At 35.2% G+C, this 42,143-nt stretch carries 44 protein-coding genes (1 of these 44 only partly in view); 37 read left to right on the top strand and 7 right to left on the bottom strand.

Annotated elements, in window-relative coordinates; genetic code table 11:
- The 5 genes from H9632_RS02745 to H9632_RS02765 form a co-directional block, all read left to right on the top strand.
- Window positions 1-873: the 3' portion of a YhgE/Pip domain-containing protein gene (locus tag H9632_RS02745; RefSeq protein WP_191702580.1), read on the top strand. 273 nt of this gene lie to the left of the window's left edge; the window shows 873 of its 1,146 coding nt (coding positions 274-1,146); its start codon lies off the left edge, out of view; it ends in the stop codon at window positions 871-873.
- Window positions 874-927: 54 nt separating this feature from the next.
- Window positions 928-1,467: a PadR family transcriptional regulator gene (locus H9632_RS02750; RefSeq protein ID WP_191702581.1), complete on the top strand. Its 540-nt coding sequence runs from the start codon at window positions 928-930 to the stop codon at window positions 1,465-1,467.
- Window positions 1,468-1,732: 265 nt separating this feature from the next.
- A complete protein-coding gene (locus H9632_RS02755; RefSeq protein WP_191702582.1) occupies window positions 1,733-2,848 on the top strand; it encodes an ABC transporter in 1,116 nt (371 codons plus the stop codon).
- 12 nt (window positions 2,849-2,860) lie between these two features.
- Complete coding sequence (locus H9632_RS02760) at window positions 2,861-4,072, top strand: ABC transporter permease (RefSeq protein ID WP_191702583.1); 1,212 nt, start codon at window positions 2,861-2,863, stop codon at window positions 4,070-4,072.
- A gap of 10 nt (window positions 4,073-4,082) precedes the next feature.
- Window positions 4,083-4,994 (top strand): ABC transporter ATP-binding protein, encoded by a 912-nt coding sequence (locus H9632_RS02765; protein WP_191702584.1) that lies wholly within the window; start codon window positions 4,083-4,085, stop codon window positions 4,992-4,994.
- A 132-nt stretch (window positions 4,995-5,126) separates the two neighbouring features.
- Here the strand turns inward: H9632_RS02765 and H9632_RS02770 are convergent, their stop codons facing one another.
- Window positions 5,127-5,636, bottom strand: a complete 510-nt coding sequence (locus H9632_RS02770) for a DUF3231 family protein (protein WP_191702585.1) — start codon at window positions 5,634-5,636, stop codon at window positions 5,127-5,129.
- A 222-nt stretch (window positions 5,637-5,858) separates the two neighbouring features.
- Window positions 5,859-6,362 carry a CarD family transcriptional regulator gene (locus H9632_RS02775; RefSeq protein WP_191702586.1) on the bottom strand — a complete coding sequence of 168 codons (504 nt, stop codon included), beginning with the start codon at window positions 6,360-6,362 and terminating at the stop codon, window positions 5,859-5,861.
- Between the two features lie 167 nt (window positions 6,363-6,529).
- On the opposite strand from H9632_RS02775, the gene H9632_RS02780 reads away from it, so the two are divergent.
- Both H9632_RS02780 and H9632_RS02785 read left to right on the top strand, forming a co-directional pair.
- A complete protein-coding gene (locus H9632_RS02780) occupies window positions 6,530-6,943 on the top strand; it encodes a MarR family winged helix-turn-helix transcriptional regulator (protein WP_191702587.1) in 414 nt (137 codons plus the stop codon).
- 383 nt (window positions 6,944-7,326) lie between these two features.
- On the top strand, window positions 7,327-7,527 hold the full coding sequence (locus H9632_RS02785) for a cold-shock protein (RefSeq protein WP_191698200.1): 201 nt from the start codon (window positions 7,327-7,329) through the stop codon (window positions 7,525-7,527).
- 142 nt (window positions 7,528-7,669) lie between these two features.
- Here H9632_RS02785 and H9632_RS02790 read toward each other — a convergent pair whose 3' ends face one another.
- From H9632_RS02790 to H9632_RS02810, 5 genes are all read right to left on the bottom strand, one after another.
- A complete protein-coding gene (locus tag H9632_RS02790) occupies window positions 7,670-7,849 on the bottom strand; it encodes a hypothetical protein (protein ID WP_191702588.1) in 180 nt (59 codons plus the stop codon).
- A gap of 225 nt (window positions 7,850-8,074) precedes the next feature.
- Complete coding sequence (locus H9632_RS02795) at window positions 8,075-8,773, bottom strand: glycerophosphodiester phosphodiesterase (RefSeq protein ID WP_191702589.1); 699 nt, start codon at window positions 8,771-8,773, stop codon at window positions 8,075-8,077.
- Between the two features lie 16 nt (window positions 8,774-8,789).
- The gene (locus tag H9632_RS02800; protein ID WP_191702590.1) at window positions 8,790-9,071 is read right to left on the bottom strand and encodes an excalibur calcium-binding domain-containing protein; all 282 of its coding nucleotides are present in this window, start codon (window positions 9,069-9,071) and stop codon (window positions 8,790-8,792) included.
- Window positions 9,072-9,157: 86 nt separating this feature from the next.
- On the bottom strand, window positions 9,158-9,934 hold the full coding sequence (locus H9632_RS02805) for an enoyl-ACP reductase FabI (protein WP_191702591.1): 777 nt from the start codon (window positions 9,932-9,934) through the stop codon (window positions 9,158-9,160).
- A 150-nt stretch (window positions 9,935-10,084) separates the two neighbouring features.
- Window positions 10,085-10,333 carry a ferredoxin gene (locus tag H9632_RS02810; protein ID WP_008404945.1) on the bottom strand — a complete coding sequence of 83 codons (249 nt, stop codon included), beginning with the start codon at window positions 10,331-10,333 and terminating at the stop codon, window positions 10,085-10,087.
- Window positions 10,334-10,435: 102 nt separating this feature from the next.
- On the opposite strand from H9632_RS02810, the gene H9632_RS02815 reads away from it, so the two are divergent.
- From H9632_RS02815 to H9632_RS02960, 30 genes are all read left to right on the top strand, one after another.
- Window positions 10,436-11,476, top strand: coding sequence for a helix-turn-helix domain-containing protein (locus tag H9632_RS02815; RefSeq protein WP_191702592.1), 1,041 nt, complete (start codon window positions 10,436-10,438; stop codon window positions 11,474-11,476).
- Window positions 11,473-12,918: a RecQ family ATP-dependent DNA helicase gene (locus H9632_RS02820; protein WP_191702593.1), complete on the top strand. Its 1,446-nt coding sequence runs from the start codon at window positions 11,473-11,475 to the stop codon at window positions 12,916-12,918. The genes H9632_RS02815 and H9632_RS02820 overlap by 4 nt, the downstream gene beginning before the upstream one ends.
- Window positions 12,919-12,998: 80 nt before the next feature.
- Complete coding sequence (locus tag H9632_RS02825; protein WP_191702594.1) at window positions 12,999-13,709, top strand: LysM peptidoglycan-binding domain-containing protein; 711 nt, start codon at window positions 12,999-13,001, stop codon at window positions 13,707-13,709.
- 133 nt (window positions 13,710-13,842) lie between these two features.
- Window positions 13,843-14,601, top strand: a complete 759-nt coding sequence (locus tag H9632_RS02830) for a metallophosphoesterase (RefSeq protein WP_191702595.1) — start codon at window positions 13,843-13,845, stop codon at window positions 14,599-14,601.
- 54 nt (window positions 14,602-14,655) lie between these two features.
- Window positions 14,656-15,630: a YpdA family putative bacillithiol disulfide reductase gene (locus tag H9632_RS02835; RefSeq protein WP_191702596.1), complete on the top strand. Its 975-nt coding sequence runs from the start codon at window positions 14,656-14,658 to the stop codon at window positions 15,628-15,630.
- A gap of 5 nt (window positions 15,631-15,635) precedes the next feature.
- Window positions 15,636-16,601, top strand: a complete 966-nt coding sequence (locus tag H9632_RS02840) for an asparaginase (protein ID WP_191702597.1) — start codon at window positions 15,636-15,638, stop codon at window positions 16,599-16,601.
- Window positions 16,602-16,728: 127 nt separating this feature from the next.
- Window positions 16,729-17,403, top strand: a complete 675-nt coding sequence (prsW, locus tag H9632_RS02845) for a glutamic-type intramembrane protease PrsW (protein ID WP_191702598.1) — start codon at window positions 16,729-16,731, stop codon at window positions 17,401-17,403.
- 133 nt (window positions 17,404-17,536) lie between these two features.
- On the top strand, window positions 17,537-18,352 hold the full coding sequence (gene sleB, locus H9632_RS02850) for a spore cortex-lytic enzyme (RefSeq protein ID WP_191702599.1): 816 nt from the start codon (window positions 17,537-17,539) through the stop codon (window positions 18,350-18,352).
- A gap of 13 nt (window positions 18,353-18,365) precedes the next feature.
- The gene (locus H9632_RS02855) at window positions 18,366-19,649 is read left to right on the top strand and encodes a PepSY1/2 domain-containing protein (protein WP_191702600.1); all 1,284 of its coding nucleotides are present in this window, start codon (window positions 18,366-18,368) and stop codon (window positions 19,647-19,649) included.
- Between the two features lie 83 nt (window positions 19,650-19,732).
- Window positions 19,733-20,383 (top strand): flagellar brake protein, encoded by a 651-nt coding sequence (locus H9632_RS02860; protein WP_191702601.1) that lies wholly within the window; start codon window positions 19,733-19,735, stop codon window positions 20,381-20,383.
- A gap of 169 nt (window positions 20,384-20,552) precedes the next feature.
- A complete protein-coding gene (gene cmk / locus H9632_RS02865) occupies window positions 20,553-21,227 on the top strand; it encodes a (d)CMP kinase (protein ID WP_191702602.1) in 675 nt (224 codons plus the stop codon).
- Window positions 21,228-21,341: 114 nt separating this feature from the next.
- Complete coding sequence (gene rpsA, locus H9632_RS02870) at window positions 21,342-22,487, top strand: 30S ribosomal protein S1 (RefSeq protein WP_191702603.1); 1,146 nt, start codon at window positions 21,342-21,344, stop codon at window positions 22,485-22,487.
- A gap of 235 nt (window positions 22,488-22,722) precedes the next feature.
- On the top strand, window positions 22,723-23,610 hold the full coding sequence (locus H9632_RS02875) for a serine/threonine protein kinase (RefSeq protein ID WP_225223627.1): 888 nt from the start codon (window positions 22,723-22,725) through the stop codon (window positions 23,608-23,610).
- Window positions 23,611-24,015: 405 nt separating this feature from the next.
- Window positions 24,016-26,184: a transcriptional regulator gene (locus H9632_RS02880; RefSeq protein ID WP_191702604.1), complete on the top strand. Its 2,169-nt coding sequence runs from the start codon at window positions 24,016-24,018 to the stop codon at window positions 26,182-26,184.
- 213 nt (window positions 26,185-26,397) lie between these two features.
- Window positions 26,398-26,823: a membrane-associated protease 1 gene (locus tag H9632_RS02885; protein ID WP_191702605.1), complete on the top strand. Its 426-nt coding sequence runs from the start codon at window positions 26,398-26,400 to the stop codon at window positions 26,821-26,823.
- A gap of 80 nt (window positions 26,824-26,903) precedes the next feature.
- Window positions 26,904-27,329, top strand: coding sequence for a J domain-containing protein (locus H9632_RS02890; protein WP_191702606.1), 426 nt, complete (start codon window positions 26,904-26,906; stop codon window positions 27,327-27,329).
- A gap of 31 nt (window positions 27,330-27,360) precedes the next feature.
- Window positions 27,361-27,945: an FHA domain-containing protein gene (locus H9632_RS02895; protein ID WP_191702607.1), complete on the top strand. Its 585-nt coding sequence runs from the start codon at window positions 27,361-27,363 to the stop codon at window positions 27,943-27,945.
- A 32-nt stretch (window positions 27,946-27,977) separates the two neighbouring features.
- On the top strand, window positions 27,978-28,502 hold the full coding sequence (locus tag H9632_RS02900; RefSeq protein ID WP_191702608.1) for an FHA domain-containing protein: 525 nt from the start codon (window positions 27,978-27,980) through the stop codon (window positions 28,500-28,502).
- A 66-nt stretch (window positions 28,503-28,568) separates the two neighbouring features.
- Window positions 28,569-29,339 carry a PP2C family protein-serine/threonine phosphatase gene (locus H9632_RS02905; RefSeq protein WP_191702639.1) on the top strand — a complete coding sequence of 257 codons (771 nt, stop codon included), beginning with the start codon at window positions 28,569-28,571 and terminating at the stop codon, window positions 29,337-29,339.
- 33 nt (window positions 29,340-29,372) lie between these two features.
- Window positions 29,373-30,998, top strand: a complete 1,626-nt coding sequence (locus H9632_RS02910; protein ID WP_191702609.1) for a PP2C family protein-serine/threonine phosphatase — start codon at window positions 29,373-29,375, stop codon at window positions 30,996-30,998.
- Between the two features lies 1 nt (window position 30,999).
- Window positions 31,000-32,277: a normocyte-binding protein gene (locus tag H9632_RS02915; protein ID WP_318247660.1), complete on the top strand. Its 1,278-nt coding sequence runs from the start codon at window positions 31,000-31,002 to the stop codon at window positions 32,275-32,277.
- Entirely contained in the window at window positions 32,274-32,969 is a 696-nt protein-coding gene (locus tag H9632_RS02920; RefSeq protein ID WP_225223628.1) for an iron-dependent peroxidase, read from the top strand. Before H9632_RS02915 ends, H9632_RS02920 begins: the two co-directional genes overlap by 4 nt.
- Before the next feature lie 21 nt (window positions 32,970-32,990).
- The gene (locus H9632_RS02925; protein WP_191702611.1) at window positions 32,991-35,639 is read left to right on the top strand and encodes an acetate and sugar kinases/Hsc70/actin family protein; all 2,649 of its coding nucleotides are present in this window, start codon (window positions 32,991-32,993) and stop codon (window positions 35,637-35,639) included.
- A gap of 41 nt (window positions 35,640-35,680) precedes the next feature.
- Complete coding sequence (locus H9632_RS02930) at window positions 35,681-36,451, top strand: DNA and RNA helicase (protein ID WP_191702612.1); 771 nt, start codon at window positions 35,681-35,683, stop codon at window positions 36,449-36,451.
- A gap of 21 nt (window positions 36,452-36,472) precedes the next feature.
- Window positions 36,473-37,159 (top strand): hypothetical protein, encoded by a 687-nt coding sequence (locus tag H9632_RS02935; protein WP_191702613.1) that lies wholly within the window; start codon window positions 36,473-36,475, stop codon window positions 37,157-37,159.
- Window positions 37,156-38,580, top strand: coding sequence for a hypothetical protein (locus tag H9632_RS02940; protein WP_191702614.1), 1,425 nt, complete (start codon window positions 37,156-37,158; stop codon window positions 38,578-38,580). The genes H9632_RS02935 and H9632_RS02940 overlap by 4 nt, the downstream gene beginning before the upstream one ends.
- Window positions 38,581-38,627: 47 nt before the next feature.
- Window positions 38,628-39,761 carry a pentapeptide repeat-containing protein gene (locus H9632_RS02945; protein WP_191702615.1) on the top strand — a complete coding sequence of 378 codons (1,134 nt, stop codon included), beginning with the start codon at window positions 38,628-38,630 and terminating at the stop codon, window positions 39,759-39,761.
- Between the two features lie 24 nt (window positions 39,762-39,785).
- Complete coding sequence (locus H9632_RS02950; RefSeq protein ID WP_191702616.1) at window positions 39,786-40,340, top strand: serine protease; 555 nt, start codon at window positions 39,786-39,788, stop codon at window positions 40,338-40,340.
- Between the two features lie 62 nt (window positions 40,341-40,402).
- Complete coding sequence (locus H9632_RS02955; protein ID WP_191702617.1) at window positions 40,403-40,810, top strand: DUF4280 domain-containing protein; 408 nt, start codon at window positions 40,403-40,405, stop codon at window positions 40,808-40,810.
- A 38-nt stretch (window positions 40,811-40,848) separates the two neighbouring features.
- The coding region (locus tag H9632_RS02960; protein WP_191702618.1) for a contractile injection system protein, VgrG/Pvc8 family at window positions 40,849-42,143 on the top strand (1,295 nt) is incomplete at its 3' end.

The raw sequence follows: 42,143 nt of genomic DNA on the forward strand, positions 1-42,143 counted from the left end.
TTAGTCATTCACATTCCAGAAAACTTTACGGAAAGTGCTCAGAACGGGGAGTCAGCTCAAATTGACTTCACCGTAAACGAAGCATCTGCTACAATGGTATCATCGTCAATGAGCGCGATTGTAACAGAAATTAATAATCAATTAAGTACAAGCTTTTCAACACAAACTGCTCAAGGGATTTTAATGAATATGAATGTGCCTGAGGAGCAAGCTGCACAATTGGCCCAACAAATTGATCAAGCATATATAGGGAATTATGTCATTACAAATGATATACCAGATGGAATGCACAATAGTATGCTGCCAATGTTTTTAACAATGTCAGCCTATGTAGGGGCAATGATTGCAGCAATGCAGTTAGTTCAAGCTTATAAACAAAGTCGTGGGAAAGCATCTCGCTTTAAATTATTTGGTTATGTTCAAATTTCAGCATTAATTATTGCCGTTGTATCCTCAATTTTTGCAGTAGGTATTTCCTTCTTAATTGCTGATTTAAATAGTGATATTTTATTGCAAGTTTTTGGCCAACAGACTTTAACGTATTTTGTAGCCTTTAACTTCTGCGCAATCTTCACATTCTTAGTGGGTGAAGCGGGTATGATTTTAAACATACCTGTATTATTAACTCAAACGATTGCTAATGGTGCTACAATGCCACGTGAAATGATGGATGGCTACTTTTATGTCGCTTCTTACATCACGCCGATGTATCACGCTGTCCAATCGAATCTTGCAGTGATGTTCGGTTCAACAGCCCAATCACCATTTGTATGGGGCTTAGTGTTAGTGGGATTAGGAGCGCTATTCATTAACTTCTTAATCGTTACATTTCTACACAAAAAAGAGCCAACAGAAAAGCAAATCATTCAATAATACAGAAAGGGCTTCAATCAATGATTGAGGCTCTTTCTTTAGGGGGAGGATATTATGTCGATTCAAATTTACATTTTAAGCATGCTTATGGAGGAAAAAAGCTATCCATATAAATTGAAAAAGCAGCTTTCGGAACCACTTCCATTAGACAAACTTGGGAATTTAACAGAAAGTAAGCTTTATTATCACTTTGATTCTCTTTCAAAGTCCGGCTTAATTGAGCAAGTAGAAGTGATTAAAGAAGAACATCGCCCTGATAAACAAGTATTCGCAATTACAGAGAAAGGAAGAGAGATGTTACCGAAAAAAATTTATAATCTTTTTGAGAAAGGTGAGGACGTTAAGGAATTTGTAATAGGGCTTTTCTTTTTAAGATTTGTTGATAAAGCACGAATAATAAGAATTCTAGAGGGAAAGCTTGAAGAGATTGGCCAAAAGGAAAATCAGTTTAAAATTCTTTGTGAGCGATTAGATGTAAGCGAAGTGTATAAACCGACGATTAATATTACAAATAACTATATGTTGTCTCGTTTGGACATTGAAATCAAAACGATTAAACAAATCCTTGAGCAATTAAGTAAAGAACTAGACTAAAACCTTTTTTAATTATTGGGCGCAATTCTGTAAGCCTAAAGTTAATAAGTGAATTTGATAATGTGCAAAGCATCTTGTAATTTACAGGGTGCTTTTATTTTGTCGTTTTTAGGAAGTGAAAAACATTTCAAATTGATTCAATACTTTAGTACCAGGACTTAAGCTCTGGTGGTTTTTGGTATTGTAAATACCGAATAATTAGATTATTCTAATATAAGATACTTAATTTTCCGAAAAATGAAATATAAAGGGCGGTGTTGCATTCGTGTTACGAGCGTTAAAAGTTGGGTTGTTGATTGAACGTACGAATCGTAAAAACTTGGTGGCGCTATTAGCTGTCGTAGTTGTCGTGTTTGGTATGATGTTTTTCATTAAGGCACAGGAGGTTGGGCAGCAGCTAGATGAAAAGAAGAGTGATTTTTATAATGGTCGCGCAGCACTGTCAAAGTTTCAGGTAAAAGATGCTTCTGAAGATGGGGATGGTAGTGATCTTTTTAAAAATTTGACGAAGCAAAACAGGTCGATTGCCTTACAAATAGCGGCATTAACAATGGATAATTATCAGTTGTATTATGAGGCTTCAATGACTACAGCAGAGCTTCGAAAAGAGGCATTTGATCTGGAGGACTATGAAAAAGTTGCAGATTTATTGCCTACTAAGCTAGAGAATACACTGAACTATATGTATTTTAAACAGATGGTAGATTCCGAGAAACAAACAATCAGTGATTTATCACATTACATACCGTTCCTACTTTATTTCTTCAGTATTGCTGGCTTTGGTTGGTATATTTTTATTAGCTTTTACACGAGCTCAATCTTGTTGGATGACTTTGAACATACGAGTTTAGTGAAAGGTTATCCAGTACGATTTGACCAATACATCCTCTCGAAATGTGTCATTGCGTTTGGATATGTGCTCGCATTTATTGCGCTCATCTTTATGAGTGCGCTTGTAAGTTTGAGAAATGGCTTTGGAGATATAACAGAACCTGTTCGTGTGTTTTTAGGTGAACCGACACTCGTCTCAAGTATTTCCTATATTGGACGTGCTGTACTGTACATGATTGTCATATCAATTTTTATCATGCTACTATCGATTATTTTGAACGTACTCCTTAAAAACATGTATTTAACTTTATTTGTTCACTTTATTTTGTTCTTTTTACCGATTTTATTCCCATCACTGATTAGTCTGTTTCCATATAATCCGTTCAATTTTATGAGCTTTAATGAAATTTTAGCTGGTGTTCCGGTTGATTTAGAAAAGTCAACAACGATTACGATGAATCAAGGGCTTATTGTTATGGTCATTTGTATTGTGTTGATGCTGGTTATTATACAGCGCTTCTTCACTACTGGGAAAATAAATCGAGCGTAAGGGGGGACGGATATGCGGAGATATTTTGTTTTTGAATTGAAGCAATTTTTTACGAGCAAGAAAAATATTGCAGTGTTTGCTTTACTGACATTTGCGGCTCTCTTTTATGCGTTTAAACTTGCGCCGGCTTATGACCCGATAGAAAAGGTAGACTATGATGAAATTGAGGCGAGGTATTTAACTCGTGCGGAATTTTTAGACTCGATGTTTGGTAAAAGTTTATATGGTTATCATGAATCTGTTGGACACGCTGTCAGTATGTTTGGTTTCCTGAATCCTTATGATGAGCGACGTCTACAAGCTCTTGATGAAGGGGACTTACGTAAGTATGCAGATGAAACGAGTGCTTGGTACTATTACACCAATGTCTATACTTACCGTAACGAATTACTCGCATACAATCCACGCTATTATATGGAAGACAGACGATTTGCTGAAGAGGAAGCTTACTATGCCTACTTTGAACAATTTCAGCGTTATGATACATATAAACGTGTATGGTACGATTTAACGATTGAAATTTTAGAACAACGAACGGCACTTCAAACATTAGAACGCTTATTGAAGGGACCTTTACCATACATTCTATTAATTGCCACGCTATTACTGACAATTGATATCGTAACGAAGGATCGTCGTCATCCATCTGTTTTAAAGGGTTTTCCAATTGCAGACTGGAAGCGGCTATTGGTTAAGGTATTTGTTGGATTAATAGGCAGTGTGTTTCTATGGATTCCGATTATCGTTGGTCTGATGATTGTTGGCTTCCAATTTGGCTCTGGGAACCTTGATTTACCAGTTCCTGTTTATGGCTATGAATTGATTGCAAATGAGCAAGGTAAATTTGTCCATATGTCTATGGGGATATTTTTATTCCGCTGCTTCTTATTATTAGCAACTTGGATGGTAGTAATTGTTTCAGCAGTACTATTATGCAGTATTATATTCCGCCAAGAAATGTTTAATTTGTTGGTGGGAGGATTACTTATTTTTGGTGATCGCTTTTACGCAAGTCGTGGTGTCGGCTATTTCTGGAATGTCGAATATTTTCCAATATCTTATGTCCAGGTTGGGAATATTGTATCGAAATATCAAAATTTCTATTTTACAAGTGAAGGATTACACGACATGCTCGGCTTGAAATTATTGTTAGCGAGTGCAGCAATTATCCTTGTTTTAACATTACTTATTTCACTATCGAAGCGCTTTAGATTGATTAAATAGGAGGGGTAACATGATTGATATTCAAAACATAACGGTGCAATTTGGAACACGTACAGTGTTAAATGACATTGAGATAAAGTTTAATCAAGGAGAAATGATCGGCCTTGTTGCACCAAACGGAACAGGGAAATCGACGCTAATGAATGTCATTATGAACTATTTGCAGCCAACAAGAGGAAAAGTATTATTTAACGGTAATTTAAGCTATTCAAGCAAATCAAACGAAGTAAAGATTCATCAGTTCGTGTCCATGATGCCGGACCAAAGCGACTTGTACAACCATTTAAGCGGACGGACACATTTGAAAATGTACGCTGCCATGTGGAAGTCGGATCCAAAGCTAATTGATGAAACAATAGAAGCGTTGAATATGGGGCATTATGTGAATAAAAAAACAGGGACTTACTCCCTCGGAATGCGGCAGAGGTTATGCTTTGCTATGCAAATTGTGGCAAATACGGATATTATGATGATGGATGAAGTAATGAATGGCTTGGATCCGAACAATGTAGAAATTATCTCGAAAATTTTATTGAAGAAAAAAGCAGAGGGGAAAATGATTATCATTGCTTCCCATTTACTCGATAATCTGGAGAAGTATGCAGACCGGATTTTCCTGTTTAATGAAGGCAAGTTGGTCAATACGAATGAGATTATTGAAGGATTTAGTCAGGCAAAGATTAAAACAATCCGTGTGAAAAATATGGATGATTCTGTTAAAGAGCTGCTGAAAACAAAATATCCGTTGATTAAGCAGCAAACGTTGGTTACAGAGATGACTTTACTCCATCTTCCAAGCTCGGAACAGCAACTATTAAGCGATTTAACTGCTTTTTTAGTTGAGAATAATGTAATGGACTTTGCATTTGGTAAGGTAACATTAAATGATTTATACGCTCTGTATTATCATGAAGTTGTATAAAGGAAAAGCCTTCGTCATTTCAATTTGACGAAGGCTTTTTTGAAGTTGAAAATCGTGTTCAAAATATTAATTGGATATCTAATTATCCGCTATTTAAATCGAACATATTTCCGTAGCATTTTGGTCATTTTATTAATGAAGGGGATGGTGTACATGTAATGGTGGAGGGATTAGCCAGCCTTTTTCTTTATTTAGGCGTAATAGCTTAGCTCCAAGCTGTGCTTTAGCTGTATGGAATTGAGCATACAATAAGCCAATATCTTCTCTAATCGCCATACCCATAACTTGACTGCAGCTTACTAAACCTGCAGCGACATCCATAGATAAGGCTGCACTAATTTCCGGATCGTTAAATCTTGCGCCTGGTGGAATATTTTCGATTCGTGCTTCAGGACGTTCCGGTGGTGCAGGAGGAAGGGCAACACCATTTGTTTTAAGTATTTTTTCCAATTGCTTCACTTCATCTCGTGCACATTGAATAAAATCCTCGATAATTTTTTTCAAGTCCTGGTCACCGGCGTGATTATAGAATGTTTGATATCCTGCAATCATTCCGTAACCGGTAGCTAAATTTGTCCAAATACTAAAAACCTCACCATAATGTAAAGGTTCATCTTTTGGATTGCCAGTAAATATACCCACAATTACACTTCCTTTCAGAATTAGGTGAATCACATACAACGGTAGTATGAGACAATTAAAGAAATTTAATTCATATGTAATTAAAGAAGTGCCCAAGAAGTATCAAAAGTCATTAAAAAAAGCCAGCTCGCATAGGCGGGAGCTGGCGTACATAAATAATTATTTTTTAAATTAATTGTTGCATCGAATTTTACTTAGACGATATGTAAAAACCAACTTTTTTTAAGCTGGCACTCCGTGAACTCTTTTGTATATTTCTTTCTCGATTATATCTTTTGGCTGCTTTAAAGCAAGTTCCAATACATCCAAAATAATTATTGAAATTTGTTGTAAAATTTGTGAATCTTGGGAAGTTATTTTTTTTTCATTTTTTTGTAATTCAATATCTTTACGTAGGAGCGTGTTCATTAATTGGGCAGCTTCAAGATGATTACTCGTATTTAAAATTATTGCGTGGTTTCTTTGACGATTCGTATTACGGTCATTCCATTGGGTAGGTTCATTCGAAAAACAATTCATAATTTGCACTGCTTCACTATGGCTTAAAAGTTTTTCGAGTTGTGAGTTACTGCTTTCGACAGGATGATATAAAGTGACGCCTGGTTTAATTTTTGATTTCATAACATAGTAAAGCATAGGTTTTCCTGTGAAATTTTGTTCCATAATGCCGTCGATCCGACAAATACCATGCGATTTATAATTAGTTAAGTCACCAATTTTATACATTCATACGCCTCCAAAGATAGTTATAATTTCAATTCTATAGTAAATAACCGTTTAAGTCAACTTAGTTGACTTAAACGCTCAGTGTTGTGACTTGAATAAATGTTTTTCCTTTAGTATGATGCTTCATGGTATTTAATAAATAGGTAGATAGAAAGAAGGATATTTGAATGATTGATTTTATTGAATTATTATATCGACAACATAAACAGTTACGCCAACGGGCAGAAATAATGTGGATTGAAAACAATGAACTTCATTTAACAAGCTCGGAATGGTTTGTGCTTAAAAATATACATGAAGGTTATGTAACAGTACCTGAGTTAGTGAAACAGTTGGATATTTCTAAACAGGGGGTTCATAAATTCATAATTTCTCTTCAAGATAAGGGATTAATCACTACCGAATTAAAAAAAGAATCGAAAGTTCAGAAAGTCTCTCATTTAACGGTAGAAGGAATAGATATAATTAATAAGAGCAAAAAGATGGAGTTGGAAATAGAAGAGATGGTAAGGGGAACTATAGGGGATAAGGAATATGAAATGCTGTTGGAGATGCTTAAAAAGCCTCTCGTGAAAAATTAAAATCTATCGCCATTTACAATAAGGAAGTAGTATACCTCACTTAAAAGGAGAGATATACGATTTTGATTTTTTCGTTTTAATTTATTATGTATATTCGATTTTGTTGACCTGGATTATGGAATGATCATACCAAGTAGAATTGTTTACGAATAGAAAGAATTAATTGAAAAAAATTATTAAAAGAAAATGAATTAAAACTTTGTAATAGACAGATGAGTTTTTTTGTTGTATAGTTAGTGTAATGAGATTGGTTACAAGACAATAATAAATTCACCTATTACAAAGAGTATTAGTGTTTTATTTTGTGCTTTTTGTAATATGTGAATTTTTTTCTTTGGAAGAATTGCGATCTTATTAAATTTAATTAAATGGAGGTCATTTATATGACACAAGGTACAGTAAAATGGTTTAACGCAGAAAAAGGTTTCGGCTTTATCGAAGTTGAAGGCGGTTCTGACGTATTCGCTCACTTCTCAGCTATTCAAGGTGAAGGTTTCAAATCACTTGAAGAAGGTCAAAAAGTTGAGTTTTCAGTTGAAGACGGTCAACGTGGCCCACAAGCTACAAACATCGTAAAACTTTAATTTTAATGATGTAACCATAGAAGAGCTATCCTATATTAGGATGGCTCTTTTTTTGTTTGTAAACCGATACAAATAAAAGAAGACAAACCCTTGGAAAAGAGTTTGTCTTTATTCTAGCCTTTTCAGCTGTATATTTCAGTGTTTAACCAAGCAGTTTATGTTTTACTACTTCGTATGCCTGACAAATATTTACGTATGCATCTTTATGCTCAGCAATCATTTCAACTGCAATTTCATATAAATCGGAAGTATCTGTAGTGACTAAATCGTTTAATACGGTTGCTTCCATTTTTTCAACAAATGTTAAAATTTCTGTATTCATATATTTCATCTCCGAATCGGTGTTTGTTGTTACTCTAAATATACAGTAAGTAGATGTCTGACCTCAAAGGAAATGATTAAAAAATGCGGGGATTTGTTAATAATTTGACGATAAAATGAACTTAAACAATATTAGCTCTTTGAAAGCGTTTTTCTAAAAATAATCAAAATATTACAAATGAAAAGTCTGCTTCAAAAAATTATTTGAAACAGACTTTTCATTAATTTATATTTTTACTACATCGGAGAACACTGCCTCAACCCCCAGGGCCTCCATTTGACTGGCCATTTTTTCATCGTTGACTGTATAGGCTCTTACAATAACACCGTTTTTAATAGCTCGCTGTATAATTGATCGCATGCCATAGTAGTAGGGGATATGGATGGCATCACTCTTGAAGTTCTTCACATATTCCTCCAGATTAACTACAAGCGACGCAAATAACAGCGCGGTTTTAACATTAGGCATAATTTGCTGGAAGCGTGCGATGCTTTCATGGTTAAAGGAAGAAATAATGACACGCTTTTCTAAATCAAAAGCATGAATCTCGTTTGCGATAAGTGCCTCAATACCTGGATATTCAAAAATATCTGATTTTATCTCAATATTAATAATGTGATGTGTAGGCTTGAATATATTTAAAACTTCAGTAAGGGTAGGGATTGTTTGTCCTGCAAATTCAGAAGCAAACGAAGCGCCAAAATCAAAAGCACGAAGTTCCTGCAATGTCATATCCTTTACAAAGCCTTTGCCGTTTGACGTACGATTAATTTTTTCATCATGAATGACAACTAATTGATTGTCTTTAGTTAAATGAACGTCAAACTCCACACCCCAAACATCTAACTTTGCCGCTTCTTGAAAAGCGATTATTGTATTTTCAGGATAGTTTGCACTGAATCCGCGATGGGCAATAATATTCATGTATTTACCTACTTTCCTATTTTTCGCAAGCGATGCCATCTTTATCACGGTCACTTTTGCTGTTTAATTTATATAATTCAGCAGAGACGAACGGTTGGTGCTTCGTTTTACCGCCTTTATTCTTAACATTTGCCGCTTTTGCCACGCCGCCTTTATAAACAGCATTAAGATCCGTACAATTTTTGTATTCAACTAACTTTATTTTGCCCTTCGTACTAGCTTCGACTTCAATTGTTGAAATAGAAAGAGATCCGATAAGTGTGGCACTTAGTAAAATGGATAAAATATATTTTTTCATAGTAAATTCCTCCTGAAAAATCCTTTTCCAATATTTTACCAAATAAATAAGCGAATTCACAAGGGAGGCTGTGAATTCGCTTATGTCTAACCCATAATATGATAACCGCTATCGATATAAATCGTTTCGCCTGTCACGCCCCGAGATAGCTTGCTTAACATAACGATTGTCATATCAGCAACTTCTTCTTGGTTCGTGTTGCGTTTTAACGGAGCTGTTTCTTCGATTTTGTGTAAAATTTGATTGAAGCTAGGTACACCTTTTGCTGCTAATGTCCGAATGGCACCAGCTGAAATGGCATTTACACGGATATTATCCGCACCAACATCTGCTGCTAAGTAGCGCATAGAAGCTTCAAGTGCAGCTTTTGCCACGCCCATCACATTATAACCATCAAGAACACGCTCGGCACCTAAATAAGTCATTGTCACAACAGATCCGCCTTCCGTCATGTAAGGCTTTGCTGCTTTTGTTACGGCGATTAAAGAGTATGCACTCGTATCCTGTGCAAAAGCATATCCTTCACGTGTTGTTTCAACAAAACGGTTATGCAAATCTTCTGCATGTGCAAAAGCAACTGAATGGACGATTCCGTGAATGACTTTATATTGTTCCCCAATTAGAGTGAATGCCTTTTCGATGCTCTCATCACTATTTACATCACATTCAAAAACAGCTGTATTGTGATCCTCATAACCTACTAAAAGTTTTTCGATTTTCCCTTTTGAACGCTCTTTGCGATATGTAAAAATGACATTAGCGCCTACTTCAAAAAGCTTTTTCGCGATCCCCCAGGCAATACTTCGCTCATTGGCAACGCCCATTACGACTATATTCTTCCCTGTTAATTGCATTAAATCCATAACGACACCCCTACAATAGTTAGTTATTATTAGTACCTACTACTAATAATAACTATAACATCTCTAATCATGATCCGCAATATGAAAAAAGAAAAATAAAAAGTGACCCTTTAATAAAAAATTAAAGAATCACTTTCATTGACTTACGTTTTATTCAAATTTTAAAGAATCGCCATCAAACGTTTCGTCAGCCACTTTAATAGAATCTGTTGGGCAGCCTTCAAATGCATCTTGCATGTCTTCTAGTAGATCCTCTGGAACTTCGGCAGTCCCCATGTTATCATCTAAAATAACGAAAGCGATACCTTCATCATCATAGTCATAAATATCTGGTGCAGCAGCGCCACAAGCGCCACAAGCAATACATGTATCTTTATCTACGATTGTATATTTTGGCATTGTTACCTCTCCTTTATCCGTTCGTTTCCATAAAGCTCTTATTTATTCTAAATGTGTTTTCAGTACTTTTCAACCTAATACTACGAAAATGAGGGATTTGATATGCTAATCCAACAAATTCTTTTGAAAATATTATATACATTCCAACAAGAAAGAACAGTTTCTGCTGCTTTTCATCTTTTAAAAGGCAAGAGGTCAGGGCAGACCATTCATGATGTAGGGCTATATAATTTATACCCTTTTTTTGGTCTGCTACCAAAACTTACACGTCAAAAATTCGATGAGCAGATTGATTTGTTGTTTGCTAAAAATGCTATTTTAATTGAAGAGAATGGTTATTATAGTATCACGGAATATGGAAAACAACTTGCTGCACAATCATTACCCATCTCTTTTGATAGTTGGCATTACCGTGGGAATGAACATTTGTTTTTTAGTCGGGTATCACTTATTGTGCAAAGTTTATCTCATCAGCTACACCAAAAAAACACGTTTATTCCCATCGAAAGGAATGAACAAATACAGCAATGGGTCCGTCAGTTTTTACTGCGCCATCAATACCAAAAGCAATTGCTGCAGCAGGCATTGCATAGTGAAATATCAGTAAGCCTGTCGATGCTTACAATAGAAGAAAAGATAAAAGATTTAATAATCTATCGATTATCAGGCTATAACGAACCTGGTTTTACATGGCAACAGCTGGCATTTGGTTATGAAATGCATGAAATGGATGTACAGCTTCTTTATATAAGCGGACTACATGCATGGCTAAATGAACTGTCTCATAAATCAGCTCAATATCCATTATTACATGATATAATGCAAAACATTCGTGTTGAAGTTCTGTTGACTTCTTCAGCCAATGCAACTGCAAAGCTTTACAAGGTTGGAAGAACCATTGAGGAGATTAGCCAAATTCGCCGTTTGAAAATCAATACGATTGAAGATCATATTGTTGAAATGGCAATGAATGAAACAAATTTTTCCATCGAGCCATTTATAACGATAGAAGAACAGCAGCAAGTTTTAGCGGCAGTCGAAGATTATGGAACGAAACGTTTAAAAACATTGAAGGAAATATTACCACATTTAAGTTATTTTCAATTGAGGCTAACATTGGCGAAAGGAGCTATTACAACATGAATTTACAAGGCGCATTAAAGCAATATTTTGGATATGATACATTTCGGTCGGGGCAGGAAGAAATTATCGGAAATATTTTAAAGGGAAAAGATGTTGTCGCCATTTTGCCAACTGGAATGGGGAAGTCACTTTGCTATCAATTGCCAGGGTATTTATTTCAAAAACCTGTTTTAATTGTGTCGCCGCTTTTATCACTTATGCAGGACCAAGTTGACCAATTGAAACAACGGGGGGAAAAACGGGTTGTCGCCCTTAATTCTTTCTTAACAATGGAACAAAAAAAATATGCACTTCATTTTCTGCAGGAGTATCGATTTATTTTTGTCTCTCCGGAAATGTTGCTGCAACCTCAGGTAAAGGCACGTATCCAGGAGATGGAGCTGTCACTGATTGTGGCGGATGAAGCACATTGCATTTCACAATGGGGCTTTGATTTCCGTCCAGACTATTTGCGTATTGGAGAAGTACTTCCCGAATCGAACCGACCGCCAATACTTGCACTATCTGCAACGGCTACTGATTCAGTGCTAAGAGACATTAAATCGTATTTAAATATGGATGAGCCTTTTCAATATATGCACACTGTAAATAGAGAAAACATTCATTTAGTGAAAAAAGCTTTTATGAATAGAGAAGAAAAGATTGAGTGGATTATTGAACATGTGAAAAATACAGCGGGACCAGGAATCATTTATACACAATCCAGGGCGAAAGCCGAAGCAATTAGTTTGCAGCTTATCCAGCAGAATGTTGCCGCCGCTGCTTACCATGCCGGAAAGGAAACACAGGATCGCCAATTTATCCAACAGCAGTTTTTAGCAGGGAAACTAGAGTGGATTGTTGCAACAAATGCATTTGGAATGGGTATCCATAAAGAGAATGTACGACAGGTAATTCATGAAACAATGCCTGCTACTTTGTCCAATTACATGCAAGAAATTGGTCGAGCAGGACGAGATGGAAATTCCGCTGTTGCCTTTTTGCTGTATTGTGATGGAGATGAGCAATTTGCTAAATTTATCGCCACGGAAGATCTGCCAAAAGAAGTGCATATTGATCGATTTATGCAAACCGTTGCTGCAGGTGAACACCCAGAATCTCTATATACAAAAGGGGAGCTGTCGGAAGTTGTGTTTCGAGTTTTAAGTTATTGGTTAGCGCGGGAATCTGCAGAAAAAGTAAAAAGTAGAATGCTTGATTTACAACTGAAAAAGTTTGAAGAAGTGGAGCTTGTTTTAAATCTCATTTCACACCAGGAATGTATGCGAAGACAAGTAGTTCGTTACTTTGGACAAGAATTATTGGAGCAACAGGAAAATTGCTGTACAAACTGTGGAATAGAACTCTCTAATCTTGTTCAAAAGAGAGATGCATCTAAAACAACAGTGAAAATGACAAATTGGCAACAGCGCTTAGACAAATTACTAGCACGAAACTTGTAATATACTCATGAACCGTTGCCTTTTTTGGAGAAATTCGTCATAATAAAGTTATATTTTTAGTAGTTGGAGGGGTGCAGAACATGGCAAAAGAAGATTACCGAGAGAAGGTAGAAGAGCATCGCCAAGAGATTGACCTACATAACGAGTCAGGTTCAAAAGCGTCGCGTGTTAGCAGACACGGAAAAAAGAGTGCCAAAAAACCATCAAACCCAATGATGACAGTCTTAACGGTTGTCTTAATTTTTATTCCTTTAACAATTTTAGGGTACGTATGGCTTCTATATGAACCAAGCACATCTGCAAAAGAAGGCGCAAGTGGCGGTGGGCAGGAAAATTTAGTAGAAATTCAAAAGCAAAATCCGCAAACTCCTGCCTCTATTAGCAGCGATGATGATAAAGAAGAAACAGACACTGAAAAAGCATCTGAAAATGCCAAAGTCGATGATGAAAAGGCAGAAAAAGAGAGCTTAGCAGCGGAAGAAGCAAAAAAGGCAGAAGAAAAATTAGCTAAGGCAAAAGCAGAAAAAGATACTGCAGAAGCCAAAAAAGCCGAAGAAGCGCAAAAAGTTGCTGCTGCAAAAGCAAAAGAGCTTGAGGAAAAGAAAAAAGCACAAGAAGCAGCTAAAGCTGAGCAAAAAACACATACAGTTTCTTCATCGGACAACTTATATCGAATTGCGTTAAAGTACTACGGTAACGGTAGCCCTGCATATATTGAAAAAATAAAAGCTGCCAACAATTTATCATCTGATAGTATTTCAGCTGGGCAAGTTTTAGTAATAGTTCCATAAGAGCAGTAAAACATTTCGTATATCGATATGTAAAAAGACGATCCGTTTTGGCGCTCGTCTTTTTATTTGTTAAGAAAACGTTGAAAATGGATAATGTATAAACAGTATTTGCTTTTATATTGGAGGATGGCGCATGGTTTTTATTGGTATAATCGGGAGTATTTGTATTGTATTGCTGCTTTTTATGTATATGCAGGCACATGAAAATAACCTTCGTATGCATGAAGTACATACAATCGGTAAACAACAGGAGAAGGTTCATATATTTTTTATTTCCGATACACATGCTCGCAAAATTGATGACACGATGATTACATCGATAAACAAAAGAGTAAGTGCTGTCATAATTGGCGGAGACTTTGTAGATCGCCGTACAACTGAAGAAACTTTGCTTCATAATATAAGACTCATCAAGCAACTCGGGCCAACCTATTTTATATGGGGGAATAATGATGTAGAATTTGGGGAACATAAGCTTCGCCAAATATTAGCAAAGCACGAAATTAGTATACTTGAAAATGAATCAATAAAACTGGAAAACGAAAATGAGTTAACGATCAGCGCGGTTTCCTATCGACCAGGAGAAGGAAATATTCAACGTGCGATTGAACAGTGTGAGGAATCGCAGACAGTATTTATTGCTCACAACCCAGAGTTATTTAAAAAAATCCATCATAAATTCCAACCAATACTTAGTATTGCTGGACATTTGCACGGAGGCCAAATTCGGTTGGGAAAATTGGGATTCCAACCGCATGGATATTTCAAAAAGATTCGTAACCGCTATGAACTAGTAAGCAACGGCTATGGTACTACTCTATTACCATTGCGATTCGGTGCAAAGCCTGAGTGCCATTTAATAGAAATAAATTTCAAAGAGAAGTCCTCGTAAAATAAGAAAGAGCAATATAATAAGGTTATTGTATTTGATTAAGGAGCTGTTACTATGCAAAAGGTAGATGCAATCATTGTCGGTGGAGGTCCATGTGGATTATCAGCAGCGATTGAACTACAAAATATCGGACTGTCACCACTTGTAATTGAAAAGGGAAATATCGTCAATGCAATATACAACTATCCGACACATCAAACATTTTTCAGTACAAGCGAGAAGTTAGCTATTGGCGATGTGCCATTTATTATTGAAGAACGAAAGCCAAAGCGTAATCAGGCACTAGTCTATTATCGTGAAGTGGTGAAAGCTAAAAAAATTCAAGTCAATCGATTTGAAATGGTGAAAAGTGTAGAAAAAACAAATGATTTTTTTACCGTACAAACAGATAAAGATATTTATGAAACACCTTATGTAGTTATTGCTACAGGATATTATGATCATCCGAACTATTTAAATATTCCGGGTGAGGACTTGCCGAAAGTTCATCATTATTTTAAAGAAGGTCATCCTTTTTTTGATTTAAAGGTTCTCGTTATTGGAGGCAAAAATTCAGCGATCGATGCTGCGCTGGAGCTTAACAAAGCAGGGGCACATGTAACGGTCATTTATAGAGGCAATGATTATTCACCAAGCATTAAGCCATGGGTACTACCGGAATTTTTGGGGCTTGTTCGCGAAGGTGAAATTACGATGCATTTTAATACAGAAGTAAAGGAAATCCGTGAGACAGAAGTAATTTTAGATATAGAAGGAGTTACCGAAACAGTAGGCAACGATATTGTCTTTGCAATGACTGGCTATCATCCGGACCACCGATTTATTCGTGCAATGGGTGTTCATATTGATAATGAAACAGGCAGACCTTCTTTTAATCCCGAAACGATGGAAACGAATATCGAAAATTTGTTCATTGCCGGAGTTATAGCAGCAGGCAATAATGCAAATGAGATTTTTATTGAAAATGGTCGCTTCCATGGAGGGTTAATCGCAAAAAATATTGCACACGAAAAATTACATAAGGGGTGAATTTTTTGAAGAAAAAAGTAGTGCTAATCACAACAGGTGGAACTATTGCCAGTACGCGAAACGATAAAAATAAGCTAGAATCCGGTAAGCTTGATGGACAGGCTATTTTATCGATGTGCCAGCTTGAAAATGATATCGATATTGAATTAATTGATTTATATCAAATCCCGTCAATGCATATGACATTTGAAAATTTAAATCACTTGAACAAAACAATTACAAAAGTTTTTCAAGATCCTTCTGTAAGTGGAATTGTGGTGACACACGGAACAGACAGTCTAGAGGAAACTGCATATTTTTTAGAGCTGACATTACATGATGAGCGTCCGGTTATTGTGACAGGATCCCAAAAGTCTCCTGGGGACATCGGAACGGACGTCTATTCTAATCTACGGAATTCCTTATTGGTGGCATCAAGTGATGAGGCAAAAAATATTGGTATTTGTGTAGTATTTAATGAAAAGATTTTGCATTCAAAATATGTAAAGAAAACCCACTCTTCAAGCATTAATGGGTTTGGTGCAATTGGTTACGGTATGTTAGGCTTTATTGATAATGATGAGGTTGTAATTTACCAAAAGCCAACGCATAAAGAAGTGTATACGATAAAAGAAAATTACCCTACTGTAGAAATCGTATTTGCATATTTAGGAGCTAGCTCTATTATTTTAGATGCTCTTTATGAAGCGGATATTGATGGGGTGATTCTTGTTGGTGCAGGACGTGGTCAAGTTGCACCGCAAATGATGGGTGCAATCGAAAAACTTTGCCAAAAAGGGTCAAAGGTCGTTCTGACAACATCAACAGAGGAAGGGCGCGTATTCCCTACATATGATTATTATAGTAGTGCCAATAACCTGAAAGATACTGGTGTTATTATGGGGGGCGACTTTGATCCGAAAAAAGCTCGTTTAAAGCTACTATTAATGCTCGCAAATGGCGATACAAATTATGCTTCTTTTATGCAATGATATTTAAAACTCGGTCAGAAATTACCGAGTTTTAATCGTTTTTATACAAATATTGGATAATGATAACTGTGAATAAATAAATAGTGCTATACTATTTAGAAGTTAAGAATCGAAAGGAGCCGGGCACATGTTTATAGTTTTATCTGCAGCAATTGCGCCGGGTCTAGCCCTTTTAAGCTACTTTTATTTACGAAATGAAATGGATACAGAGCCGCGGCGTACATTATTTCAATCGTTTATTTATGGAGCAATTATTACGTTCCCCATTTTATTCTTACAATTCGTTTTAAAAGAAGAGGAAACATTTACGAATCCTTTTTTTATTAATGTTATTTTTACGAGTTCGATTGAAGAGTTGGTAAAATGGCTCATAATTCTAGCTGTTATTTTACGGCACGTCGAATTTGATGATCCGTACGATGGTATTTTATATGGCGCAGCCGTATCACTAGGGTTTGCCACTGTGGAAAATGTGATTTTTTTGTTATCTTTTGGTGTGGACCAGGCGTTCATGCGTGCACTATTACCTGTTTCAAGTCATGCTTTGTTTGGCGTGGTTATGGGATACTATTACGGGAAAGGGAAGTTTTCAAGCGAAACAATCAAGAAAAAATATATTGCACTCGCTTTATTTGCACCAATTGGACTTCACATTATATATAACTCGATATTATTGTTGGAAGAGTATTTCATGTATGCAATGTTGCCATTTATGCTATTCCTTTGGACGTTTGCATTACGCAAAGTCAAACAAGCGCATGAGCATTTAATAGATCACTTATCCCAAAGCGGTGATACATAATAGGTTTGATACAGATTTTTTTGTATCAGACCTTTTTTGTTGCGCGTAGAAGTTCTCTATTTTATATACCAAATATATTTTTCGAATGTATAAACTTTTTAATTAACTCCATCCTACTAAAAAAGGAGTGGAAATGTCATTGAAAAAGATTGTATTATTCATACTCATTTTGTCAGGTAGCTTTGCGAGTCATACAATTGCATTTTCAGATCAAGAAGTGCAGCGTGGTGCTTTTGGGGATGATGTGGTTGAACTACAGGCACGATTACAATATTTAAGCTTTTATCATGGCAAAATTGACGGGAAATTTGGATATGGAACGTATTGGGCTCTGCGTAATTTCCAGGAACAATATGGACTTCCGGTAGACGGAATCGCAGGTCAAAAAACGAAAGAAAAGCTTGTAAATAACTCTGATTTTGATCGAGCTTTTGTGCATGAGCAAATTAATGCCGGAAATCAGTTTACGTACTATGGAGGTATACCTCTGAAAGACCAAGTGAAAAAGAGCGGTACAGCTGCAGGAACAGGCTCGAACAAGGAGTCTGGAAAAGGATCTAATTTGACGGATTCAATGCAATTACCACCAGGATATTCGGAACAGGATTTGCAAATATTGGCTAATGCTGTTTACGGAGAAGCACGGGGTGAGCCATATGAAGGACAAGTCGCTGTAGCAGCGGTAATTTTAAACCGATTGGAATCTCCAGAGTTTCCGGATACAATTTCGGAAATTATATTCCAGCCTTTAGCTTTTACAGCAGTAGCAGATGGACAAATTTGGCTTACTCCAAATGAGCGTGCTAAACAGGCTGTTCTCGATGCAATTAATGGCTGGGATCCGTCTGAAAACGCTCTTTACTATTTCAATCCTGTAACAGCGACAAGTAAATGGATATGGTCAAGACCACAAATTAAACAAATCGGCGAACATATATTTTGCTTATAAAAGGGTGTGAAACATGAGAAACTTTGCTTATTTATTAGGTTTATTCATCGTCATATTGGGATTTGTCTCATTTGATTTATTTACTCAAAATAAACAGCTTGAACGTTCGGTTTTTGCAGCCCAAACAAGAGATTTGTCTGCAGCAACTGAAAAATTATCAACATTACATTCAACAGTCGAGCAATCTTTACTATTTCAAGATGAAAAAGCGTTGAATAATGAATTAGATTCGATTTGGCGCATGAGCAGTGATTTAAGAAAGTCTGTAGCCAATTTGCCGATACAGCCGGAAGTTCAAAATGAATGGATGCGCTATTTAGGGAGAATCGGTGATAATGCAAAGCAAGCAGCACAAACGGGAGATTATGAAAATTGGCGCAATAAAATGACTACCGTTGCAGCCAATTTACATGCATTTGCAGAAGAGTGGAATACAGCAACAGTAGCATTTTATGAAAATGATGGTGACATGAAAAAATGGTCGACAAACCATACAACAGATTTAAGTGAATCACCATTTATGAATGTTTCCAAACAACTAAAAACATATAATGAAACCGATTTCCCTTTAACTGCAAGTGAGTCAGATTATGAAAAAAAGCGAGACTTACAACATATAAAGGATGAAAAAATCACAAAAAGTGAGGCAATAAAGAAATTCAAAAACTTCTTCCCGAATATTGATGATGCACTTGTTACGGTCACAAAAAGCAGCGATGATGCCCCATATCCTTTTTATCATATCCAGTATATCCATGGTTCGAAAATTGGTTATGCCGATATAACAGAAAATGGCGGTCATCTTCTCTCGTTTTTACTTGAAAGACCAGTGAAAAAACATCCACTATCACATGAGGAGATTTTGAATACTGCCGAAAGATTTATGAAAAAAGTCGGTTATTCCGACGTGAAACTTTCCGAATCAAGAGAAAACCATGAAGCATGGCATTTCGTATTTTCTAGAGTACATGGTGAAGATGAAGCGCTAGTATATCCAGACAGTATTCAGGTGAAAGTAGCAAAAGACAATGCGGAAATTTTAGGGGTCAATGCTATGGAATATATACAGGAGGAAAAAATAACGGCTCAGGGTGAAGTACCAATCGATTGGGAGGAGTTCTTTTCCGACCAGGTTTCTGTAGAGGAAATGAAAAAAATCTATACAGCTAACAAAAATCTGCAGCTGCGCAAATGTTATGAAGTAATTGCAAGGCTAAATAATCAATCCAACGATACTTTTCGTATTGTAATCGATGCAGAAACGCATGAAGTAATAAAAAATGAAAAGCTAAATTAATTAACCAATTGTAAAAATATAGCTAATTTTCCTTTCCCGTGAGATAATGGATTATCATTATATTTGTAACGGAGAGAGAAAAAATGGAACTTAAAATTGGAACACAATTAACATTAGAACCAACATATACGGAAAAAATTGAAAAATTCAAATGTCGTATTGTAGAAAAACAAAACAATATGATTTATATTGATTATCCGATTAATGTAGCAACGAAGAAAACAGCTTTTTTAATAGATGGTGCACAATTTCGAGTAACATTCAGTAGCGATATGGATACCTATTCTTTTAACACGGAAGTTTTAGGGCGTAAAGGCGGGGATGTACAGATGATCATCCTCGCACATCCTGCTGCTGATGAATTCATAAAAATTCAACGTCGACAATATGTTCGTGTCGAAACACCTGTAGATATTGCAGTGGAGCATAAAGGACAGAAATTCCAGCTCGTTGCTGATGATATTAGCGCGGGCGGCAGTTTAATTCGGTTAAAAACCCCAGTGAATTTTAATGAAGGTGACACGGTAAATTCTTTAATCGTGCTACCGTTTGTAAATGGAGAGATCCGGTACGTTGAGACAAACTCTGAAGTAGTCAAAATTTTCGAGCGGGATGGAATTCTAGTGGCGTCATTACAATTTGCAGATACCGAGGATTTTGATAAACAACAAATTGTGCGCTTCTGCTTTGAGCGTCAAGTGTTAATCAGGAAAAAAGAATTGAACGAAATATAATAAGCAATGTGAAGATCTAAAAAGTATCCCACTTTTTAGATCTTTTTTAAATATATATTTGCCTTTTTTATAAAATCGCGAAAAAAATTCTAAGTAAAAATTAGATTGAAATGAAGGTAAATATTTTTCAGGTTATGATACAATAACTACGGAAAGTAGGGATTTAATTATGGTTAAAAAAATTCAAATTGCAATTGATGGTCCAGCAGGGGCAGGTAAAAGTACAATTGCAAAAATAGTGGCCGAGGCACTTCAATTTACGTATATCGATACAGGAGCAATGTATCGAGCTGTTACGTATAAAGCATTGAATGAAAACATACAATTACATGACGCAAAGTCTATAGAAACAATGCTGCAAAACACAGCAATAACACTAAAGCCATCAGAGCAGGGGCAAATTGTTTTTGTAGATGGACAAAATGTGTCTGAAGCAATCCGTTCAAATGAGGTAACTGCAAATGTTTCGGAAGTCGCGGCACATGCGAATATTCGTGAAATATTGGTCTCAATGCAACAAAGGCTGGCAGCAGATGGTGGAGTTGTAATGGATGGACGAGATATTGCAACACATGTATTAAAAGATGCAGAGCTTAAAATCTTCATGTCGGCAACTGTTGAAGAACGAGCACGCCGTCGCTTCCTTGATAATGAACGACGAGGAATCCCTTCTACAATTGAAACATTGCAACAGGAAATCGCACTCCGGGACAAGCTAGACAGCGAACGTGAAGCATCACCACTTATCCAGGCAGAAGATGCACTATTTTTAGATACAACACATTTATCAATTGAAGAAGCTGCACAGGAAATTATAGATTTAGCACAGCGAAAAATGAGCTAAATTATATGGTTATCCTTTGTAACGCATGAAATTTCTGAAAATAAAGGGTTATTTTTTGTCTTTGTTGAACATTTGGAATAAAATAAAGGTGGATAATGCGAAGGAGGGCTACATATGTCTGAGGAAATGAATTTAGGGTTAAACCAAAAATTTCAAGAAGGAGATATTGTGAAAGGTGTTGCTGTACAAGTTGAAGAGAAGTCAGTGACAGTTTCTATCGAGGGGGCACCTTTTGATGGAATTATACCTATTAGCGAACTTTCAAGCTTACACATTGAAAAAGCTTCCGATATAGTTTCAGTTGGAGATCAGCTTGAGCTAATGATTACGAAAGTTGAGGAAGAAAATTTTGTTTTATCAAAGCGAAAAGTCGATGCACTTCAAGCATGGGATAAGCTAAAAGTGAAATTCGAATCCGGGGAAATTTTCGAAGCGGAAATAAAAGATGTTGTAAAAGGCGGACTTGTCGTAGATTTAGGCGTTCGTGGTTTCGTTCCCGCATCACTGGTAGAGGATTACTTTGTAGAAGATTTTGAAGACTATAAAGGAAAGACTTTACGATTAAAAATTACAGAATTAGATAAAGACAAAGGTCGACTTATTTTATCTCATCGTGCGGTACTTGAGGAAGAAAAGGCTTCGAAAAAGCAACAGGTTATTCAAAACATCAATCAAGGCGATGTATTGGAAGGCACGGTGCAACGTTTAGCAAAATTCGGTGCTTTTATTGATTTAGGCGGCATTGACGGCTTAGTCCATATTTCGCAAGTTGCTCATGAGCATGTAGAAGATATTTCTACCGTTTTACAGGAAGGACAACCTGTAAAGGTTAAAGTCCTGTCAGTTGATATTCAAAATGAGCGTGTATCGCTATCGATTAAGGATACATTGCCTGGTCCATGGACAAACATTACGGAAAAGGCTGCAAAGGGTTCTGTATTAACAGGTACTGTTAAGCGTCTTGTTACGTTTGGTGCGTTCGTTGAAGTATTCCCGGGTGTAGAGGGACTAGTTCATATTTCTCAAATTTCACACAAGCATATTAATACACCACATGAAGCATTAAAAGATGGACAAGAAGTGGAAGTTAAGGTGCTAGAAGTGAATGCTGATGAAAAACGTCTTGCTTTAAGTATTAAAGCATTACAGGAAGATTCAGCTGCAGAAGAAGATTTCGATTATGAGCTTCCGGAAGAAAATAAAGGCTTCTCATTCAGCGACGTGATCGGTGACCAATTAAAGGGTTTTAATAAAAATTAACTAAAATAAAGCTTTAGACCAACTTAATCTTAAGCCAACTAAAACATCTTTGGAATAGGTATGTAACCATACATTATTCTAAAGGTGTTTTTTCTATAATTAATTATAAAAGAAAATCATATAATACCCTCCTAAAATTATATATATTGACAATATATGTGAATTAAATAAAAATTAATCTTGAGTCAGTTTTATATAAATAGTTTGAAAATATAAGGGGAAGGAGGCTAGCTCGTTGGAAAAAATAAGGGATGGGATAACTTTAAGTATAAATTGTATTTTAAATAATCTTTATAAAATTGAAATGATTATTTCTGTAAGTGAAGTTTCAATTGTTTATAAAGGTAAAAATATTTTAACAGAAGATCAAATCATAATTAAAGAATTTTATCCAAAATCAATTGCCATACGTGATTTAGATAATAAAACGATAATTAACCGTTTGCCATCTTCTAAGGGGAAATTTGATGCGCTGAAGCAAAATTTTTTACATGAGGCAATCATTCTGCAACAACTATCTCACGATAATATTATAAAGTATATATCACATTTTGAAGAGAATAACACTGCTTATATAGTTACCGAATATTATGATGGGATTACATTGAACCAGTATTTAAAAAGTATTCCTTTACATAAGAGACATAGTTTATTTAATAGTATTTTTATACCATTAATAAATGCATTACATTATATTCACAAGAAGGGGATTATTCATCGGGATATAAAACCTAGTAATATTATGATAGATTCGAAAAAAAATGTCTTTTTATTGGATTTTGGTTCAGCCATTTTTTATAAAAATAATGAGGAGGCTTCTATTTTTACAACACCAGGATATTCAGCATTAGAACAATATTCTAAAAAAGCAAAACAAGGTATAAAAACTGATATATACGGCTTTGCTGCTACGTTATACTATTCTTTAACGGATGTCGTACCGATTGATATTTCCCAAAGATTAATTACAGGAAAAATAAGTAGTGTAAAATCAAATAATCGGAAAATCACTTTACTGTTATCTATGATAATTAGTTGGAGTTTGGCATTAGCTCAAAGGAAACGGTGTTTTTCCTTAAATTTTATTAAATTGGCGCTTTTGATTGATAAATATTTTAAGTAATTGTACTAAATCCATAAAAATGTTAAAAATCGACATTTTTAGGGTTAGATATGAAATTCTTAAAATTGAAAATTAGGGAAATAATATTATTTTCCATCAATATTATCTCTCAGTATGGTAAAAAAATACATTTATAACAATTGACAATAATTAGTTATATTGTATATTTAGGTAAAAGTTGGATGTTTGAAACGCATTTATTAACCTATATACAGTATTAATTTTTATTGTTTATTTTTTTGTACTAATTACCTTATTTTGGTATAAATTCAAATAAATTGTTTATAAATATATCCAACTTAGCATGAACAAAATTTTTTTGCCTTTTCTAAGTTAATAAGTATAAGGAACCATTAATCAATTTATGAATTGGAGGGATGGCTGTGGAATTGTGCAGCCGTATAAATGGAGATTATTAATCAAACGAACAGAACAATGCTTTTTGAAGAAATTAATCCAGAAAAATTAGATTTAATTACGCTTGTTGGTGACGTGAAAGACATTGATAGTCTTAGTGATGAAAAAATTAAAGAAATTAATCAGTATCTTCTTGTTAAAAGTTTTGATGAATTTTTAGACAAGTTTTCTCCAACGGTTTATTCGTTTTATAATGCAGCAAACCAAAAGGTCATGTATACATTAAAAAAGCCAGAAGGAATTCAGGAAGATTGTATTTCAGAAATTCCTATTGATCAAAATAATGATTTTTTAAAAATGCTATTTACGCTTATCGATACAAAAAGAAGCCAAGGAATAACAAACGTTGATTTTAAGTTTGAGAACTTATTAGATATGATTTCCCCTAAAAAAGTAATGGATGATATTCGCCAAGTGAGAAAAGAAATCCACTATCTACACGGGGAATACGAAAAATTAGAAGAGAATGACCCAAAGAAGTTAGATATGGGAGATAAGCTTAACTTAATGTTTGAAGTAGCAAGTAAAAATTATAATAATGTTATGGCCATGTTACCTTTAGCGATTGAAGATATAAAAACGAGATTATTATTAGGTGCTAATCAAGAAGCAGATGCATCTGAAAAATTTCAAATAGGGACCCTTTCGATTGGAGAAAAGGGTGAATTAAAAATCATTGAAGCACCTAAACCAGATAGTTCAGAGCTAATGGTTATTTCAGGTGACGGAAATAATGGTTTAAGTACAATTTTTGAAGAAGATTATGAAGCAATTTCTGAGTCAAATTCTTCATATGTTAAAGATTTGGTAGTAAGAACTTTTGCTCCATTGCCAATGATTCAAAATAGCATCGATGTAGAGACGGAAGTTCAAAACTATAATACATATTTAGAGTTTTACAAAGATGCGAAGGACGAATTCGTAAAGACCGTTAAGCCTTTAGTAGAGAAGATTTTAGGTGTGAAAATGTATTTCGATCAGTATGCAACGAAAAACAGAGGGATGCAGCCATCATTAATTGTTACGAATACAAAGTTAGATATGCTTGTTAAAAGTAATAATCTTCCACGTCTAAGAGCCTTTTTAAATACGGTTAACTCTAAAAATGACTTTACAGATACTATCTGGTATGGCATTGTGCCGGCAATTGAGTTAGAGGCTTCCGGTAAAGCTAAAGTTAGTAGAGCAAGATTTAAAGGCAATGAAAAGGTTGCAAAATTAGAAGGAAATACAATGGAATCGCTATCTATGCTTTTAGATACGGTAAAGGATTATAAATTACAAATATTCTTCAACTTTATAGCAGAAGAAACGACAACTTTTAATGCAATCGCAACTGCTGGTATTGATCGTTTAATTGATAAATGCGCACCTTTAATGAGAAAAGATTATAGTGAGTTTGCTATTCCTTGTTTACCTAACTTCACAATTATTCCTAAAGATAAATCAGGAGTAGTAATTGATACAAAAATGGAAGCTCTTGAAAATGGAGCGCGATTATCTAAGGAAAAAGAAGACATTTTAAAGCTTTGGATAGAGGGTGTTTATGTAGGAGCTAGCTATGTAGCAGCTGGTCTTGCGTCCGCTTATCAGTGTCCAGAATATTTAAAAGAATCTTTCAGAAATGTGAAAAGAGGTTACCCAGGAGTTCGATTTGATATTGAAGCGGGTGACAATTCATTAAAAGCCGTAACGACAATGGCCAAGGAAATTTCTGGCTTCACAAATAATATTAAGGATTCTATTAATAGCAAAAACTTTGGCTTTGTATTCTCATCAGAAAATGCACAGTTACAAGGAAAAGATATTAAAAGAATCACAGTATATAAAGCTAGAAGTTTAGCTATGGAAGAAGATGGATTCGACTCCATCTATAAAACACAAGTAAGTACTTATATTGAAAGAATACTCCGGTTCCAATCAGGTGACTTTAAACACGAGAATATTGTTCGCTTCTTTAGTAACAATCCATCTAGTCAAAAAAGTCAGTGGATAAATGATAAAGGCTATGTAAACTCCGTTATTCAAGAGGGAGATGATATAGGCTACATTATCGATGAAAAGACTAGTTTATGTCAGATTGATTTGGTGTTCAATGGAAATGTTAAAAATCTTGAGGTCTCGATTACAAAAGGGACAAGTGCTGTTAAAGCATAAAAAAGGATTCTTAAAGTCTACAGTAATTAGTATGTAAAAGGTTTATATCATATAAGCTTTTTAACATAAATATGAATTCCTTGCCGTTTTACTAGATGAATTTGTACATATTTCATAATTTTATATTATGAAATGGTTGAAATTCGTAGGATAGATTCTATTTATGTATAACGGTAGAGGTAATTCAAATAAAAAAATTTTGGAGGAATATGAATGGGCTTTGTATTAAAAGTAGAAGGATCAGAAGCAATTGAATTAGGGTTAGACAGCATTATAGCTGTTGAGTATGAAACAGATACTCCAAATGACTCAAATGCACGCTCTACAGATGTAGGAGCAACATTAAAAATTAAAGGGAAAATTCTTACAGCGACAGATGGTGATAATGCTGATGATACGATGAAGTTAGCATTATGGTCATTAGTGCCAGCAGAAAAAGCAGATTGCTATCGAAAAGTAACGCTTGAAGTTATTTCAGCTGATCAAGTAGTACGAAAAGTTAATTTCCCAAATGCGTTTGTTGTTGATTACACGGAGCGCTTTGGTGATACAGAAGGTATTGGAGAATTCACTTTATTCATCAAGCAGAAGAAAGACAAAACAGATTTAGCTAAAATCGAAGGCGGTTATGCTGTTTAATAACAGCCATCTTCTTATCTAAGGGGCTTAAAACGCTCCTTAGATAATTTTAATAAGGGAACAAAAAGGAGAGAGCTACTATGAAAACACATTATGAAACGTTAAGTGTTTCAAAGGATGCATCACAGGATCAAATAAAGCTTGCTTATAGAAAGCTCTCAAAAAAATATCATCCAGATGTTAATGGTGGTAGTAAGGATGCAGAAAAGATTTTTTTAGAAGTACAGGAAGCCTATACGGTTCTAAAAAATAAAACATCTAGAGAAGAATATGATAGGCAGTTAGAAAATGCTTCCCATAATCACGATAAAAGAAAAGCTGGAAATACAGCTAATAAACAGACTTCCGAAAGTAAACAGGCGTTTAATATACATGATATGGAAAAGAACTTTGAACAATTTTTTGGATTTAATCCTAAATCAAAAGAAATGCAATCAAAATCTCATAAAGGAAAAAAGAATCCTATAGATACAAGTGATTTATTTGAACGTTATTTCAATAAGTAAAGTAATAATTTTTTTATGGGAGAGAGCATGTATGAAAGATGAAAAAGTTTCAATAAGTGCATATACAAAAAATAAGAGAAATCAAAAAAGAAATCAAAAAATAGTTAAAAGTATAGATATCGCAATAGTAGTGATAGCGTGCTTTTTTATTTTTTTTGTTTTCATAATAGGTGAGAATATGTTGTTGAAAGTTATTTTAGGAAGTATTTTTGTGATTGTCATGTGTATCTATGGAGTTATTTTGTATGAAACAAGACCGGTAACATCTAGTAATACTAAAATTAGGAAGATTGTCCTCCTTAATAATCAAGGAGATGAAATAGATGAATGGATTATAGAAGATGAAACAGCTCTAATTATTGGAAAAAGCTCTCAAGATAATAACGTGGACATCGATTTAACTGGGACAGATTACGAATCATTAATTAGCCTCGAACACGCTGTTTTAAATTGCGTGTCAGGAAAATGGTACATCGAAGATATAGACGCTATAAACAGTGTAGGTATTAAAAAAGCAAATAAATTGATGAAAAATCAGTTAAGTGAAGGTAGTCCACATCCAATAAGCAGCGGAGACACAATATACATAGCAAATACTAGGATGTTAGTGAAATAGAGATAAAAGCGATAGCAAAGGGAGATAATAATATGAGTTTAATTAGATGCACAAATGGTCATATGTTTAGTTCAAGAAGACACCGAAATATTTGTCCTTATTGTAATGTCATAGTAGATGAACCTAAAATGGCCAGTCAATCTGTAGCTGTTGCTGAAGCTGATGATAAAACAATGCCGTATTTAGGGGAAATGGATGGAATTAATCCAGTAACAGGATGGTTAGTTTGTATTGAAGGACCACAATTAGGAAGAGATTATAGAATTCTATCGGAGAAGAATTTTATCGGCCGAGATGAGGATATGCATATTCGAATTATAGGGGATAATACAATTTCCAAACGCAATCATGCGGTAATTGTCTATGACCCTAAAAAGAGAAACTTCTATCTCCTTCCTGGAGACGCTTCAGGATTAGCTTACCTTAATAATGAGGCGGTATATACCCCTACGGAACTAGCTGCATATGATGTAATACAGTTAGGAAGCAGTATATTCCTATTTATCCCTTTATGTGGTGTTCATTTTGAATGGGAAAACAACCAAAATGGAGAATGATGAGAGGTGGAAGTATTGTCTTATATAATATTAATTCTTTTAATTCTCATTATAATCTCCCTATTGATGATTCGAAATATTCTCATAAATAAAGAGGAGAATAGACATATAGAGATAGGAAATGCTCAAACGATTGGAGCTAGAGAAGAACAAGATGATTATTTTGCAACTTGTGAAACAAAAAATGGGACAATGGCTGTTTTAGCAGACGGAATTAGTGGCTTGGCAAATGGTCGTATGGCAAGTACAGTGGCTGTCACTACATTTATAGAGGCCTTTACTGCACTAGGAAATTTAACAAATATACAGGAATTTTTTAAAGCTACAGCTGTAAAAAGTAATAAACAAATTGTTCAAAATTTAAATGGTTCGAATGGTGGAACAACATTAGTAGCAGTAATTATCGATGAAGAAGGTTATCTTCATTGGGGAGCTGTTGGAGATAGTATCATTACGATATTCCGAAAAGGAGAATTTCTTGCATTAAATGAAAAACATATTTTTGAAAATGTGTTAAAAGAGCGTTATATAGCAGGAGAAATTTCGCAAATAGAAATACAGGAAAATCCTTTAAAAAAGAGACTGATTAATTATTTAGGCTATGAAGGGTTTAAAAACTTTGATGTTGGTAAAAAACCTATTCAACTATTTACAGGAGATAAAATTTGTCTTTTTAGTGATGGAATTTATGATGCGTTAACAGAAGTAGAACTGGAAGCATTACTTTCTCAGAATGCTGCTCCCTATGATATTGCTAGTAACATTATTCATGTCATTGAAAAAAAACATTTGAAAAACCAAGATAATGCAACAATCGTTATACTCGAAAAAGTGTGATGAATAAATGGGCGTGTAATAAGGAGGTACATTGTGAGAAGGGAAAATAGTGATTTCAAAACTAGCTTTTTATCAGAAGCAGGCTCATTCATGCAAAATAGAGATTATTTTGCCTTTACAGAGTTGGACGACATGGTTTGTTGGGTAGCTGTAAAAGGATTAGATACTGATCAAGAAATGAAGAGTGCCCAACTTGCTGTAAAGACCGTGCTCGAGTCATTTATGGAAAAACCATCGCTATCAAGAAGTAGCGTAAAAAGATATTTGAAAAAAGCACATCAGCACCTACAAGCACAAAGTTTAAGAGTTCGATTAAAAGCCAGTATTGTTATTGTTGTTTCAGATTACTCAAAGTTAATCTATGCAGTGGCAGGTAATTCACGGTTCTATCATTTTCGCAACAGTACTCTTTTACATAGGAGTAATGATCAAAGTCTAGCACAAGAAATCATCAATGAAAAGAATCGTTCGTTTGAAATAAACATGCATGACGAAAAAAGTAATTTATTAAATTATTTAGGAAAACCGAATGATTTTAAGCCTTATATTTCTAAGAAAATGAAGTTAATGGATGGAGACGTGTTACTCCTTGCTACACCTGGATTTTGGGAGGATGTCAATGAAATCGAAATGGCAGATGCCTTAGAGCTAGCGAAAGATCCAATTCAATATACAGACATATTGGAAGAAGTACTATTAAGTAGGCAAAACAAAGTCATTAACAATTATACAGTTGCTTCAATATTTGTAAATAAAGTATATGTAGAGTCAAATAAGAAAAAATCGAAATATATCAAAATTATTGCTGCAGCGTTAATAGCCACATTAATTGTTGGTGGTAGTACGTTGTTTTATCAAGCGAAGCAAGCAAAGAAGTTAGCAGAGTTAGCCGTAGACATGAGAGATCATGATGAGACAGGAAATATTTATTTTGGGGACGCTAGCTTTGATGAGGCGTTGATGGAATATAGCAAGGGAAGAAATATAGCCAAACAGCTAAAGGATCCTGTACATAGAAATTTATTAGGTACAAAGCTGAGAGTAACACAGTTGATTATTAACGGTGATAAAGCAGCAGAAGCAGGGAAATTTTCTGAAGCAATGGAGCAATATGAAAAAGCAAGTCAAGAAGGAAAAATAGTTAAGAATTTTGGGAATGACGTAATTGATCAAAAAATAGCGAATATGGATTCCATCGTTCAAATTGTTGAAGCCACAAAGGATGGAGATAATCATTTTAATACAGAAGATTATTTTAAGGCGTTAGCTGCTTATGAAAAGGCTAGAAAAAGAGCAGTTGCAATCTCATTTAGCGGTGAATCACAAATAAAGACAAAAATAGATGAAACTGAAGAAAAAATAGCAGAATTGAAGAAGGCTCAAAAGGAATTGAAGGCTGAGTCCTTAGAAAAAAGTGGAGACAACAGCTATGCCAAGCAGGACTATGCAAATGCATTAAATTCATATGTATTAGCACAGGAAATTTATCAAGAGACAGAATTATTAGCAAAAGTATTAGGCCTCGAGCGAAAAATTATGAATGTAAATGAAAAATTAAATCCGGTGCTTCCGAATCCAGTAGCAGATGTGTCGTCAACCCTAGATCCACTTGATAATGAAGACATTTTTAGTGAAGACATTGAGAAGGGAGGGGAATAATGTGTTAAAGGAAATCATGTATGAGAGACTACGTAAAATTGATGATTTAGAACAGCGTCAATTATTAAAGAATATTATGAGCGGCGTTTTTGCCAATTTAATTGATTATCAAACGGAATGGAATAATCGACTTGAGGAACGTATCTTTAATGAGATTGATGATGCTGAAAATAAATATGATGTTTATGTCACGCTGAATACAAGAGATGACATTGATCCTATACACGACTATTTATTCCCTATGCTTCCATCTGACCTTGAAAATAAATCAATCGAGACAAAAAAAATAATCGAATTGATTCAAAATAACGATAACGTAATCGTAAGTAATATATTTTTAGCATGTGATTCTACTCAGATTCAAAAAATAATCGAAACACCAAGGGAATTCAATGGGAAGTTTTTAACTTCAGAAGGGCCAATGAAAATAAAAGTTAGGCTTCAAAAAAATACAGTATATTTGCAAGAAATTGAAAAGCTATATATTACATACCAAGTAAATGGCATAACTTGGCGAACGATAAACCATCCCTATATTCACAAATGTTTCGATGTTGTTTTAACGGAGTGGCCTTTTTTATCAGAAGATTTAGAAATATATAAGGTTGAATGTGATTTAGAAGAGTATGAACAAATAAAACATGTAAATATGGTGCCATTATGGAATATTGAGCGACATGAAGTAAAAAATAGTGGATTTCCCGTTCCTTCCATTGACAAAGTTAATTACGAACATACTGTTTCAATCAGGAAGTTGGGGACGCAACATGGCTATCTTATTGATTCGGATGAGCAAAGTGTACGCTACATTCAGCGAACGGAAGATGAATTGACAATTGTTTCACCACTGGATAAATCCGGGGTGTGGTCCTTATTAAAAATTACACAATTTAATTATGAGAAGCTTCCTAAGGGTGCCAAATATGAGGTGCTGTCAAATCAAAGAGTCAATAATTTCACCAATAAATTTGTTAGAAATTACAATGCCAATGTAAAAACAAAAGGTGAAATTATTCGACTAATAAATTCTTTTGAAGTAAGTCATAGGCTGGAGCTGATTGATATTGAAGTGAAGGAAATCCCACCGGATGATTGTGTCAGTTACCCTGTTAATACATTTTTAATAGAAGAGATGGAATCACAGCATAAGAAAATCTTACTGTTATCCTTTAAAAACAATGAGCAGGAAACGTTTATCTCAAACGATCTATTGAGTTTCCTTGTTTCAGAAGTGCAACGATATTTCTTCGAATATAGATGTATGGGGAAATGGCTATGAATTATATATGGGAATTGCTCATTAAGGCTGAAAAACAAGGGATACCAAAAAAAGAAATTCATTTTACGCAAGCTCAAAATTTTTCACCTTATATGGAATTAAGCGCTCCAATTATTAATACGCAATTAATAGAACACGAACAACCGATTGAAGCAAATTTATATTATCGATATTTTGAAATTTTTAAAGAGATATTTCATCCAGATTGCGAAATAAATGAAGAAATCAAAGAATATTTAGTGGATATTGTCATCCATTTTCTTGCAGAAATTGATCGGATGCAAGGAATGAATAAACGTGAATATTATATTCGATTTCTATCGAGAGAAATTTTAGGCAATGTATTTGGCAAACATATGAGTGACATTTTTTTTACACTTTCAAAGGTGGAGCAGGAATTAATCCTTTTCAATATTTTACGATTGTACCGAACTGGAGAAACACTTTATTTACTGAAAGATACTCTAAAAAGGCTTTTTAAAAATTGCACAATATATACAAAATCAGAGAAGGCAGACGAAGTTCTACTCTATATAGGCAAGGAAGAAAATATTATCGACCAGGGAAAGATCCAGTTTGTTCAAACACTTTTTTTACCTATAGGTTTCAATTTGGAAGTATATTGGAAAAATCATTTCGGTATTATCGATGCCGAAGAGACAATGCAAATAGATCGGATAGCCTTGTATTAAAAGGTGAAAGGAGAGGTCGAGATGAGTAAATACTCTTATAAATTGTATACAAATAATCGTTTGACAGAAAAGAAATACATGACTTATACACATGTAGAATTATTGGAATTAACGACTTTTCAACTTCGGAACATATGCTACAAAGAAAAACTCGTTACTGGGTTAGTTAACAACTTAACAAGAGATGATTTAATACAAACAATTCTTAGATATCGTGGCACTGAGGAAAATTTATTAATAAAAGATAAAAAGGAAGGTGGATTTGAAAGAATAGAAGCAGCGTTACAAGCCTATTTACAAACACCACTTTCTGATAATGGCGAGATAAAAATTCCAGCAAAAATGACACTATATAGTGGATTGAAAATGGACGAGCGAGATCAATATTACGTAAAAACAGGCGGATTATTAGCAGAATCCAATGTCTTTCTAATAAATGAGCATTTTGAATTATGTGGTATTTTTAACATTTTAAAAAACCAAACATCCCCAAATCAGTTTTACTTAGCTACTGAGGAAGCAATAGGCATTCGTGAAACGAACAATAAAAATTATAGTTTTATTTTTTTGAGAAAACAAGATTCAGAGTATCTGTATAAATCCTACTATCAGGAGAACCCACTTCCACCGACTAATCTTCACTACTATAAAGTGCCTGTCCCTGACTTGGAAATTAAGCAATTAGAAACGACAAAGGCTATCCTTGCAATTGATTTTGGAACGACAAATACTACTGCTGGTGTCTATTTGGATCGTGATTATGTTTCGTCGCCATGTAGTCAAGATTTATTGAATCAAAGAATTCAATTAGACAGCATTAATTTTGTATCATTTCCAGATTCAATGCATCATGACGAATGGGTAGAAGTAGTCCCTACCGTATTAAGTGTAGCAGATTGCTCAAACCCAGATCGACCAAGCTATCATTTTGGATATGAATCATTAAAAGTAATGAAAAAAAACAGCTATACATCCCTTGCAACGAAATTTCAAGGAATAAAACGGTGGATTAATAATTATGCCAAATTAGAAGAAATAATGGATGCTAATGGAAATACGGCGCTCGTTCCCCGTAGCCAAATTTTAAGAGAATTTGTTCTATATGTGATCCGTATGGCAGAACATCAATTTAAATGTCGTTTTAAATATTTGCATATTTCAAGTCCAGTCAAGTTGAAAACTCAGTTTACAGAGATGTTTCAGTCCATTCTTCCAGAGTATCAAATCGAATCAGAATATGCTTTAGACGAAGGAATGGCAGTTCTTTATAATACAATTGCCAATCAAATAGAAAACAATAGCTTTATAGAAGGGAAAGAGTATAAAGCGCTTGTTATTGATTGTGGTGGTGGAACAACGGACTTATCTTCCTGCAGATTTCAAATAGAAGATGGGCATATTTCTTATAAAATTGACATTCATACAACGTATGAAAATGGAGATACGAATTTCGGCGGGAATAATATAACTTACCGGATTTTCCAATTTATGAAAATTGTCTTTGCGAATTATTATAGCCGTGGTAAAAATGCTTACGATATTGATACGTTGATCAACATACCAGGGAAAGATATTTATCGACATGTAGATGAATATGGTGTGGCCACAGTTTATGAACAATTTGAAAAAATCTTCTTAGAGGCAGAGCGTGTAATCCCGACAAGATTTAAGGAATATGAGAACCGAACACGAGATGAATACCTTCGTGTACGCAACAATTATTACTTCCTTTGGGAAATGGCTGAAGAAATGAAGAAAGAATTTTATAGAAGAACCGGCATCTTAAGAAGTCGATTTAATTCGGAAAGTGATGCACAGCAGGATAGCGACATAAATGTAACAGCTGTGGAGCGCTGGAGCCTATCGATTGTCGATAACAATCAGTTCCAGGATATTTATGATTATCCGAATGTCTTTTTTAATATTAAAGAGATTGACCACCTTATAAAGGGAGACATCTATAATATTGTTCGAGAATTTTTAGAACAGTTTTATGAAGAGGGCACGTTAAATGATTATTCCATTATCAAACTAACGGGGCAATCTTGTAAAATCGATGCCTTTCGAGAGGCTTTGAAAGAGTTTGTTCCAGGGAGAAGTATTGAGTTTCGACAAAAGGCAGAAACTATTGGGAAAGTACCAGAATTAAAATTAGCGTGTTTAAGAGGGGCAATTCGATACTTAAATGCGAGAAGAAACGGTGTCATTGAAATAAATATGACAAATCATGCACCTGTTATCCCTTATGCGGTAAGTGCTCTTACACATAACCGACAAAATAAAGTATTAATTAGCTATCAAGAACGTTTAAATCAAATCCATGGTTCGATTTCTCGTCCGTGGGGTGTGTCAGAAGTTGAATTCTTCTTATGGAGAAGTGATGATACACCGTCTCTGAAATTTATTTATTTTAATAATATAGAAAATTTTGTACCCGTTCTATATGAGCAAATTGAAAGCTATTATACAGCAGAAAAAATTCCGCAGGAAGAAACGGATTCTATTGCAAATGGTGAAATTAAGTTCTTTGTTTTTGCTGGAGAAAATCATTGGGGCTTCCACGTTGTACCGATAGCAAGACGAGATGAACAATTACTAATTGGTAATAAAGAATTCTTTGCTTTTGAAACGGATCTGTCGGAATTAGACTTTTTTGATGGACAAAAATAAAACTAAAAATTGGCAATGAAAGAAGAGAGGTGAATAGACAGTTGTTTATCCATCAGTATCCGCATTTTCAAAAGGGACGAGTTTTAAAAAGTAAAATGTTAGAAAACTTACGTGATTACCCTAGAGATTTAGCAGATTTACAGTTTCAAAACTACTCTGACGGCATTATTGCAGGTGTAGAAGTTACTGTAAGAGGAGAAAATCTTGTGATTTCAAAAGGAATCGTGAAGTATAACGGAAGACTTTATATGTTACATAGTGACTATGAGGTTGCTTACTTGCATTCAAAAAAGGAGAGTTTTTTAAAAATTCGTTTTGCAGAAGCGGAATCGGATTTAGATTTCACCAGCTCTACTGCAGAAATCATATTAGAGGATGCAGTTGAATGTGCACGAAACGAGATAGAATTAGCTCGCTTTAAATTAAAGCCAGGTGCTCGCCTGCGCTCTGAATTTACGGATTTTTTTGATTTTGCTACAGAATTTAATACAATCAATCACCTTCATTGTCAGTATGCAGGAATTCCACATAGTACGTATCATCCGATGATTTTACGTCAATTTGCACGAGAACTATTACAAAGTAAACCATCAAATCCGTACGACATTGCTTTTACACTGGACTGTTTAAACCAAGAACGTGTGGAACGGGAGGCAATTGAATTTTATATTAGTAATCGTTTAGAGCTTGCAGATCATCGACTTTCTAATAGTCAAATTCATCGATATTTGTCTCGTATTTTAGTTGAAGTAAAAAATGGTGGTCGAAAAACAGGAAATGCGCCATTACGTCAAAGGATGATTGTTGATTAAGAAATGTAAAAGAAACGGAAGGTGAATGGGTTGAAATTTCTAGATGAAAAAATTATTGCACTTAGAAATGAAATGAGAGAGCAAGAAAAACATGAATTAGCCCAAAAGGAAGCGGCTTTACAACAAGAGCTAGAGCCACAACAGGAAAATCAGCAAACATCACAGCAAGTCGACCTTACTCAAGATTTTGTCAAAATAAATGAACTTAATATTCCTGTAATTAGTCAATCGGTATTAAAAGGAAATATGATTATTCGAATGCCGAAACTATTCTCAATTATGGCTAAGGAGTTAGCATCCTTAAAGTATCCGTCAGAAAGAAGACCAAATGTAATTTACACCGATGAGACATCGACGATTAATTTAGCGCTCAATTTGACGGATTATCCTTTGCGAGAATCAGAGGTGGTAGATTTCCAAGAAAATATGATCGAAGTACTTGAGCAGGCGCATCCTTCAGCGAAATGGTTGGATACAGGAATGATGGAAGTACAAGGAAAAACAATTGCCTTTATTGAAGTCATCACACCAGCTATTGATGGAGAAATTTTTAATTTAATGTTTTTTGCAGCATTAGATGGTCAAACGCTTATCGGAACCTTCAATTGTATGGAAGGGGATCTTGAGACTTGGCGCCCTATAGCAAAAGCAATGGTAGAGACATTGCAGTTTCCCTCAAACGATAAAAATGGGGTGAGAAAGGCATGAATGGAGTCGTAACAACTTATGGTAATTTACAAATCCAACCATTTAAGCTAGTGAGCATTCAAGATTTAATATTAACAAAGAAAGTAAACGAGCATGCAAGCCTTCGTTTTACCGGCATTGTACCTGAAGAAGTGAAAGATCAATATGTAGAAATGACAGAGGTTTACTCGAATATTGAATTAAATCAAATCGATCATTTAGGCGTACCGACTCCATTGTTTAAAGGAATTATTTTATCTGTGAAAGTAAGCGCGGTTCATGGTGTTTATTATTTGGAAGTAGAAGCAGCTTCAGGTACCTATTTACTCGATGTAAAAAAGAAAAAGAGTTCATATCAGGATAAAGATATGACGTATGATGCATTATTCAAACAAATAAGCCCCCTCTATCCAGGTCTCGATATTATCGATGAGGTAACAAAAGGTTCAAAATTAGACAAATTTACTCTTCAATACCAAGAGACCGACTGGCAATTTTTAAAACGGCTAGCGTCTCGTTTTAATGTAGGGCTTGTTTCTGCTGCGACATTTAACCAACCGAAGTTTCATTTTGGCGTTCCAAATGGCAAAGGAAAAGGAAAGCTAGAAGATTATCATTATACGGTAAGGAAAAAGTTAGCCGACTACCTGCTATATACGGAAAACGGAAATGAAGGTATGGCGGAAAGTGACTTTTTATATTATGAGGTAGAAACCGATCAAGTACTGGAAATTGGTGATTACGTATCATTTAATGATCAAACACTGTACGTCTATGAGGCTTCTACAGCTATGAAAGATGGGTTATTAAAACATCAATACATTCTGTCGTCAAAAAATGGCATGAATCAACGGGAGATTTTTAATCAGGATATATCAGGCGTATCTCTTGAAGGAAAAGTATTAGAAGTTGCGAAAGACCATGTGAAGGTCCATTTGACTATTGATGAAAAACAGGAAATCGCTAAAGCGCACTCATTTCTCTATTCAACGGTATATTCAGCGGAAGGGCATAGTGGCTGGTATAGCATGCCTGAAGTGAATGATTTTGTGCATATTTACTTCCCAACACATCGTGAAGAAGAAGGAATTGCTAGTGGCTCAATCCGCAAAAATCGGGACAGTAGTGCCACGAATAAATTGGATGATCCTTCTACGAAATATTACCGAACGGCATTTGGTAAAGAAATTAAACTGAGTCCAACTGAAATTGTCATAACTGCACAAGATGGTGATATCTTTATTCGTTTAAATGAAGACAGCGGAATTGAAATTTTTAGCAAAAAAGCCATTCAATTTATTTCCGAAGCAGATATTTCTGTTAATGCGAGCAAAAAGATAAGTTTAACAGCTGAGGACGAAATCTCACTGAAATGTAAGGAAAGTAAAATCGTCATGGATGGGAATGTGCAAATTTTTGGTAAAGAAGTGAAAGCCAATTAAAGAGCAACATCATAGTCCTCTTAATAAAGGGAAAAAAGGAGACATCTATGCAAACACAAGAAATTTTACAGCATTTTTATGAAAAAGAAGTAGAGAAAAGAAGGCAAAACCACTTACTGGCAATGGAAGTCTATTTTCAAGCTTCGAAGGATTCGCTCGCTGAGGATTTTAGAAAAGCCTTTCAACGTATTTGCCGACAGTTACAGCAACAACAAGTTGCTCAACAAAAGGGTCCCCTTGCACATATTACTTTTTCTTTACTACGCACAGCATTGCTAGAGAAGAAATATATTTATTTGGTGGAAGGAACTGATGAAGAGTGGTTCTTTGATATTCAACCGATTCTAACGGCCTATGATGCAACTTGGGCATTTCGCTTTTTCGAACAGTTCATAGATGAATTAACCACCTATAGTAAAACATTTGCAGGTGCAATTACCCAAGCTGATATTGAATCGATTAAGCTGCAAGAAGTAACTCATTTTCATCAATATGTTATTAGTTTGGCAAGGTATGCTCTCGCTGATATTATACAATGCTCAGAATACATGTCTTTAAGTCGTGAGCCGCAGCTTGAGATTCGTATTGGCGAATATTTAGATGTGAATGAGGTTGTTTATAATGAAGATTTTACAGTTAGAGATAGCGACGAAATAAAAGCTTGGCTAGAGCAAAATTTAGACGACGAGTATCCATATGAAGTATTTAACAATCTAAATTTATCTTCAGGTAATTATGAAGGAATTGATATTCGATATGCATTCTTTTTAAAAACTAATTTAATACAAAGTCAGCTACGGGATAGTTTGTTAATCGGTGCAAACTTTAGCGAAAGTAAATTAATAGATGCTGATTTAAGTTTTAGTACAATTCATGAGGCGAATTTTAGTCATAGTCAAATGCAAGGAGTGAATCTACAGCAAGTACAGGGAGCAATTGGACTTCTAAATCAAGAAGGTTGGGAAATGCCAGGCTACTTACCTGTTCTTTTTACAGGAGCCAATTTAGAAGGGGCAAATTTTGAATTAGCGGATTTACGAGGCGCATGTTTTATCGGTGCGAATGTAAAGTATGCAAATTTCACAGGTGCGAATTTGGAAAAGGCCATGTTCTCCAAGGAGGCACAGGAGCATGTATCATTCGATCCCATACAGGCAACCAGTATCATTTGGAAAGAATGAGTGACGGAAAAAGGAGAAATAACAATGAATTATTTTATATTATCCCAAGATGAACGTATTTTAAATGCTGTAGAGCCAGTTGGAATCACTCAAACAATAAAGAAAGAATGGCTAACGGTTGAAAAAATGGGTGAGCTTGATGCAATTGATAGTCAATTTCCGATATTAGATAAAACTGAACAGGACTATATCGATTTTATTAGTAGACCGATCGCTTTGTTAGCAGATCCATTGAAACAACTTGTCGAGAAATATAATCCGCAAATGCCTTTTAAACCGTTAGTTCTTGTAGATATTCCTAAAATAAAGCAAACATTATATTGGATGGTCATACCGCCAAAAGTAGCATGTCTTTCACCTAAAACAGAGTATCATCTTGATGGAACGGTAAAAAAGCTTGTCATTGATGAGGCGTTGGCTGCTCCCTATACTTTTTTTAAGATTGATGGAATAAAAGAAGATTTTATTCTAGTCAATATTGAATTAGCAGAAAGTATATTACGTCGATCATTCCGAGGCTTACGCTTAGTGAAAGTACAAACTGAGGGAAGATGGAATGATATCTTCATAAATTTATAGACGATTTGTAAATTATGGTATGTGTAGCGGGTTGTACATTTTTTGAAGAAAGGATGTTTTCGATGTCAGAGGAAATGCAAACAAAAGGTGATGAGCAACGAAGTTATGTAGTAGCAGGTGCCAAATTGTCATGTTCAAAGGGTGATCAATCGAGCACTTTGAAGATGCCAATTAGTCATGGTGTGTTCACAAAAAACAAAGCCCAAATGAATACAATGGATTTTAAACCTCAAGTCAATATTCAGCCTTTCGGTTTATGTTCGTCTTTAGCGAACCCAACAGTTGCAGCAGCTACAGCGGCTAATAATGGTATTCTGACGCCCCAACCTTGTACACCTGTAGTTACGATGCCGTGGATTAATGGGAAAACGGATCAATTGATTGAAAATTATCCTGCATTGACAAATCAATCGACAAATATGTGTCTTTATAGCGGAACCATTAGAGTAGAAGACGATGGGCAAGAGTAATTCAAAATCATCCTCCTTTAGAAAGGAAGGGAAGGCATGTGAACACGTATAATGAAGTAATTGGATATGGCGATTTAGAGCTCGTATCCCCTTATGAGGTACAAACGTTGCATGATCTCTGTCTAATACAAACGGTAAATGACCATGCAAAATTATCGATAATAGGATTCATCCCGGAAGCAAAGAAGGCAAGCAGTTTGCAAAATGCCAGTACAACGGATCGGATCGAGTTGTATCAGAAAAAAGAAGGACGTCGTGTACAAGCTCTTTTTAAAGGCTATGTAACAGAAGTTGCTGTGCAGATGGTAAGGGGCGTCTATCAAATTAAGATAGAGGCAGTATCTGCTACGTTTCAATTAGATTGTAAGCGGCGTGAAAGATCTTTCCAACATGCCCAAATGCTCTATAGTGAAATGATGCAACAAGTTCTTGCAGAATATCCTGGTGCAGATGTGATTGACACCGTGTCAAAAGCTACTCCTCTGAATCAATTTATATTACAATATAAGGAGACGGATTGGCAATTTCTTCAACGAATGGCATCGCATTTCCGTACCGTCCTTATACCAGCAATTGATGCGGAACAACCGAAGTTTTGGTTTGGACTACCTGAAGGACGAGTGGATTCTATTTCTGCAACCAATTACACTTTATCTAAAAATCGTGTACAATTTTTGCAAATTGTCCAAAATGACTCGGATCGCCCCATTGCTGAATCCAATTTGATTACGTATAGCATTGAGTCTTACCAACCGTTGCAGCTAGGTGCTCGTGTGTTGTTTCAAAAGAAGGAACTTATTGTTGCGCGGTCGATCGCTCGTATGAAACAGGGTGTCCTAATCTTTGACTATGAGCTACTTCCAGAAACGGGTGTTCGTCAAGAGCGAAGAACAAATCCGTTACTTACAGGAACATCCATTGAAGGAACTGTATTAGCTATTCAGAAAGACCGTGTCCAACTGCATTTATCGATTGATTCCGTACAAAAAAAGGAAGAGGCGGTCTGGTTTTCCCTTGCGACACCGTATAGTGCAGAGGGGCATAGTGGCTTTTATAGCCCACCTGAGGAAGGGGACAAAGTACACCTTCTTATTCCGACGAACCAAGAAATGTCAGCATTTGTTCAGCAAAGTGTACGGCAAGGGGGAGACACCAACCCTAAAATAGCCGATCCGAAAACGTCTTACTGGGGAACAACGAAGGGGAAGCATGTAAAACTTGATCCTCAATCCGTCACTATGACAGCTACTGAGGGCACTGTTTTTCTTCAACTTCATCAGGAAAGTGGCATCACGATACATAGTAAGCATTCGATCGTTGTGACAGCGAATGA

This window comes from Solibacillus merdavium, assembly GCF_014836935.1.
Taxonomy (GTDB): Bacteria; Bacillota; Bacilli; order Bacillales_A; family Planococcaceae; genus Solibacillus; species Solibacillus ferritrahens.

Coding starts and splice junctions, on each gene's coding strand:
- H9632_RS02830 (WP_191702595.1), top strand. CDS start 13,843: ATGGTTTTTATTGGTATAATCGGGAGTATTTGTATTGTATTGCTGCTT.
- H9632_RS02775 (WP_191702586.1), bottom strand. CDS start 6,362: ATGTATAAAATTGGTGACTTAACTAATTATAAATCGCATGGTATTTGT.
- H9632_RS02820 (WP_191702593.1), top strand. CDS start 11,473: ATGAATTTACAAGGCGCATTAAAGCAATATTTTGGATATGATACATTT.
- H9632_RS02790 (WP_191702588.1), bottom strand. CDS start 7,849: ATGAATACAGAAATTTTAACATTTGTTGAAAAAATGGAAGCAACCGTA.
- rpsA (WP_191702603.1), top strand. CDS start 21,342: ATGTCTGAGGAAATGAATTTAGGGTTAAACCAAAAATTTCAAGAAGGA.
- H9632_RS02765 (WP_191702584.1), top strand. CDS start 4,083: ATGATTGATATTCAAAACATAACGGTGCAATTTGGAACACGTACAGTG.
- H9632_RS02895 (WP_191702607.1), top strand. CDS start 27,361: ATGAAAGATGAAAAAGTTTCAATAAGTGCATATACAAAAAATAAGAGA.
- sleB (WP_191702599.1), top strand. CDS start 17,537: ATGTCATTGAAAAAGATTGTATTATTCATACTCATTTTGTCAGGTAGC.
- H9632_RS02800 (WP_191702590.1), bottom strand. CDS start 9,071: ATGAAAAAATATATTTTATCCATTTTACTAAGTGCCACACTTATCGGA.
- H9632_RS02760 (WP_191702583.1), top strand. CDS start 2,861: ATGCGGAGATATTTTGTTTTTGAATTGAAGCAATTTTTTACGAGCAAG.
- H9632_RS02945 (WP_191702615.1), top strand. CDS start 38,628: ATGCAAACACAAGAAATTTTACAGCATTTTTATGAAAAAGAAGTAGAG.
- H9632_RS02805 (WP_191702591.1), bottom strand. CDS start 9,934: ATGGATTTAATGCAATTAACAGGGAAGAATATAGTCGTAATGGGCGTT.
- H9632_RS02810 (WP_008404945.1), bottom strand. CDS start 10,333: ATGCCAAAATATACAATCGTAGATAAAGATACATGTATTGCTTGTGGC.
- H9632_RS02955 (WP_191702617.1), top strand. CDS start 40,403: ATGTCAGAGGAAATGCAAACAAAAGGTGATGAGCAACGAAGTTATGTA.
- H9632_RS02890 (WP_191702606.1), top strand. CDS start 26,904: ATGAAAACACATTATGAAACGTTAAGTGTTTCAAAGGATGCATCACAG.
- cmk (WP_191702602.1), top strand. CDS start 20,553: ATGGTTAAAAAAATTCAAATTGCAATTGATGGTCCAGCAGGGGCAGGT.
- H9632_RS02925 (WP_191702611.1), top strand. CDS start 32,991: ATGAGTAAATACTCTTATAAATTGTATACAAATAATCGTTTGACAGAA.
- H9632_RS02815 (WP_191702592.1), top strand. CDS start 10,436: ATGCTAATCCAACAAATTCTTTTGAAAATATTATATACATTCCAACAA.
- H9632_RS02860 (WP_191702601.1), top strand. CDS start 19,733: ATGGAACTTAAAATTGGAACACAATTAACATTAGAACCAACATATACG.
- H9632_RS02905 (WP_191702639.1), top strand. CDS start 28,569: ATGATTCGAAATATTCTCATAAATAAAGAGGAGAATAGACATATAGAG.
- H9632_RS02950 (WP_191702616.1), top strand. CDS start 39,786: ATGAATTATTTTATATTATCCCAAGATGAACGTATTTTAAATGCTGTA.
- H9632_RS02785 (WP_191698200.1), top strand. CDS start 7,327: ATGACACAAGGTACAGTAAAATGGTTTAACGCAGAAAAAGGTTTCGGC.
- H9632_RS02835 (WP_191702596.1), top strand. CDS start 14,656: ATGCAAAAGGTAGATGCAATCATTGTCGGTGGAGGTCCATGTGGATTA.
- H9632_RS02795 (WP_191702589.1), bottom strand. CDS start 8,773: ATGAATATTATTGCCCATCGCGGATTCAGTGCAAACTATCCTGAAAAT.
- H9632_RS02750 (WP_191702581.1), top strand. CDS start 928: ATGTCGATTCAAATTTACATTTTAAGCATGCTTATGGAGGAAAAAAGC.
- H9632_RS02885 (WP_191702605.1), top strand. CDS start 26,398: ATGGGCTTTGTATTAAAAGTAGAAGGATCAGAAGCAATTGAATTAGGG.
- H9632_RS02900 (WP_191702608.1), top strand. CDS start 27,978: ATGAGTTTAATTAGATGCACAAATGGTCATATGTTTAGTTCAAGAAGA.
- prsW (WP_191702598.1), top strand. CDS start 16,729: ATGTTTATAGTTTTATCTGCAGCAATTGCGCCGGGTCTAGCCCTTTTA.
- H9632_RS02855 (WP_191702600.1), top strand. CDS start 18,366: ATGAGAAACTTTGCTTATTTATTAGGTTTATTCATCGTCATATTGGGA.
- H9632_RS02880 (WP_191702604.1), top strand. CDS start 24,016: ATGGAGATTATTAATCAAACGAACAGAACAATGCTTTTTGAAGAAATT.
- H9632_RS02920 (WP_225223628.1), top strand. CDS start 32,274: ATGAATTATATATGGGAATTGCTCATTAAGGCTGAAAAACAAGGGATA.
- H9632_RS02825 (WP_191702594.1), top strand. CDS start 12,999: ATGGCAAAAGAAGATTACCGAGAGAAGGTAGAAGAGCATCGCCAAGAG.
- H9632_RS02780 (WP_191702587.1), top strand. CDS start 6,530: ATGATTGATTTTATTGAATTATTATATCGACAACATAAACAGTTACGC.
- H9632_RS02940 (WP_191702614.1), top strand. CDS start 37,156: ATGAATGGAGTCGTAACAACTTATGGTAATTTACAAATCCAACCATTT.